Annotated in this window: 52 protein-coding genes and 1 pseudogene (2 of these 53 cut by a window edge); 30 read left to right on the top strand and 23 right to left on the bottom strand. The window is 57.7% G+C overall.

Annotated features, from left to right (window positions below):
* The 3 genes from HU767_RS05600 to HU767_RS05590 form a co-directional block, all read left to right on the top strand.
* Positions 1–1,509: the 3' portion of an ATP-binding protein gene (locus HU767_RS05600; protein ID WP_186704818.1), read on the top strand. 354 nt of this gene lie to the left of the window's left edge; 1,509 of the gene's 1,863 nt are visible here — the last part of the coding sequence; the start codon falls outside the window, past its left edge; its stop codon occupies positions 1,507–1,509.
* Between the two features lie 91 nt (positions 1,510–1,600).
* Complete coding sequence (locus tag HU767_RS05595) at positions 1,601–2,833, top strand: porin (protein WP_186728658.1); 1,233 nt, start codon at positions 1,601–1,603, stop codon at positions 2,831–2,833.
* An 11-nt stretch (positions 2,834–2,844) separates the two neighbouring features.
* Positions 2,845–3,282: a phosphate ABC transporter substrate-binding protein gene (locus HU767_RS05590; protein WP_186728659.1), complete on the top strand. Its 438-nt coding sequence runs from the start codon at positions 2,845–2,847 to the stop codon at positions 3,280–3,282.
* A 182-nt stretch (positions 3,283–3,464) separates the two neighbouring features.
* Here HU767_RS05590 and HU767_RS05585 read toward each other — a convergent pair whose 3' ends face one another.
* A complete protein-coding gene (locus tag HU767_RS05585; protein WP_202894651.1) occupies positions 3,465–5,837 on the bottom strand; it encodes an EAL domain-containing protein in 2,373 nt (790 codons plus the stop codon).
* Between the two features lie 299 nt (positions 5,838–6,136).
* Between HU767_RS05585 and HU767_RS05580 the strand changes: the two genes are divergently transcribed.
* Complete coding sequence (locus tag HU767_RS05580) at positions 6,137–7,147, top strand: response regulator (RefSeq protein WP_186704815.1); 1,011 nt, start codon at positions 6,137–6,139, stop codon at positions 7,145–7,147.
* A 3-nt stretch (positions 7,148–7,150) separates the two neighbouring features.
* Positions 7,151–8,104 carry a sensor domain-containing diguanylate cyclase gene (locus HU767_RS05575; RefSeq protein WP_186704814.1) on the top strand — a complete coding sequence of 318 codons (954 nt, stop codon included), beginning with the start codon at positions 7,151–7,153 and terminating at the stop codon, positions 8,102–8,104.
* 385 nt (positions 8,105–8,489) lie between these two features.
* On the opposite strand, the gene HU767_RS05570 is transcribed toward HU767_RS05575, so the two are convergent.
* The gene (locus HU767_RS05570; RefSeq protein ID WP_186728660.1) at positions 8,490–8,636 is read right to left on the bottom strand and encodes a trehalase family glycosidase; all 147 of its coding nucleotides are present in this window, start codon (positions 8,634–8,636) and stop codon (positions 8,490–8,492) included.
* Between the two features lie 344 nt (positions 8,637–8,980).
* Positions 8,981–10,609, bottom strand: coding sequence for an alpha,alpha-trehalase TreA (gene treA / locus HU767_RS05565; protein WP_186728661.1), 1,629 nt, complete (start codon positions 10,607–10,609; stop codon positions 8,981–8,983).
* Between the two features lie 300 nt (positions 10,610–10,909).
* Between treA and HU767_RS05560 the strand changes: the two genes are divergently transcribed.
* From HU767_RS05560 to HU767_RS05540, 5 genes are all read left to right on the top strand, one after another.
* A complete protein-coding gene (locus tag HU767_RS05560; protein ID WP_186728662.1) occupies positions 10,910–11,920 on the top strand; it encodes a zinc-binding alcohol dehydrogenase family protein in 1,011 nt (336 codons plus the stop codon).
* A 17-nt stretch (positions 11,921–11,937) separates the two neighbouring features.
* Positions 11,938–13,464: an altronate dehydratase family protein gene (locus tag HU767_RS05555; protein ID WP_186728663.1), complete on the top strand. Its 1,527-nt coding sequence runs from the start codon at positions 11,938–11,940 to the stop codon at positions 13,462–13,464.
* Between the two features lie 163 nt (positions 13,465–13,627).
* Positions 13,628–14,341: a FadR/GntR family transcriptional regulator gene (locus HU767_RS05550; protein WP_186728727.1), complete on the top strand. Its 714-nt coding sequence runs from the start codon at positions 13,628–13,630 to the stop codon at positions 14,339–14,341.
* A 927-nt stretch (positions 14,342–15,268) separates the two neighbouring features.
* Complete coding sequence (locus tag HU767_RS05545) at positions 15,269–15,787, top strand: cysteine hydrolase family protein (protein ID WP_186704810.1); 519 nt, start codon at positions 15,269–15,271, stop codon at positions 15,785–15,787.
* Positions 15,788–15,849: 62 nt separating this feature from the next.
* A complete protein-coding gene (locus HU767_RS05540) occupies positions 15,850–16,170 on the top strand; it encodes an isochorismate lyase (RefSeq protein WP_186728664.1) in 321 nt (106 codons plus the stop codon).
* A 98-nt stretch (positions 16,171–16,268) separates the two neighbouring features.
* Here HU767_RS05540 and HU767_RS05535 read toward each other — a convergent pair whose 3' ends face one another.
* The 5 genes from HU767_RS05535 to HU767_RS05515 form a co-directional block, all read right to left on the bottom strand.
* Positions 16,269–16,490, bottom strand: coding sequence for a formate dehydrogenase subunit delta (locus HU767_RS05535; RefSeq protein WP_186704808.1), 222 nt, complete (start codon positions 16,488–16,490; stop codon positions 16,269–16,271).
* The gene (gene fdhF, locus HU767_RS05530; RefSeq protein WP_186704807.1) at positions 16,487–19,363 is read right to left on the bottom strand and encodes a formate dehydrogenase subunit alpha; all 2,877 of its coding nucleotides are present in this window, start codon (positions 19,361–19,363) and stop codon (positions 16,487–16,489) included. The genes HU767_RS05535 and fdhF overlap by 4 nt, the downstream gene beginning before the upstream one ends.
* Positions 19,360–20,919, bottom strand: coding sequence for an NADH-quinone oxidoreductase subunit NuoF (locus HU767_RS05525; protein WP_186728665.1), 1,560 nt, complete (start codon positions 20,917–20,919; stop codon positions 19,360–19,362). Before HU767_RS05525 ends, fdhF begins: the two co-directional genes overlap by 4 nt.
* Complete coding sequence (locus HU767_RS05520; RefSeq protein ID WP_186704805.1) at positions 20,913–21,395, bottom strand: formate dehydrogenase subunit gamma; 483 nt, start codon at positions 21,393–21,395, stop codon at positions 20,913–20,915. The genes HU767_RS05525 and HU767_RS05520 overlap by 7 nt, the downstream gene beginning before the upstream one ends.
* Before the next feature lie 308 nt (positions 21,396–21,703).
* Positions 21,704–22,597, bottom strand: coding sequence for a LysR family transcriptional regulator (locus HU767_RS05515; RefSeq protein ID WP_186728666.1), 894 nt, complete (start codon positions 22,595–22,597; stop codon positions 21,704–21,706).
* Between the two features lie 125 nt (positions 22,598–22,722).
* Between HU767_RS05515 and HU767_RS05510 the strand changes: the two genes are divergently transcribed.
* The 6 genes from HU767_RS05510 (at position 22,723) to HU767_RS05485 (ending at position 26,500) form a co-directional block, all read left to right on the top strand.
* Entirely contained in the window at positions 22,723–23,169 is a 447-nt protein-coding gene (locus HU767_RS05510) for a cyclophilin-like fold protein (protein ID WP_186728667.1), read from the top strand.
* Positions 23,170–23,194: 25 nt separating this feature from the next.
* On the top strand, positions 23,195–24,223 hold the full coding sequence (locus HU767_RS05505; protein WP_186728668.1) for an alpha/beta hydrolase: 1,029 nt from the start codon (positions 23,195–23,197) through the stop codon (positions 24,221–24,223).
* Between the two features lie 24 nt (positions 24,224–24,247).
* Entirely contained in the window at positions 24,248–24,415 is a 168-nt protein-coding gene (locus HU767_RS05500; protein ID WP_225917589.1) for a hypothetical protein, read from the top strand.
* A 226-nt stretch (positions 24,416–24,641) separates the two neighbouring features.
* Entirely contained in the window at positions 24,642–25,277 is a 636-nt protein-coding gene (locus HU767_RS05495; RefSeq protein WP_186704801.1) for a YopT-type cysteine protease domain-containing protein, read from the top strand.
* A 170-nt stretch (positions 25,278–25,447) separates the two neighbouring features.
* On the top strand, positions 25,448–25,609 hold the full coding sequence (locus HU767_RS05490; protein ID WP_186704800.1) for a DUF2986 domain-containing protein: 162 nt from the start codon (positions 25,448–25,450) through the stop codon (positions 25,607–25,609).
* A 75-nt stretch (positions 25,610–25,684) separates the two neighbouring features.
* A complete protein-coding gene (locus HU767_RS05485; RefSeq protein WP_186704799.1) occupies positions 25,685–26,500 on the top strand; it encodes a hypothetical protein in 816 nt (271 codons plus the stop codon).
* An 18-nt stretch (positions 26,501–26,518) separates the two neighbouring features.
* Here the strand turns inward: HU767_RS05485 and HU767_RS05480 are convergent, their stop codons facing one another.
* Entirely contained in the window at positions 26,519–27,166 is a 648-nt protein-coding gene (locus tag HU767_RS05480) for a DUF998 domain-containing protein (protein ID WP_186728669.1), read from the bottom strand.
* A gap of 230 nt (positions 27,167–27,396) precedes the next feature.
* Between HU767_RS05480 and HU767_RS05475 the strand changes: the two genes are divergently transcribed.
* The 3 genes from HU767_RS05475 to HU767_RS05465 all read left to right on the top strand — a co-directional run bounded on the left by HU767_RS05475 (position 27,397) and on the right by HU767_RS05465 (position 30,164).
* Positions 27,397–27,690, top strand: a complete 294-nt coding sequence (locus HU767_RS05475; protein ID WP_186704797.1) for a hypothetical protein — start codon at positions 27,397–27,399, stop codon at positions 27,688–27,690.
* Positions 27,691–27,733: 43 nt separating this feature from the next.
* Positions 27,734–28,300 (top strand): hypothetical protein, encoded by a 567-nt coding sequence (locus tag HU767_RS05470; protein ID WP_186728670.1) that lies wholly within the window; start codon positions 27,734–27,736, stop codon positions 28,298–28,300.
* Positions 28,301–28,397: 97 nt separating this feature from the next.
* The gene (locus HU767_RS05465; RefSeq protein ID WP_186728671.1) at positions 28,398–30,164 is read left to right on the top strand and encodes a S8/S53 family peptidase; all 1,767 of its coding nucleotides are present in this window, start codon (positions 28,398–28,400) and stop codon (positions 30,162–30,164) included.
* Between the two features lie 9 nt (positions 30,165–30,173).
* Here HU767_RS05465 and HU767_RS05460 read toward each other — a convergent pair whose 3' ends face one another.
* The 7 genes and pseudogenes from HU767_RS05460 to HU767_RS05430 form a co-directional block, all read right to left on the bottom strand.
* On the bottom strand, positions 30,174–30,710 hold the full coding sequence (locus HU767_RS05460) for a dihydrofolate reductase family protein (protein ID WP_186728672.1): 537 nt from the start codon (positions 30,708–30,710) through the stop codon (positions 30,174–30,176).
* A 56-nt stretch (positions 30,711–30,766) separates the two neighbouring features.
* Positions 30,767–32,008, bottom strand: coding sequence for a DUF1835 domain-containing protein (locus tag HU767_RS05455; protein WP_186728673.1), 1,242 nt, complete (start codon positions 32,006–32,008; stop codon positions 30,767–30,769).
* A 524-nt stretch (positions 32,009–32,532) separates the two neighbouring features.
* A complete protein-coding gene (locus HU767_RS05450; RefSeq protein ID WP_186728674.1) occupies positions 32,533–34,923 on the bottom strand; it encodes a TonB-dependent siderophore receptor in 2,391 nt (796 codons plus the stop codon).
* Positions 34,924–35,041: 118 nt separating this feature from the next.
* A complete protein-coding gene (locus HU767_RS05445) occupies positions 35,042–36,022 on the bottom strand; it encodes a FecR domain-containing protein (RefSeq protein WP_186728675.1) in 981 nt (326 codons plus the stop codon).
* Positions 36,009–36,524, bottom strand: a complete 516-nt coding sequence (locus tag HU767_RS05440; RefSeq protein ID WP_186728729.1) for a sigma-70 family RNA polymerase sigma factor — start codon at positions 36,522–36,524, stop codon at positions 36,009–36,011. The genes HU767_RS05445 and HU767_RS05440 overlap by 14 nt, the downstream gene beginning before the upstream one ends.
* A gap of 77 nt (positions 36,525–36,601) precedes the next feature.
* Positions 36,602–36,931: pseudogene (locus tag HU767_RS05435) on the bottom strand (2,4-dienoyl-CoA reductase); the annotation flags it as partial.
* Between the two features lie 35 nt (positions 36,932–36,966).
* Positions 36,967–38,001 carry an aldo/keto reductase gene (locus HU767_RS05430; protein WP_186704790.1) on the bottom strand — a complete coding sequence of 345 codons (1,035 nt, stop codon included), beginning with the start codon at positions 37,999–38,001 and terminating at the stop codon, positions 36,967–36,969.
* A gap of 226 nt (positions 38,002–38,227) precedes the next feature.
* Between HU767_RS05430 and HU767_RS05425 the strand changes: the two genes are divergently transcribed.
* Positions 38,228–39,025, top strand: coding sequence for an alpha/beta hydrolase (locus HU767_RS05425; protein ID WP_186728676.1), 798 nt, complete (start codon positions 38,228–38,230; stop codon positions 39,023–39,025).
* Between the two features lie 93 nt (positions 39,026–39,118).
* On the opposite strand, the gene tssI is transcribed toward HU767_RS05425, so the two are convergent.
* On the bottom strand, positions 39,119–40,429 hold the full coding sequence (gene tssI / locus HU767_RS05420) for a type VI secretion system tip protein TssI/VgrG (protein ID WP_186728677.1): 1,311 nt from the start codon (positions 40,427–40,429) through the stop codon (positions 39,119–39,121).
* Between the two features lie 88 nt (positions 40,430–40,517).
* A complete protein-coding gene (locus tag HU767_RS05415) occupies positions 40,518–41,621 on the bottom strand; it encodes a polyamine ABC transporter substrate-binding protein (protein ID WP_186704787.1) in 1,104 nt (367 codons plus the stop codon).
* A 137-nt stretch (positions 41,622–41,758) separates the two neighbouring features.
* On the opposite strand from HU767_RS05415, the gene HU767_RS05410 reads away from it, so the two are divergent.
* Both HU767_RS05410 and HU767_RS05405 read left to right on the top strand, forming a co-directional pair.
* Entirely contained in the window at positions 41,759–42,550 is a 792-nt protein-coding gene (locus HU767_RS05410) for a helix-turn-helix transcriptional regulator (RefSeq protein WP_186728678.1), read from the top strand.
* Positions 42,551–42,674: 124 nt separating this feature from the next.
* Positions 42,675–43,634: a hypothetical protein gene (locus tag HU767_RS05405; RefSeq protein ID WP_186728679.1), complete on the top strand. Its 960-nt coding sequence runs from the start codon at positions 42,675–42,677 to the stop codon at positions 43,632–43,634.
* Between the two features lie 6 nt (positions 43,635–43,640).
* Here HU767_RS05405 and HU767_RS05400 read toward each other — a convergent pair whose 3' ends face one another.
* The 3 genes from HU767_RS05400 to HU767_RS05390 all read right to left on the bottom strand — a co-directional run bounded on the left by HU767_RS05400 (position 43,641) and on the right by HU767_RS05390 (position 45,349).
* Complete coding sequence (locus tag HU767_RS05400; RefSeq protein WP_186728680.1) at positions 43,641–43,967, bottom strand: antibiotic biosynthesis monooxygenase; 327 nt, start codon at positions 43,965–43,967, stop codon at positions 43,641–43,643.
* A 41-nt stretch (positions 43,968–44,008) separates the two neighbouring features.
* Positions 44,009–44,983, bottom strand: coding sequence for a zinc-dependent alcohol dehydrogenase family protein (locus HU767_RS05395; RefSeq protein WP_186728681.1), 975 nt, complete (start codon positions 44,981–44,983; stop codon positions 44,009–44,011).
* 63 nt (positions 44,984–45,046) lie between these two features.
* On the bottom strand, positions 45,047–45,349 hold the full coding sequence (locus tag HU767_RS05390; protein ID WP_122565734.1) for a metalloregulator ArsR/SmtB family transcription factor: 303 nt from the start codon (positions 45,347–45,349) through the stop codon (positions 45,047–45,049).
* 169 nt (positions 45,350–45,518) lie between these two features.
* Here HU767_RS05390 and HU767_RS05385 point away from each other — a divergent pair, with 169 nt between their 5' ends.
* Complete coding sequence (locus HU767_RS05385; protein ID WP_186728682.1) at positions 45,519–47,378, top strand: ABC transporter ATP-binding protein; 1,860 nt, start codon at positions 45,519–45,521, stop codon at positions 47,376–47,378.
* Positions 47,379–47,682: 304 nt separating this feature from the next.
* On the top strand, positions 47,683–48,267 hold the full coding sequence (locus tag HU767_RS05380; RefSeq protein ID WP_186728683.1) for a DUF805 domain-containing protein: 585 nt from the start codon (positions 47,683–47,685) through the stop codon (positions 48,265–48,267).
* Between the two features lie 241 nt (positions 48,268–48,508).
* Here HU767_RS05380 and HU767_RS05375 read toward each other — a convergent pair whose 3' ends face one another.
* Positions 48,509–49,429 carry a hypothetical protein gene (locus HU767_RS05375; RefSeq protein ID WP_186728684.1) on the bottom strand — a complete coding sequence of 307 codons (921 nt, stop codon included), beginning with the start codon at positions 49,427–49,429 and terminating at the stop codon, positions 48,509–48,511.
* Positions 49,430–49,847: 418 nt separating this feature from the next.
* Between HU767_RS05375 and HU767_RS05370 the strand changes: the two genes are divergently transcribed.
* The 6 genes from HU767_RS05370 to HU767_RS05345 all read left to right on the top strand — a co-directional run bounded on the left by HU767_RS05370 (position 49,848) and on the right by HU767_RS05345 (position 55,920).
* The gene (locus HU767_RS05370; protein ID WP_186728685.1) at positions 49,848–50,756 is read left to right on the top strand and encodes a hypothetical protein; all 909 of its coding nucleotides are present in this window, start codon (positions 49,848–49,850) and stop codon (positions 50,754–50,756) included.
* A 211-nt stretch (positions 50,757–50,967) separates the two neighbouring features.
* On the top strand, positions 50,968–51,966 hold the full coding sequence (locus tag HU767_RS05365; protein ID WP_186728686.1) for a DUF4238 domain-containing protein: 999 nt from the start codon (positions 50,968–50,970) through the stop codon (positions 51,964–51,966).
* 221 nt (positions 51,967–52,187) lie between these two features.
* A complete protein-coding gene (locus HU767_RS05360; protein WP_186728687.1) occupies positions 52,188–52,568 on the top strand; it encodes a hypothetical protein in 381 nt (126 codons plus the stop codon).
* A 24-nt stretch (positions 52,569–52,592) separates the two neighbouring features.
* On the top strand, positions 52,593–53,159 hold the full coding sequence (locus tag HU767_RS05355) for a hypothetical protein (RefSeq protein ID WP_186728688.1): 567 nt from the start codon (positions 52,593–52,595) through the stop codon (positions 53,157–53,159).
* A 368-nt stretch (positions 53,160–53,527) separates the two neighbouring features.
* On the top strand, positions 53,528–55,024 hold the full coding sequence (locus HU767_RS05350; protein WP_186728689.1) for an AAA family ATPase: 1,497 nt from the start codon (positions 53,528–53,530) through the stop codon (positions 55,022–55,024).
* The gene (locus tag HU767_RS05345; protein WP_186728690.1) at positions 55,021–55,920 is read left to right on the top strand and encodes a hypothetical protein; all 900 of its coding nucleotides are present in this window, start codon (positions 55,021–55,023) and stop codon (positions 55,918–55,920) included. The genes HU767_RS05350 and HU767_RS05345 overlap by 4 nt, the downstream gene beginning before the upstream one ends.
* 535 nt (positions 55,921–56,455) lie before the next feature.
* Here HU767_RS05345 and HU767_RS05340 read toward each other — a convergent pair.
* Positions 56,456–57,280 carry the 3' portion of a macro domain-containing protein gene (locus tag HU767_RS05340; RefSeq protein ID WP_186728691.1) on the bottom strand. The gene runs 357 nt beyond the window's last position, so only the last 825 of its 1,182 coding nucleotides appear in the window; its start codon lies off the right edge, out of view — the gene reads right to left on this strand; its stop codon occupies positions 56,456–56,458.

The following is a 57,280-nucleotide window of genomic DNA, read 5'->3' as shown; positions in this document are numbered from 1 at the left end:
CTCCAAGAACGGGCCTTGTTGCCGCCGGCCTTGGTGTTCGATGTCAGTGTGGTCAATCCGGACGGCCGGTTCGTGGCGAGCACGCGGGTCAACGACCGGGAAAACATCGCTGACCCGGATGAACAGCAAACGCTGCGGCACAGCGATTCGTTGTCCATCAGCCATCCATGGAAAAGCCCAATCACTGGCGAATGGCGCTTGCGCTTCAGCCGGCGACTCGATGCCGCGGATGGCAGGCTTTCCGGAATCGCCAGGGTCGAAGTGGATGCTGCCTATTTCGTCAGCAGCTACGACGCCTCGAAACTCGGCGACCAGGGTGCGCTCGGGCTGCTGGGTACGGACGGCATCTTTCGCGTACGGCGCACCGGGGAAACGCTATCGGCCGGCGATGCGGTCAATTACACGGCGGTGGTGCCGGACGCTGAAAACACCGAGGCGAAGCTCTCGATCAACGGTTGGGACGGCGTGCGGCGCTACACCAGTGCCCGCCAGCTCTACGATTTTCCGCTGGCGGTGATCGTCGGGTTGTCCGAAGAAGAACAGCTGGCCGCGGTGAACCAGCAAGCGCGTACCTATCTGTGGCGTGCCACGGGCGGCAGCCTGGTGCTGGTATTGCTGGTGGGCCTGCTCGCCCGGATGAGCTGGCAGCTGGCGCAAAGCCGCTTGCGCGCCGCCGAAGCCCAGGTCCAACTGGCCGCGGCCGCACGCCAGGCCGGCATGGCCGAAATCGCCACCAATGTGCTGCATAACGTCGGCAACGTGCTTAACAGCGTGAATATCTCCGCCGACCTGGTCACCCGCAAACTGCGCACCAGCAAGGCCTTGGGGCTTGGCAAGGCGGTGCAAATGATGAACGAGCACGCTGAAGACCTCGGCGACTTCATCTCCCACGACGACAAAGGCAAGCTGTTGCCCGGCTACCTGAACCAGTTGGTGGACGCACTGGCGATCGAGCAACAGAGCATGACCGAAGAACTCGGCCAACTGAGCAAAAGCGTCGACCACATCAAGGAAATCGTCGCCGCCCAGCAATCCTATGCAGGTCCATCCAGCCTCGCCGAAACCGTGCAGGTCAAAGAACTGATCGAGGATGCCCTGCGCATGAACGCCGGCATCATCGCGGCGCATCGGATCACCGTGGTGAGAAACCTGGCCGATACGCCCTTGCTGCAACTGGACAAGCACCGGGTGCTGCTGATCCTGATCAACCTGATAAAAAACGCCAGCAGGGCGATGGGTGACCGGTTGGAGCCGGCCCCTCAAATCATCCTTCAGAGCGAGATTCCCCAAGACGACACCCTGGTCATCAAAGTCATCGACAACGGCGAAGGCATCGTGCCCGAGAATCTGACGCGGATCTTTGCCCACGGCTTTACCACACGCAAGGATGGCCATGGCTTTGGCCTGCACAGTTGCGTCCTGGCGGCCATGGAGATGGGCGGTTCGCTGGAGGCCCATAGCGATGGGCCGGGAACAGGGGCGACCTTTACGCTCAAATTGGCCATCTAGACTAGGCTTCGGTGGGTAATGGCGCGCAGTTTCAGCCGACGTACAAGGAACAGACGAATGGCGATCCACGCAACGAGGTCACCTTGAGCCCATGGTGAAAAGACCCAATACCTTGGCCTTGGTCGTCGTGACGCTGTATGCCGGCGGCGCCAGTGCCGACGCTACCGAGATGTTCTCGCTGAGCAGTTTCGGCACGGTGGGGATCGTCCATTCCAGCGAGAAAAAAGCCGACTTCACGTCCAGCATCTTCAAGCCCAACGGCGCCGGGCATTCGCGCAACTGGAGCGCCGATGTCGACAGCCTGATAGGCGCCCAACTGACCGCCACCTTCACCCCGCAGCTTTCGGCCGTGGTGCAGGTCATTTCCGAGCAGCGCTACGACAACAGCTACCGGCCCTTCGTCGAGTGGGCCAACATCAAGTACCAATTCACGCCGGATTTCAACGCACGCATTGGCCGTACTGTGTTGCCGACCTTCCTGGTGTCCGACACCCGTAAAGTGGGCTATACCCTGCCCTGGGTACGCGCGCCCATGGAGGTCTACAGCCTGATGCCGATCTCCAGCAGCGACGGCATCGATGGCAGCTACCGGTTTCATGTCGATGCGATCATCAATACCGTGCAGGCTCACTACGGCCAGACCGACAGCCGGCAGCCCGACGGGGCCGGCAAGGCACTGACGAGAAACTTCTGGGGAATCACCAATACCACCGAGTTCGACGTGCTCACCACGCGCATCACCTACATGAAAGCCGACCTGACCCTGGAGCAGTTCAATTCACTCTTCGATACGTTCAGGGCGTTCGGTCCAGAAGGCATCGCCATCGCCGATCGCTACGACTCCGATGACACCCCCGTCGAATTTCTCGGCGTGGGCGCCAGCTACGATCCGGGCGACTGGTTCGTCATGAGTGAATGGGGGCGTCTCGACAGCCGCTCCGGCCTGGGCCGCACCAGTGCCTGGTACATCAGCGGCGGGTACCGCATCGAAGCGTTCACGCCTTACGTCACCTACGCACGCTCCCGGACCGAAACCGAAGTTTCCAGCCCGGGCCTGACGATAGCGGCGTTGCCACCCGCCTTGGCGGGCACGGCCGCCGAGCTCAACGGTGCGCTCAACAGCGTCCTGGGCTCGAACGAAGGCCAGCAGACCCTTTCCCTGGGCGTGCGCTGGGATTTCACCAGGAACATGGATGCCAAAGTGCAATTCGATCACACGCGTTTCAAGGGCAACTCGGTCGGTCCGTTGATCAATCCCCAACCGGACTTCACATCGGGGGGCTCGCTCAACGTCATCAGCCTGGCTGTGGATTTTGTCTTCTGATGGAGCAGGCCATGTGGGTTGTGAGATTCATCGGATTCGCTGTGGCGGGACTCGCCCTGGGCGCCGCCAGCGCTGCCGTCAAGGCCGACGTGGTGGTGGTCGTCGCCACGTCCAGCCCGGTGAAGACACTCGCGCGCAATCAGGTGGCGGATATTTTCCTGGGCAAGGCCAGTCGTTTTCCCGGTGGTGGCCAGGCGATTCCCATTGACCAGACAGAAGACTCCCCGACCCGCGATGAGTTCTACACAACGATCACCAGCAAGTCCGCAGCCCAGCTCAAGGCGCACTGGTCAAAAATCATCTTCACCGGCAGGGGCCAGCCGCCACTGGCGGTTTCAAGCGCCACGGAAGTCAAGAAACGTATTGCCGAGAACCCCGACACCATCGGCTATATCGACGCGCGGGAGCTGGATGACAGCGTCAGGGCACTGCCGCTCGACGCGCAATGACTAGGTAACCCACTCACTTAAGGCAGCAGATGAATCTGTGGCGAGGGGATTTATCCCCGCTGGGCTGCGCAGCGGCCCTAAAATCTGAAGCTCCAGTTTACTTGGTGGATTGAGTCGTCAGTGTTGGGGCTGCTTCGCAGCCCAGCGGGGATAAATCCCCTCGCCACAATGAGTATGAGCCCTTACGGATCGAGGTTTGGATCAGTTGCCTGGGCCTGCAGCAATAACTTGAACTGATCGGCGGGAATCGGCCTGTTGAAGTAGAAACCCTGGAACTCATCGCACGCATTGTCCCGCAGGAAATCGGCCTGTTCCTTGGTTTCCACGCCCTGGGCCACCACGGTCAGGCTGAGGGTGCGGCCCATCGCGATGATGGCCTCGGTCAGGGCTTTGTCTTCCGACACGCTGCTGGTGTCGCAGATACACGAGCGGTCGATCTTGATGACATCCAACGGAAACTGTTCGAGGGCAGAGAGCGACGAATAGCCGATACCGAAATCATCGATGGCGATACGGACCTGCAGGCGCTTGAGCCCGGTCAACACACTCAGCGCCCTCTTGACGTCCTGCATGAGCAGGCGCTCGGCGATTTCCAGTTCCAGCAGGCGCGCATCCATACCGGTTTCGGCCAATATCTCGGCCAAATCCGCCAGCAGGTCCTCATCGGCAAACTGCCGTGCCGTGAGGTTCACGGCGACGCCCAGGTGCGGCAGGCCTTGTCGTTGCCAGGCGACGTTTTGCTGGCAGGCGGTCTTGAGCACCCACTTGCCGATCGGCACGATCAAACCGGTCTCTTCCGCAATGGGGATGAACTGCATGGGCGCCACGATCCCCAGGTCGGGATGATTCCAGCGCAGCAGCGCTTCCATGCCGGTGATCTGGCCACTGCGAATGTCCCGCTTGGCCTGGTAATGCAGCTGGAACTCCTGGCGCTCCAGCGCGTGGCGCAGGCTCAGCTCCAGGGTCAGCCGTTCCAGGGAATCGGCGTTCAGTTTCGCGGAGTAGAACTGGAAGTTGTTCTTGCCACGTTGCTTGGCCTGGTACATCGCGATATCGGCGTTTTTCGTGAGGGTCTGCTCGTCCAGGCCATCCTGTGGAAACACGCTGATCCCGACGCTGGCAGTCACCCGAAACTCCTGGCCCTGAAGGTTGAAAGGCCGGGCAATCGCACCAAGGACTTTCTGCGCGGCGCTTGCCACGTCGTTGTCCTGCGACAGCTCCGGCAGCAGGATCACGAATTCGTCGCCGCCCAACCGGGCCACCGTATCGCTGCCGCGCAGACACGCCTCGAGGCGCTGCGCCACCTCCATGAGCAGTTGATCGCCGGCATCGTGCCCCAGCGTGTCATTGACTTGCTTGAAACGGTCGAGGTCAAGGAACAACACGGCCAATTGCCGATCGTAACGGTCGGCCTCACGGATGCTCTGGCTCAACAACTTGCTGAACAGGCTGCGATTGGGCAAAGCCGTGAGGCCGTCGTGATAGGCCAGGTACTCGACACTTTCCGCGTAGGCAATTTTCGCTTCGCCCGCACGCAAGCGGCTTTGCGCCAGTTGCCAGCTCATCCGCGCGAGAAGTCCCGCCAACAACACCAGTAGCAGGCTGGCGCCCGCCGCGCGCCAGAGATAGCGCTGCGCCTGCCGGGTCACCGCAGCCAGTTGTTCTTCCTCGGACAAACCGACGATCACCGCCAGCGGAAAGTCGTAGAGCTGGCGGGCACTGGTATAGCGCCGCACACCGTCCCATGGGTTGATCGCGCGTATGGCCTCGGTGTTTTCCGTATCCGGCACCACGCTGGCGTAATCGATCGGGTCACCGGCCGAGATCGTTTCCCCGCTGCGCCGTGCCCGGAAGATACCGTCGATGCCCAGCAGGCCGAGCAAGCCGTGGTCGCCCAGTTTCGAGGGGTCATAACTGCTGACGAAATAGGCCGCGTCGACCTCGATCATGGCGATCCCGGCGAACCCGCCGTTCCCTTCATCGAGCCGCCGACTGAAACGCAATGTCCACTCCCCCGTCGCCGGGCTTTTCCGCGGGCGGCCAATCGACAGCGCCGTGTCCGGCCCTGGTGTTTGCAGCGCGTCCTTGGCCATCCTGCTTCCGGCCTCGCTCGGCTGGGTACTGGCCACGACCCGGCCACTGGCATCGACAACGCTGACGTCAAACAAGTAGGGAGAAGGCAGCAAGCCGCGTGCCTTGAGCTTGGGCAACGGGTTGGGCTCCCGCTCGGACTCGTAGGTGTACTTGACCAGCTTGAGGGTCTGGTCGATTTCACGCACCGCCCGCAGGATCTGCGCTTCGTAGGTGGCGCCGATTTCCAGGCTCGCTTCGGCAATTCCCTGCTGCGCACGAGCGTGTTCGACCTTGATGAGGTACAGGGTGCCGGCCCAGATGAGCAACAGCAGCAGGACCGCCAGCAACGGGAACAGGATATAGGCTTCCCTGGCCTGGTCGAAACCGCGCCGAAACAGATTGTTCGTCACATCGGCCTGGGCGTTTTCTCGATGGACGACACTCGGGGCCGACGTCATGACACTCGCCCGTTGGATCGCCATGGTGTGCTCCCTGCATTGTTCCCACTGACGGACTGCGGGTCACCGACCGCCTGCTGAAAACTATAGACCACAAACCGCGCCTGCCACGCCCAATCGCGCGCCGACCGTGGCTTTGCCCAGGATTCGATGACGAAGTGCAGTTGACGTCCCTGACTTATTGGTCCAGTTTCAATACAACCGTGTCCAGCGGTGTCTGGTCCTGGACACCACGCTTGATAAACCCGATTCGTTAATCAAAAGGGTCTTTGCAAGCCTATGAATGAAGTACGCAACACCTCCTCTCCAGCCATTGAAATTCGATGGATGTCCTTGTGTCGTTGATCCCTCTGGTGGTGTGTGACGACTCCAACATGGCGCGCAAACAGGTGTTGCGTGCCCTGCCGGCGGACTGGCCGGTTTCGGTCACCGAGGCGGTCAACGGGCGCCAGGCCATGGACGCCATACGCCAAGGCCTGGGCCACGTGGTGTTGCTCGACCTGACCATGCCGGAGATGGATGGCTACCAAGTGTTGAGCGCCTTGCGCGACGAGGGCTTGAAGGCGCAGGTGATCGTGATTTCCGGTGACGTCCAGGATGAGGCGGTGCGCCGCGTGCTGGAGTTGGGCGCCCTGGCGTTCCTGAAAAAACCGTTCGACGAAAACGACCTGCGCCAGACGCTGGCGCGGCTGGGGCTACTGGCCCAACCCGGGCAGGTGCCGCCGCAGAATCGTTCGGCCACGAACGTGGCCATCGGTTTCCACGATGCGTTCCGCGAGACCGTCAACGTGGCCATCGGCCGGGCGGCGGCGCTGATCGCCAAAGTGTTGGGGGTCTTCGTGCAATTGCCGGTGCCGAACGTCAACCTCCTTGAGGTCGGGGAACTGCACATGGCCTTGAACGACGTCGGCAGCTCCCAGCAACTCACCGCCATTTGCCAGGGGTTTATCGGCAGCGGCATCGCCGGCGAAGCCTTGCTGATCTTCCACGATTCGGAAATCGCCGATATCGCGCAATTGATGCAGCGCCAGAGCGCCGACTATTCGGACCTGGAAATGCTCCTGGACCTTTCCAGCGTCCTGATCGGCGCGTGCCTGAGCAGCATTGCCGAACAGATCGACGTGGTGTTTTCCCAGGGCCACCCGCAGATTCTCGGCCAGCACGCCGCCATCGAGGAATTGATCCGGGACAACAGCAAGCACTGGAAAAAGACCCTGGCGGTGGAAATCAGCTACAGCCTGGAGGGGCACGATATTCGTTTCGACCTGTTGCTGCTGTTCACGGAGGACTCCATCGAACGGTTGACCCATAAACTTGCCTACCTGATGAACTGAGCCATGAGCGAATCCATCGATCTGAACGAGTTCCACTGGTTGCTGGCGATCGTTCAGAGCATCGACGTCGGGGTGGTGGTGCTCGACCGCGAGTACCGCGTGCAAGTCTGGAACACCTTCATGGAGAACCGCTCCGGGGTGCAGCCCAAGGACGCCCACAACCAGCATTTTTTCAGCCTGTTCCCTGAAATCGATCGCCAATGGTTCAGCCGCAAGGTGGAAAGCGTCGCGACCCTGGGCACGCCGGCGTTCACGGTCTGGGAGCAGCGTCCGTACCTGATGCGCTTCAAGAGCTACCAGCCGATCACCGGCCAGGAAGCGTTCATGTACCAGAACACCACCCTGTTGCCGTTGCGCTCGCCGGACAACACCATCAAGCACATCTGCCTGGTGATCTATGACGTCACCGACGTCGCCACCAACCGGCATCAGCTCCAAGCCGCCAACGCACAGCTGCAACTCCTGTCCAGCACCGATCGGCTGACGGGGTTGTACAACCGCGGTCATTGGGAAAGCAACCTCAAAGCCGCCTACGCCCGGCACCAGCGCTACGGCAATGCGTTGAGCCTGGTGATGCTCGATATCGATCACTTCAAGCGGGTCAACGACACCTACGGCCACCAGGCGGGCGACAAGGTCATCGAGCATGTCGCCAGGCTGCTGCGCGAGCATGTACGCGAATCCGACGTGGCGGGACGTTATGGTGGTGAAGAGTTCGGCGTGGTGCTTTCAGACACCGACAAGGCCGGCGCACAGATCTTTGCCGAGCGTATGCGCCAGGCCGTCGAAGCGCTGGAGGTGCAGTACAACGACCAGGCCATCCGTTTCACCATCAGCCTGGGCGTGGCCGACCTGAGCCAGCCCGCGAACGACCACGCCGACCTGATCGCCAGGGCGGACCAGGCGCTGTATACCTCGAAGAAGACCGGGCGCAACCGGGTGACGGCGCATGAGTAGCGAGCCCGCAACGGCTCAGTACCCGATCACACCCAGTCCATCCAACACCGGCACTTGTGGCGAGGGAGCTTGCTCCCGCTGGGTTGCGAAGCAACCCCAAATCAGCCACACCGTTTCGCCAGGCACACCGCGCACACCGCTTTTGCGACTGCTGCGCAGCCGAGCGGGAGCAAGCTCCCTCGCCACAAGTACGTCTCGATTCGGGTGAGGGAGATTTGTGCCTCCCCACAGTTTTTTTCCGCGCGATGGTGAGGCTTGAGACACACCCCACATCCCCTGTGGGAGCGAGCTTGCTCGCGAAGACGGCGTGTCAGCAACCTTCAATGTGGCTGCCCCCCCCCTTTCGCGAGCAAGCCCGCTCCCACAGGGGATGTGTGTGTGGCATTTACTTACCCACCAGGCTTTGAGACGTCTCGCCATACTTGCCCAGCAACTTGAGCGTCACACCGTTGGTCCAGCCGAATCCATCCTGCAATTCATACTCGCCGCCTCCCCCGCCATCGCCGCGACCGGACAGGTCGTATTTTTCCACCAGCCACCGGCACTTGTGGCGAGGGAGCTTGCTCCCGCTGGGTTGCGAAGCAACCCCAAATCAGCCACACCGTTTCGCCAGGCACACCGCGCACACCGCTTTTGCGACTGCTGCGCAGCCGAGCGGGAGCAAGCTCCCTCGCCACAAGTACGTCTCGATTCGGGTGAGGGAGATTTGTGCCTCCCCACAGTTTTTTTCCGCGCGATGGTGAGGCTTGAGACACACCCCACATCCCCTGTGGGAGCGAGCTTGCTCGCGAAGACGGCGTGTCAGCAACCTTCAATGTGGCTGCCCCCCCCCTTTCGCGAGCAAGCCCGCTCCCACAGGGGATGTGTGTGTGGCATTTACTTACCCACCAGGCTTTGAGACGTCTCGCCATACTTGCCCAGCAACTTGAGCGTCACACCGTTGGTCCAGCCGAAACCATCCTGCAATTCATACTCGCCGCCTCCCCCGCCATCGCCGCGACCGGACAGGTCGTATTTTTCCACCAGCTTGTTTTCCTTGCCGTAGAGGTTCTCGACTTGCTGCAAGAAACGACTGCCGATCTGTTGCGCCAGCGCGGTGTGCTGGTAGCGCTCCAGTCCTTCCACCGCGACCCATTGCAGCGGTGCCCAGCCATTGGGTTCGTCCCATTGCTGGCCATTGCTGGCCTGGGTAGTGGCGATACCCCCGGGGCGCAACAGGCCGTCACGCACCGCATCGGCGGTGCGATTGGCATGCTCGACAGCGGCCAGGCCCGTGTACAGCGGGAACAGCGTCGCGGCCGTGAGGCCTTGGCGTTGCTGGTTGCGTTGCCAGTCATAGTCCACGTAGAAGCCTTTGTCGGCATTCCACAAATGCTTCTCGATGGCCCGCTGGCGCAGTTCGGCGCGCCGGCCATAAGCCTGGACACAGGCCATGTTTTGCACCGTCTCGCAGGCTTTGGCGATGGTGTGCTCCAGATGATAGATCAGGCTATTGAGGTCCACGGGCACGATGGCCGTGGTGCGAATGCTCGCCAGGTTCTGGCCGTCGTCCAACCAGCGCGAACTGAAGTCCCAGCCGCTTTCGGCGCCGGCGCGCAGATCACGCCAAACCTCCTCCTTGGGCCGCTCCGGCACCTGTTCGGCGGTGCTGACATCTTGCAACCAGGACTCCTGTCGAGGTGTCGGGCTGGCATCCCAGTAGCGGTTGAGCACACTGCCATCGGCGAGCTTGACCACGTGTCGGGCAGCGTCACCGGGCTTGAGCGCCTGGGCGCCCTCCATCCAATAGGCATACTCCTTCTGCAACTGCGGCAGGTATCGCCCATAGGCCTGGTCACCTTCGATACGCGCCTGCAACTCCACCATGTAGGCAAAGAATGGCGGCTGCGACCGGCTCAGGTAGTAGGTGCGATTGCCGTTGGGGATGTGACCGTAGGTGTCGATCATGTAGGCGAAGTTATCGGTCATCTGGCGGACCAGGGCCTTATCGCCGCTTTGCTCAAGCCCGAGCATGGTGAAATACGAATCCCAGTAGTACATCTCGCGAAAGCGTCCGCCGGGCACCACATACGGCTGCGGCAATGGCAACAAACTGCTATAGGCCGGCACCTGGCTGTAGGAGCGGCTCAGCACCGGCCAGAGGTTGTCGATGTGTTCCTTGATCGGAGCGCCGGGCCTGGGGGCCGGGCTTTCGGCTGCGCCGGACTCGATGAAGTTGTCTTTCACGAAGGCCTTGATATCGAAGCCGTCGCGGCCCCGTTGGGCCAGGTAATCGGCGCGGATCCGGGCCGGATCACGGTTGGGCAATGCGTCCACGAAATGCTTCTGGTCGGTGAATACCTGCCCACGCTGCACCGCTTCAAAAAGCTCGGGGTAGGCCTGGTCGGGGGGGAGATTGGCTCGTCCCTGGGCGTCGGCGTAGCTCCAGGTGGCAGGCGGTTGGCTTGAACAGGCCACGCACATCAGCGCGACGAAGGAGAGGCTGGTGAGGGCAATAGGTCGCATCAGAGGGTCCATCCTGTTTTTCATTCCTGACAAACCAGTGACCTGTCGAAATGGACCTGGGTTCAGTCAATGATGCAATGTCAGACAAGCCCCGCCCCACTGGTCAGTCCAATTTGTTTTTTTATTAATTGGTATTGCCAATATTTTTTTTGGCCTGTAGTTTCGGGCCAAGGTCATTGGTGCAGGTCACCGCTCGCCTACAACAAAAAAGAGCACCCCGGTCCCGGCAGCCGCGCGCTCACAACCCTCCTCCCGCCTGCAGGCAACCCATTGCCTGTGTGCCAGCCAAGGAGCATCGACATGCTGACGATCATCTGTAACGAACCCGGCTCGCTCACCGCCATCGAGCGTGAGCGCCCCCTCAGGAAACCCGGGGAGGTCCTCATCCGGGTCAAGCGCGTCGGGGTCTGCGGCACGGACCTGCACATCTTCACCGGTAACCAACCGTACCTCGAATATCCGCGGGTCATGGGCCACGAGTTCTCCGGGGTCGTGGAAGGTACCGACGAGGCCAGCGGCCTGGCTGTGGGTGACGTCGTCTATGTGATGCCGTACCTGTCCTGCGGGACTTGCATCGCCTGCCGCCAGGGCAAGACCAACTGCTGCACCCAGATCCAGGTGCTGGGGGTCCACTGCGACGGCGCGTTCACCCAATACCTGAGCGTTCCCCACGCGTTCGTTCACAAGGCGGCGGGGATTTCCCTGGACCAGGCCGCGATGATCGAATTCCTCTCGATCGGCGCCCACGCCGTGCGTCGCTCGAACATCCAGGCGCAGAAACACGCCCTGGTGGTCGGTACCGGCCCGATCGGCATGGCGGCGGCGATCTTCGCCAGCCTGCGCGGTGCGAAAGTCACCGTCCTGGATACGCGTGAGGATCGCCTGTCGTTCTGCAGGCAACACCTGAATATCCACGCCGCCGTGCACATCGGAGACGGCGACAAGCTGGCCCTGGCCGATCTGACCGGGGGGGATTTTTTTGACGTGGTCTTCGACGCTACCGGCAATGCACGGGCCATGGAGCGCGGGTTCGAGTTCATCGCCCACGGCGGCACCTACGTGATGATCTCGGTGGTTCGGGACTCGATCACTTTCTCCGACCCTGAATTCCACAAGCGCGAAGCCACGCTGATGGGCAGCCGCAACGCCACCCAGGAAGACTTCCGGTACGTCGAGCAGTGCCTGCGCGACGGCTTGATTCCGGATGCGGCCCTGAACACCCACCGATTGACGCTGGACGACGTGCCCCAATCGTTCGCTACCTTGCTCGACCCCAAGCAAGGTGTCGTCAAGGCAATCATCGAGTGCTAGGAATCGGAGGACGCCCCATGAACCCGCCTAATGCTTTGCTTGTTTTGACACCGGGTGATGATGTCGCGGTGGCCCGAGGCGATATCCTCGAGGGCCAGCCGGTGAGTGCCGACGGCCTCACCCTGATCGCCCGGCAGACGATTCCGTCCGGCCACAAGATCGCCCTGCGTAGGGTGCAGGTCGGCCAGCGGGTGCTCAAGTACGGGCAAACCATCGGCCAGGCCACCCAGGCCATCGAGCCCGGCGATCACGTCCATGTGCACAATCTGGACATGCCCATTGCCACTGCCGAACACAGCGTACGGAATGTTTATGTCCCCACGTCGTTGAGCGACAACCCCGCGACCTTCGAAGGTTACGTCCGCGAGGATGGACGCGTCGGCACGCGCAATTACATCGGGGTCATTTCCAGCGTCAACTGCTCGGCAACCGTCTGCAAGCAGATTGCCAACGCCTTTTCTGCCGAGCGCTTGAGAGACTTCGCCAACGTCGACGGCGTCGTTGCGATCACCCATGGCAGCGGCTGTGGCATGGGTGCCAAGGGCGAAGGCATCGATATTCTCAAGCGAACCTTGCGCGGCTATGCCGATCACGCCAATTTCGCCGGTGTGCTGTTGATCGGCCTGGGTTGCGAGGTCAATCAACTCACCCCGTTGATGAATGAACTGGGGGATCGCCCCGCGGCGCTCAAGGCCAGCCTGGTCATCCAGGACGAAGGCGGCACTCGCGACGCCGTGCGACGTGGCATCGCCCACATTGAAGCGATGCTGCCCCTCATCAACCAATGCCAGCGAACGACCGTTGCCGCCAGCCACTTATGCGTCGGCTTGCAATGCGGCGGCTCGGACGGCTACTCCGGCATCACGGCCAATCCGGCACTCGGCGCGGCCGTGGACTTGCTGGTGCAACAGGGCGGCACGGCGATCCTTTCGGAAACACCGGAAATCTATGGGGCCGAACACTTGCTGACGGCCCGCGCCGCGTCGGCCGACATCGCCGAAAAATTGATGGCGCGGATCCATTGGTGGGAAGCCTACGTCCGCCACAACGACGGTGACATGAACAACAATCCTTCGCCGGGCAACAAGGCCGGGGGCATCACCACCATCCTGGAGAAATCCCTGGGCGCCGTGGCGAAAGCCGGTGCGAGCGGGCTGATGGGCGTCTACCCATACGCTGAAACGATCGATGCCCGTGGCCTGGTGTTCATGGATACACCCGGCTACGACCCGGTGTCGGCGACCGGCCAGGTGGCGGGCGGCGCGAACCTGATCTGCTTCACCACGGGCCGCGGCTCGACCTATGGGTGCAAGCCCACGCCCTCCTTGAAAATCGCCACCAACACCCCGCTGTTCCAGCGCATGGAGCTGGACATGGACTTCAACGCCGGCGGCATCGTCGATGGCCTGGAATCGGTTGCACAAGCGGGCGAGCGGTTGTTCCGACTGATGCTGGCGACCGCGTCCGGGCACCGCACCTGCAGCGAGGAAAATGGCTTGGGCGATAACGAGTTCCTGCCCTGGCAGATCGGTGCGGTGATGTGATTGAGGCCGTCGCTGCACCCTTCTCTGTGGGAGCGGGCTTGCTCGCGAAGGCAGCGGGTCAGCTTGCATCAATGCTGAATGTACCGCCGCTTTCGCGAGCAAGCCCGCTCCCACCTCAGCCGCTATGGTAGCCTTTGCCGACTCTCCGATGGACGCTCACCCCATGGTCTCGCCGATCAACGCCGCCGAACGCAAGCCTTATCAGAAAATCGCCGATCAACTGCGCAGCTACATCGCCCAGGGGGATTTCAAACCAGGTGCTCGGCTTCCTCCCGAGCGTGATTTGACCCAACTGTTGGGAGTCTCCAGGCCGTCGCTTCGCGAGGCCCTGATCGCCCTGGAAATAGACGGCGACATCGAAATCAAGATGGGCTCCGGCGTGTACGTGCGCGCCATCTCCAAGGATGCAAGGCACCCGAGCATGACCTTGGGCGAGAGCCCTTCGGAACTGATGCAGGCGCGGGCGTTGATCGAAGGTGAGTCAGTGATCCTGGCGTGTCTGCATGGCAAGAAAAGTGACTACCGCTATCTGCAGGACTGCATCGACGCCATGCGCGCAAGCATCGCCAGCGGCCTGCCGCCGTTGGAGGATGACCGTAAATTCCATCAGCGCCTGGCCAAGATGAGCGGCAACTCTGCCCTGGTGCGGATCATCACGGCCCTGTTCGATGAACGACACAATCCGATTTCGGCGCACCTGAGCAAGCATGCGGAGAATGCCCTGACATGGGAAGCTGCGGTCATCGAGCATGAAGCGATCCTGCGCGCCGTGGCCCACAAGGATGTACTCGGTGCCCAAACCTCGATGCGCCAGCATCTGAGCCGTTCGGAGAACCGCTGGCTGAAAGCGCTGGAACCAGAAGACTCGGGCGACTAGTCCGGCGGTTTTGGGATCGTGGTTGACGGGTCAAATGCCATCGCGAGCAAGCTCGCTCCCACAGTTGATCGGTGGCGTACCTCGATGTGGCGCCCCCCCAAGTCACCTGTGGGAGCGAGCCTGCTCGCGATGGCGGTGGCTCAGTCGCCCCTCTCTGCAAGCTGAACCACCGCCTTCGCGAGCAGGCTCGCTCCCACAAGGAACTGGTTCACATGAAGTTTGTGTCTGAGCTGAAAATCCAGTGTGGGAGCGAGCCTGCTCGCGAAGGCGGTGGCTAAATAAACCATCCAAGACAGTTGCTCCCACAGGGGAATCGCATTGGCCTGGGACATTCAGCTTTGGCAATCTGCCTGAGAGGCTGAGCGCCTTTTTGATGCTTTGTAGCGGGACCAACGGCGGTCTGAAAATCTCCTGGGAATTTACTTCCCGTGGCGAGGGAGCTTGCTCCCGCTGGGCTGCGCAGCGGCCCCAACCCAGCCACAGTGTTTCGTCAGGCACAGCGCAGCGCCCGGTTTTTTACGACTGCTGCGCAGCCGAGCGGGAGCAAGCTCCCTCGCCACAGGTGTGTTCGGCGTCATCAAGCAACGCATTCTCGAAGGTTTGCTCCCACAGTTGATCGGTGGTACCTCAATGTTGCGACCAGTCCAAGCCACCTGTGGGAGCGAGCCTGCTCGCGATGGCGGCGGCACAGTCGCCACCGCTTTCACAAGCAAGTTCACACCCCCGCTTGCCAAACCCAACGGCGTGCCGATATTGTCAGCACCATGAATCTCCCAAAGATCACCTCGACCACCACGACCACGACCGCCCAGGCGGGTCGTGAGGTGTCGTGAGCGAATAACACACGTATCTCAAAGGCCCGCCAGTCGATGGTAAGGGCCTTTTCTTTTGCCCTTGCGTCGCTGGCCCAAACGCAAGGAAAGCACGATGCACGCACTGTTGATTCTCGATATGCAAGTTGGGTTGTTTCACGGCCCGGATAAACCTTGGGCAGGTGAAGCGCTGCTGGATACGTTAAATGCCCTGTTGACCAAGGCTCACAGCGCCGGTGCCCCTGTCTTCCTGGCTCGCCATGTCGGTCCGCCTGGCTCGCCCATCGAACCGGGAAGTCCACTGACGCAACTGCTGCCGCAATTGCGGTTGGCAGGCAACGAGGTGATCTTCGAAAAAACCCGCCCCAATGCCTTTGCCATGACCGGTTTGGCCGAGCAGTTAAGGGCCTGTGGCGCCGAAGGTGTGGTGATTGCAGGCATGAAAACCCAGTATTGTGTCGACAGCACGTGCCGTGCCGCCCGGGACCTGGGCTTCGATGCCGTGCTGATCGCCAATGGTCACACGTGTGCCGACACGCTGGACGTGAAGGCGCCCGTGATCATTGCCCATCACAACACAACGCTGGCCGGGCCCTTTTGCCGGGTCATCAGCGCCGAGGACTGGGATTTTTAACCCCACATCAGAACATCGGCCCAGGCTGGGCCGATCCTGCTCAAACCAAAGGAGTGATCCACATGGAAGTCTGCAGTCGGCTACAACCCTCGGAATGCATCAACATGGAGGACATCCGAGGCGAAATCGATGCTCTCGATCAGGCCGTCATCAAACTGCTGGGCAAACGTTTTCAATACGTACTCGCGGCCTCGAAGTTCAAGACGTTGGCGACATCGGTACGGGCGCCGGAGCGTTTCAAGGCGATGCTGGCGACACGGCGGGAATGGGCCGAGGCCGAGGGCCTGAGCCCGGATGCCATCGAAAAAATGTACAGCGACCTGGTGAGCCACTTCATTGCCGAAGAAATGAAACACTGGGCGGCTCATCCATCCCGGAACTGATTCTTCAATAACTGAAATGCACACAGCCCCGGTCGGTTCCCTTCGTCGTTGACGAGGGCGCCGGCCGGGGCTGTGTGCAGGTTCTACAGCATTCCTTCCTAAGCCGCTTCTGCAAACTCCATCAACGCCGCCAATACCAACGGGTGCAGGACAGCGTCGGGATGTTTCGTTTGCCAGGCCATCAAGTCGCGGCACATGGTCGGCGTCCAGAAGCTCTTGATGTGCTGGTATACACCACGCACCGCCACCGCGTGGTCCGGCTCACTGGCAAAATACTGACCGATCTGGTTGGCCATCTTGATCAGGCTTTCAGAGCTCATCGACGCACCTCCGCTTTCTCGGCATGGCGACGCTCCCTCAGCAGGCGCCCTTGTTCATCACTGAACGCCTGGTAACGCTTCTGCCATTCCGAAGGCTGGCTGACCCGCACGATCTCCACCGCCGTGACTTTGTATTCCGGGCAGTTGGTGGCCCAGTCGGAGTTGTCGGTGGTGATCACGTTGGCGCCCGATTCCGGGAAGTGGAACGTGGTGTAGACCACGCCCGGTGCCACTCGCTCGGTCACCCTCGCGCGCAGTACCGTTTGCCCGGCACGGCTGCCGATGCCGACCCAGTCTTCGTCGACGATCCCGCGGTTCTCGGCATCGGTCGGATGGATTTCCAGACGGTCCTCCTCGTGCCAGGCGACGTTTTCGGTGCGCCGGGTCTGGGCGCCGACGTTGTATTGGCTGAGGATACGGCCGGTGGTCAGCAGCAGCGGATAACGGTTGTTGACCTTCTCCTCGGTGGGCACGTAGCCGGTGAGCATGAAGCGGCCCTTGCCGCGCACGAACTGCTCGATGTGCATGGTCGGCGTGCCGTCCGGCGCGGCATCGTTGCACGGCCATTGCAGGCTGCCGTGGCGCTCCAGTTCGGCGTAGCTGACGCGGGAGAACGTCGGCGTCAGGCGGGCGATTTCATCCATGATTTCCGAAGGATGGTTGTAATGCATCTTGTAGCCCAGGGCGTCGGCCAGGGCGATGGTGGCTTCCCAATCGGCCTTGCCGGCCAACGGGTCCATCACCTTGCGAACGCGGGAGATGCGGCGTTCGGCGTTGGTAAAGGTGCCATCCTTCTCGAGGAACGAGCTGCCCGGCAGGAACACGTGGGCGAACTTGGCCGTCTCGTTGAGGAAGATGTCCTGGACGATCACGCATTCCAGCGCGGACAGCGCGGCCGTCACATGCTGGGTGTTGGGGTCGCTCTGGGCGATGTCTTCACCTTGGCAATAAAGCGCCTTGAAGGTGCCGTCCAGCGCCGCCTCGAACATGTTCGGGATACGCAGGCCCGGGTCGGGTTGCAAGGTCACGTTCCAGGCTTGCTCGAACTCGGCGCGCACCGCTTCGTTGGAGATGTGCCGATAGCCGGGCAGTTCGTGGGGGAACGAGCCCATGTCGCAGGAGCCCTGGACGTTGTTCTGCCCACGCAGCGGGTTCACCCCGACACCTTCGCGACCGATGTTGCCGGTGGCCATGGCCAGGTTGGCAATCCCCATGACCGAGGTACTGCCCTGGCTGTGCTCGGTAACGCCGAGGCCGTAGTAGATGGCCGCGTTGCCGCCAGTGGCGTAGAGCCGTGCGGCGGCGCGGATCTGCTCGGCAGGCACGCCACACACCGGGCCGAGGACTTCGGGCGAGTTTTCCGGCTGGCTGACGAAATCGCGCCAGCGGGCAAAGTCCGCCGCCTCGCAGCGAGCCTCGACAAAAGGCTGGTCTATCAAGCCTTCGGTGGCAATCACATGGGCCAGCGCGTTGAGCATCGCCACGTTGGTACCCGGACGCAGTTGCAAATGCAGCTCGGCGCGGGCGTGGGGCGAATCCACCAGGTCGATGCGCCGTGGGTCGATGACGATCAGTCGTGCGCCCTGGCGCAAGCGGCGCTTGAGCTGGGAGCCGAACACCGGGTGCGCGTCGGTGGGGTTGGCGCCCATCACCATGATCACGTCGGCCTTCATCACCGAATCGAAATTCTGCGTGCCGGCGGACTCGCCCAGGGTCTGCTTGAGACCGTAACCGGTAGGCGAGTGGCAGACACGGGCGCAGGTGTCGACGTTGTTATTGCCGAACGCGGTACGCACCAGTTTCTGCACCAGGTAGGTTTCTTCGTTGGTGCAGCGGCTGGAGGTGATGCCGCCGATGGAATCGCGCCCGTACTTGAGCTGGATCCGGCGCAGTTCGCTGGCGGCATAGGTGACCGCCTCGTCCCAGCTGACTTCCTGCCACGGGTCGTTGATGTGCTTGCGGATCATCGGTTTGGTGATGCGATCCGGGTGCGTGGCGTAGCCCCAGGCGAAGCGGCCCTTGACGCAGGAATGGCCGTGGTTGGCCTGGCCGTTCTTGTCCGGGACCATGCGCACCAGTTGTTCGCCTTTCATCTCGGCGCGGAACGAACAGCCCACGCCGCAATAGGCGCAGGTGGTGATGACGCTGCGCTCCGGCTGGCCGATCTCCACGACGCTCTTGTCGATCAGGGTCGCCGTCGGACACGCCTGCACGCAGGCGCCGCAGGACACGCATTCGGAATCGAGGAAGTTGTCACCGCCGGCCGCTTCCACCCGGGAATCGAAACCGCGCCCAGTGATCGTCAGGGCGAAGGTGCCCTGGATTTCCTCACAGGCGCGTACGCAGCGGCTGCAGACGATGCACTTGCTCGGGTCGTAGTCGAAATACGGGTTGGAAACGTCCTTGGCCTCGGCCAAGTGGTTGGCGCCCTCGTAGCCGTAGCGCACTTCGCGCAGGCCCACCTGCCCCGCCACGGTCTGCAACTCGCAGTTGCCATTGGCCGAACAGGTCAGGCAATCCAGCGGGTGGTCGGAAATGTACAGCTCCATCACGTTGCGCCGCAGCGTGGCGAGCTTGGAGGTTTGCGTGCGCACCACCATGCCCTCCGTTACCGGCGTGGTGCAGGACGCGGGATAGCCGCGCATGCCGTCGATTTCTACCAGGCACATGCGGCAGGAGCCGAAGGCTTCCAGGCTGTCGGTGGCGCAGAGCTTGGGAATGGTGGTGCCGAGCATGGCAGCGGCGCGCATGACCGAGGTGCCGGCGGCGACGCTGATTTCGCGCCCGTCGATGGTCAGGCTGACCTGCACGTCGCTGTCACGCGCCGGGGTGCCCAGGTCGATATCGGTGCTGGGATCGAAGATGGTGATCATTGGTCAGCCTCCGTGGTCGCCAGACCGAAGTCGGCGGGGAAATGCTTGAGGGCGCTGGCGACAGGGTAGGACGTCATCCCACCGAGGGCACAGAGCGAACCGTATTGCAGGGTGTCGCACAGGTCCTGCAACAGCAGGGCCTGTTCCTGGCGGTCACCGGCTTCGGTGCTGGCGATCAAGCGGTCCACCACTTCCACCCCACGGGTGGAGCCGATCCGGCACGGCGTGCACTTGCCGCAGGATTCCTCGGCGCAGAACTGCAAGGCGAACCGGGCCATCTGGGCCATGTCCAGGCTGTCGTCGGCGACCACCACACCACCGTGGCCGAGCATCGCGCCCATGGCGGCGAACGCTTCGTAGTCCAGCGGCGTATCGAATTGCGAAGGCGGCACCCAGGCGCCCAACGGCCCGCCCACTTGCGCGGCCTTCAGCGGACGACCGCTGGCGGTACCGCCGCCATAACCTTCCACCAACTCCCGCAGGCTCAGGCCGAAAGCGCGCTCCACCAAGCCGCCATGACGGACGTTGCCGGCCAGTTGGAACGGCATCGTGCCCAGGGAGCGGCCCATGCCGAAGTCGCGATAGAACTGCGCGCCTTTCTCCAGGATGATCGGCACCGAGGTCAGGGTCAGTACGTTATGCACCAGCGTCGGCAAGCCGAACAGGCCTTGCAGCGCCGGCAGCGGCGGCTTGGCGCGCACCGTGCCGCGCTTGCCCTCGAGGGATTCCAGCAGCGCGGTTTCCTCGCCACAGATATAGGCGCCGGCGCCGACTCGCACTTCCAGCTCGAAGGCGCGACCGCTGCCGCTCACGTTCGTGCCCAGGTAACCGGCCTCGCGAGCGATGTGCAGCGCGTCGTTCAGCGTACTGACGGCGTCCGGGTATTCCGAACGCACGTAGATGTAGCCCATGGTCGCGCCCACGGCGATGCCGGCGATGATCATGCCTTCGATCAGCAGGAAGGGGTCGCCTTCCATCAGCATGCGGTCGGCAAACGTGCCGGAGTCGCCTTCGTCGGCATTACAGACCACGTACTTCTGCGGCCCCTGCGCGTCACGCACAGTGCGCCACTTGATGCCCGCCGGGAACGCCGCGCCGCCGCGGCCGCGCAGGCCGGAGTCCAGCACGCTGGCGACCACCTCGGCGCCATCCATCTGGATCGCCCGGGCCAGGCCGAGAAACCCGCCTTGGGCACGATAGTCATCAAGGGACAAGGGCCGGGTGATGCCAGCACGGGCAAACAACAGGCGCTGCTGGCTTTTCAGATAAGGAATGTTCTCCACCAGCCCCAGGGCAGCAGGATGGCTGCCCGGATCATGGGCCAGCGCATCGAGCAGGGCCGGCACGTCTTGGGCCGTGACCGGGCCAAAACCCAAGCGCCCTTCAGGCGTCTCCAACTCAACCAGTGGCTCCAGCCAATAGAGGCCACGGGAACTGGTCCGCAACACCTGCAACGGCAACTGTCGACGTTCAGCCTCAACGGCCAACGCAGCCGCGACTTTGTCCGCGCCCACGGCACGGGCCACCGAATCGCGGGGGATACAGAGCGTCAGCATGCGCCCTCCTCCCTGCAGTCATTCACCAACTGACGCAGGCGCTCGGGCGTGATCCGCGCATGCAACTCCCCGTCCAGTTCCAGGGCCGGCGAGCAGACGCAGGCGCCCAGGCAATAGACCGGCCGCAGGCTGATACTGCCGTCGGCGCTGGTGCCGTGATCGTCCAGCGCCAGTTGCTCGCGCAACTGCGCAGCCAGGGCTTCGGCGCCCATGCTCTTGCAGGACTCGGCCCGGCACAGGCGCAGGGTATGGCGCGCCGGCGGCGTGGTACGGAAATCGTGGTAGAAACTGATGACCCCGCGCACTTCAGCCAGGCTGAGGTTCAGGGCGTGGGCGATCTCCGGGACGGCGCTGTCGGGGACATACCCGCAGCCTGCCTGGATGGCATGGAGAATGGGCAGCAAGGCACCGGGGGTGTCCTTTTCGCGCGCAAGCACGCTGTGGATCATGGGCAGGTGAAGCGTCTCATCGGGCATAAACGTACCTCGGCATCTCGAACGACACCGCCGCATAGCGGCAGCCGTCCGGAGTCTTGGCTGCGGCGTCCGGCCCACGTCACGGTAGCGTGGCACATCCGATCGCCATTCTCGCTCTCCGGCCAGGTGTCTTTGGCGCACCTGGTCCGAGGCATTCTCACAGCTTGCCACTCCCGGGGGTTGGCGATTGCACATGGACGACGAAACGTGTTCTGAAAGCGACTTCTTGAAAGCCCTGCCCGTTAATCCGCGCCGCCTGAACGAAATCGACATGCGCCCACTGTGGTTATGTGAACCATCGCTCGCCCTTAATCGGCTTGGCGCAACGCATTGGCAACCAATGTAAACGCAGGCGAAGGCTGCCGCCGGCTGGGGTAGTACAGATAGTAGCCTGAAAATGGCGGACACCAATCTTCCAGCACGCGCATCAGCCGCCCCTCTTGAAGATGGGGTTCAAACTCCTCTTCTGGCAGGTAGGCGACGCCCAGCCCAGCGACCGCCGCCTGCACGATATGAGTCGACGTGTTGAAAATGAGTTGGCCGTCCACTCGTACGTTCACCTGCTTGCCCCGCCGCTCGAAATCCCACACATAGAGCCCGCCCGATGTTGGCATACGCTGGTTGATACAACGATGGTTCACCAGATCACGCGGGTGCCCGGGAACGGCACGATTGGCAAAGTACGCTGGCGAAGCCACGGCAGCCATCCGCAACGCAGGGCCGATCGGGACCGCGATCATGTCCTTGTCGATGGTGTCGCCCAGCCGCACGCCCGCATCAAAACGATCCGCCACGATGTCCCGAAATCCGTAGCAGACGTCGAACTCGACATTGATATCCGGGTAATCGTGCAGCAGCCCGGTCAGTTTGGGCAGCAAGGTCGTGCGCAGGACATGATCGCCGCAGGTGATGCGCACAGTGCCCGCGGGCTTGTCGCGCATTTCCGTGAGCCTATCCAGCTCGGCTTCTATTTCATCGAAGCGATTACCGATGGCGTGCAACAGCCGTTCGCCCGCAAGGGTCGGCGAAACGCTGCGGGTGGTCCGCGTCAGCAAGCGGATCTGCAAGCGTGCTTCCAACCCGCTGATTGCCTGGCTCAGCGCCGATTGGGTGACGCCCAGCGCCCCGGCAGCTCGCGTGAAGCTGCCTTCGCGCGCCACCGTGACGAAAGACAGCAGATCGTTGAGGTTTCTTTTGACCATGGCAGCAGCACTTCAAGCAAATTGATTAGCCATGCTTATAGCCTTGTTAAGCATTCATTAGCTAGTCGCACCACTGTTCGCAAGTCACCATGAACCCTATGAACAGACACCCATGCACAACTGCGATGCGATCGGCCCGGCGTGGTTTGCTGGCGGTAATGCTCGTGTTTGGCGGCTACGCAACGATGAGTGGTGCCGCGTCGGCGCCCTCGAAAACGGAGAACAGGGTGATGTGGATGACCGTCGGCGAACACCGCTTCGCCATCACCTTGGCCGACAACGCGGCCACCCGCGCGTTTGTCACGTTGTTGCCGCTGACGGTGGCGATGAGCGATCTCAACCGTAACGAGAAATACGCCACCCTTCCCCAGGTGCTACCAGCCGAAGCCAGCAAGCCGGGAACGATCCGCAACGGCGATTTGATGCTGTATGGCACGGACACCCTGGTCATCTTTTATTCGAACTTCAACTCGACCTACGCCTACACCCGCCTTGGGCAAGTGGACGACACCGCGAAGTTGGCTCAAGCGCTGGGCCGGCGAGATGTGCAAGTGAGCTTTTCCCAACACTGATGACACCCCATCGACAGGATCCCCAATGAAAAAGATCATCGTTTTACTCACCCTTCTTGTCACTTCGCTCACAGCCATAGGAGCCGATATGTCCAACGGCGCAGATAACTTTTATACCAGCGATGACGTAACCGTACAGAAGGTCAATTTCAAGAACCAATATCAAATGAACGTGGCAGGTAACCTGTTCATTCCGAAAAAACTCAATGGCAAGACCCGGAGTCCGGCGATTGTCGTCGGCCACCCGATGGGCGCGGTCAAGGAGCAGAGCGCCAACCTCTATGCCACGAAAATGGCGGAAAAAGGCTTCGTGACCCTTTCCCTGGATTTGTCGTTCTGGGGCGAAAGCGAGGGGCGGCCGCGTAATGCCGTCTCGCCGGATATCTATGCCGAGGACTTCAGCGCCGCGGTGGACTTTCTCAGCGCCCAGCCTTTCGTCGACAAGGAGCGGATTGGCGCGATCGGCATCTGTGGCAGTGGCAGCTTCGTGATCAGCGCAGCCAAGATCGACCCACGCATGAAAGCCATTGCTACGGTGAGCATGTACGACATGGGCGGCGTCAATCGCAACGGGTTGAAGCATTCCCAAACGCTCGAACAGCGCCGGTCGATCATTGCCCAAGCCACCCAGCAGCGTAACGTCGAGTTCGCTGGCGGTGAAACGCTTTATACCAGCGGTACGGTGCACCAGTTGGACGCCAACACTCATCCTATCCAACGTGAATTCTTTGATTTTTACCGCACCCCGCGCGGCGAGTTCACGCCATCCGGCTCGTCGAAAGACCTGACCACGCACCCGACGCTGACCAGCAACATCAAGTTCATGAACTTCTACCCGCTCAATGACATCGAGACCATTTCACCGCATCCGATGTTGTTCATTGCTGGGGCCGATGCGCACTCCCGGGAATTCAGCGAGGAGGCTTATAAGCTCGCCGGTCAGCCCAAGGAGCTTGTCATCATTCCTGGGGCTGGCCATGTCGATCTTTATGATCGGGTCGACCTCATTCCGTTCGATAAGCTGACGACGTTCTTCCAGAGCAATCTGAAGTAATATCTGGCCCAGTCGATGTGGGGCGTGGCCAGACTCCCCGGCGGCCCGTTGATTCGCAAGGATGTGGTCGATCCATTGCGCTACCTCGGCCACCCGGTGGTACGCCGCAATTACGAGGCCAGCAGGGACGTCGCCTCCCTCGGACCGATTGCTACCCGAAACAGCACCTACGCGTTGCAAGAATACGGGTAGCGTGATCGTGCCTCGCCAGCGCTCATGGCAGATGGAAAATGTTCGCCTGGCGTTGATGGCAGAATGCTGCTTGCTTGGCTACCATTTCTCAACGCATACCCTCTTCGAGGTTGGAATCGTTTCTGGCGTAAACCAACAGCCAGTCAGAGCATCCCTGTCGATAGGCAGGAAAGGTATGTTTCAACGTTAACCTTCAAAAATTCATAGCGTTACAAGGAGAGTAAGCATGAACCTAGACTGGCCAGCGTTGGGCTTGAATAACGTAGAACACTCTTTTGGAACCAAGTTTGGCGCCAGCGCCAATCCTTTTCTTCAAAAAGCACTGAAGGATCAAAAGAAAAACGGCAACTGCTTCGCTTACTCGATGCTCTGGTGCCGTCAAAGCATAAAGTTGAACCGCAAGCTTCAGAGCAAGAATGAGTTAATCACGCACATGCCACTCATGGTCGCAGCGCAAGCGATGCAGTCGCAGCAGGTGCGGCAGAACAAAAAGGGCGCCTACGGAGCGGAGGGCATGCTGGGCGAGGCCTATTACCAAGCGATGGCGGCTGCATTCTGCGTTAGCGCAGCGGAGGTTGGCAAAGATGTTGGATCTATTTTGAGCGACCACAACGGCTGGCTCGACTTGGTCACCAAGTCAGAAGGGCACTATGTAATAGCCTTTATCTTCTCCGGTGGAGGAGCGCACGCTGTAGCGGCGTCGAATAAAGGTAGGGAGCTGGTATTTTTTGATCCCATTTATGGCCAGTATTCAGTCGATAATTACGCGCCATGGGAGCTGATGCAGTACTACGCCGATGTCAAGAAAGGCTGCGACAGCTACGGCTTTATAACGAATTGGATCGCGGTCAGCGTGACCTGAGGCAGCTTCATGTCGACGTCGAATCGGATGACTGATTGGCGGCACGTGCATCGTCAGTTATTTATTGAGCAACGGTCATTTCCCACAAGGCCTGTCGCCAACGTCAGGAACAATCCTGAGAAAACGGAAAACTGATACCATCCGGACATTGACACGCTGAGCAGAACAACATGAATCGCCGCAAGAAAATAAACCAGTTATTGAAGGCTAACGCCAAGAAAGCCAGTGCCAAGCTGGCGCCCAAAAACAAGAATCAATACATCAGCAAAGCCGACCGCCTGAAATTGGCAGCTGAAGCCAATGACGCGCCCATTACGTCCCCGGAAAGCTGAGCCACGTCGCGCCCCTTCTTTGAAGCGCTGCTCATTCAAGGCAAGATACGCCCCTTAACCGCAAGGAGCGCATGAATGAGCCCCCTTACCTACCGCCGTCGCACAATCCCCATCCTGATAGGGGCGGCAGCCTTGGCCGTTCTTCCTGGCTGCCATCAGGCGACCTATGAACAGAAAATGGACGCCTGGGTCGACAGCGGCGGGAAGTCCATGCCGACATTCCTTACTTCGGAAGAAATCAAACGGCTGGAAGAAAGACGTTACATCAGGGTTCTGCGTGCCACCTTGGTTCGCGACGCGCTCTACGCCAATCCCGAAGGTCTGCGGGGAAGTGTCAAGTTAACGATGAAGCTGGATCGCCAGGGAGATGTGCGGCTTTGCGAGGCTAAGTCTGCTGAAGCCGGCACCCCCTCCCGTTTGGTGAACCTCATGGCCGACGTTTGCTGGAGTAGAGCGTGGGGCCCCCTCCCGGAAAATCTCCAGAGTCCAAAGGATGGCGGCCTCGAAATCATCGCGCCCTTGATCGCATCAGGGGAGACGCCGTCAATGGCTGATCACGAACGTCTACGCCAACGGGATGCCGTTGAAAGTCGTTTCTTTTGGGACAACGTCGTTGCAAAGCAGTCCCTGAGCGCTTTCGGCACCGCCCGCTTCGACTTCACGGCGAACGCGAAGGGTGAGGTCATTCGGTGCGACGTAGAACTTGAAAAACACAGCCTGCGCCCGGAATACTTTCAACCCAATCCTGAGTTACGGCAGACACTCACCCAGCAATGCCTAGAGTTGAACGTCGCAAAGATGCCTGACTTTCAAGTGAAAGCTGACGGCACTGCGAAGCGCGTGGTCCGGGTGGATTATCTGCCGTGGAAAAATCACGTAGGCCAGCACTAGGAGATTTCTTTGCTGCCTTTAACGGGCGTACGCAACCTTCATATCGGCATCACCCTTTAGGGCAACAGCGGCCAACGACGCAACCCAGACCACCGAAACCCCATAGTTGAGCCGCTGGTACAGGCCAAACAAGTGCCCGTCGGCCAACGCCGTCGCCATCAGCACAACGGTCACAATGGCCAGGACTACGCAGATCGCCGAGAACATGGCGAACCTGGACGACGAAAGCAGCGACTTGCCAAGGAACGCCCACAACGCCCCCGCCAGGGTAAGCGAGATAAACATCACCAATCCCGCAAGGTTGTGGTTCTGTTGCGAAACCGACGGCTGAACCGGCGCACAACCTTGGTCACAGGAAAAATAGCCGGCCACGAAACTTGCCAAACCGTGGACGAAAATCAGTGCGGCGCTAAGCAAGGCCATCCGCGATGCCTTGAACCGTCTCGCCACGCCTAGAGCGAAAAGCACGAACATCACACCCAGGGGAAAGTTGTTCACCCAGGCAGAGAAGCTGTGGGTTGGCGATCCAACGGCGCCTAGTTGGCTCATGGCTTGATCCAGATGGCTATAGCCTGGGTAGGCCCGGGCAGTCAGTGCGACACCCAAAAGCAGCCAGAATGGAATCAATATTCCGAAGCCTAGCAAAGCACGATCGATGGTTTTCATGAGGTGACATTCCTTGTCGTTGTGATGTCTGTTTGTGAGGTGATGTGATGTGAAATATTGCATTGATTCAAGCGTCCAACCGCTCAATCAAGAACCGGGTGCAGGAAACTGCGAGGGGTCAATAACGTACCGGACATGGCAAGTGATTAACAGGCTCAATCCTTTGAATTCTGGAGAAAACGGATTCTACACAGAATACGCAGTCAATCATTAATCGGGATCGAAACACCATGGATGAACGCCAAACAATCATCAAGAACCAGATCCGCGCCATGGTGATCGGTGGCGAATCTGACGAGATCACCTATCGATCGGAATGGCTCGGTTACCTGCCCTTCCCGGTTTTTCATTGGATTGAACACCAGGGCGAAAGCTTTTCCAGCGACTTCCCTTTTGATTGGACCCTCGAAGATCTGGCGAGCCTTGAGCGAATGGGCTTCTTGGAAATACTAGAAGCCTACGAAAACCCGGACGACCCTTTTGATCGGGATATCCGGTATCGCGTTCATGTGGGATGCGTATAACAGTAGACTGGAAAAGATCGACAACCCAAGGAACGGAAAAAAAATGGGCATTCTTGATCGCTTGTTCGGCGGCCGCTTTACCCTGCCGCCACCGGAGGAAACGACGCTCAGCGACGCGGCGATCATGCGGGAGCTGCATCCTTATCGCGCCGAACTGAAGGCGTTTACCCAAGCCCTACTGGCCCGTATACCAGACGCCGAACGTGCCAGGCTGGTCAGGCGCGTGCTGCGCATTTACGGCTCGGGCCAGGAGCCGGCCACCGCGCTGGTGGAAGGCTTGCTGGATGCAGACAAAGGCCAGAAGCTCGAACACTTGGCGTTGCTAGGCGTCGACTGGAGAGGCTTTGATGGTTTCGAGTATCTGGTGCCCTATCTGGTCAGCGCCAGCGGGGTAAAAGAAACTTACCCCTACCGCTATGAGGGTACGCTGCCGATGTCGGAGACGCTGGCCAATTTCGACCGATGGCTCATGGCGTTCGACAAACGCTACCTGCACCTGGACGCTGGTAGCGACGAATATGTCGGGTTCATTGCCGATACCGACCAGGTCGAAGCCATGATCGAACTCGCACGGCAAGCAGGTGTTGCAGTGCGCCTCGAGAGCTTTTGAACCGGAATGGGTATTCGCTGAATCTCGTTATCCCGCTGAACGAAGCACGCCGCATCACAGTCGGAGCAACAAGACCCTCGACAAAGAAACCTGGCCCATGCTCCTACGACTTGCTGCCCTCGCTACGCTGTTCACCTTGGCTGCCGGCACAGCGGCCGCGGCACCGGAACCGCTGCGCCTGGAAAGCTTGAAACGCTGCGGCGACCTGTTGCAAAGCCAGCACCAGGATTGGTGCCTGACAGCGCGCGGGCTGGGTGATGCAACGCCGCAACTGAAGTTGGGAGCAAAGGCAATACCCGCAGACATGGTCCAACGCGAAGGGAACAACCTGCGCGTGCGCCTGGACGCCGCCGATTACCAAAGCGGCCCGCTCTGGCTGGAAGACGGCCTACGCACCAGCAACGCCGCCTGGCTGACCTTGCGCAACAGTCACGTGCTGGCCGCCGGGCCGGACGCAGTGGCGAAGAACATGGACGGCCTGACCACTTATGTCGACCTGGTCAGCGTGCTGATCGAGGAAGACCGTGATGGCCGCCAGGAAGCCGAGCGCCTGGCCCACAAGTACGGCGCGAAGGTGGTCGGCAGCATCGCGCCGCTGAACCTGTACCAACTTCGCTTGCCCGCCAAGGACCTGGTGCAGCGCGATGCACTGGTGCTGCGCCTGGGCAGCGAGACCAGCGTGGATGCCGTGGTGATCGAGGAGTCCTCTGCCGAAGAAACCGAGCAGGCCGCTGCCCATCCTGAAGAACCGAAAAAACCCGCCCTGGACTCCGACGAATGGGCCGCGAATCGCTTTCTCGACGCGGTGAACTATTACCAACGGCGCATCCCCGGCCGTCAGCCACCCATCCAGCCGCAACCGGTGCGCATTGGCCTGATCGAGCGCGATGTGGACTTCGACACGACGGATTTCGCGGACGACGTCGGCGCCTGCTCGCCGCCGCGCACTTGCGTCTACGCCCGCGATGCAGACAAACCGGACAATCACGGCACGACCGTCGCCGGCATCCTCGCCGCACGTTGGGATGACAGCGGCAACACCGGTTTCCTCCGTGGCCTGGACAAGGCCAGCGGTGGCTTCGAGGTCATCGTCGAACGTAACTCCGATGCTGGCATCACCGCCAACATCGCCGCCTCGGTCAACCTCGTGGAAGACGGCGTGCGTGTGCTCAATTGGAGCTGGGGCATCCACCGCGTCGGCGCCAAAGACATCAAGGGCGATGACGTCGACTCGCTGCTGCGCTCGGGCCTCGCCATGGGTGGCTACGAAGAACTGCTGGAAGAGTTTTTCCTTTGGCTGCGCAAGGCGCATCCCGACGTGATCGTGGTGAACTCCGCCGGCAATGGTTCTTCCTTCTCGGGCAGCGACGAATATCGCCTGCCCTCATCCTTCATCACAGAGCAATTGCTCGTGGTCGGCGGGCACCAGCGCAGCGAGCATACTGGCGTTGCCGTCGACGACCCGGCCTATGCGGTCAAGCGCAGCTCCTCGAACATCGACATGCGCGTCGACATCACCGCCGCCGCTTGCGCCCACGCCTCGACGAGCAGCGCCGGCCAGGACAGCGCCGTGCATTGCGGCACGTCCTACGCCACGCCCATGGTCGCGGGCCTGCTGGCGGCGATGCTGTCCATCAACCCGCAACTGCAACCCGAGCAATTGCGCATGCTGTTACGCCGTAGCGCCATGACCATCGGCGAAAACCACGACTTCGAACAGATGGACGGCGAAGACCTCACCGCGCCCATCCTGCCGTCGGAACGCCGCTACCAACTCAACGACAAGGACGTCGGCCGCTCGGCACGGCTGGACATGCAAAAGGCCCTGGATTTGGCGGCGCAAAGCCGTGATCGTGTGCGTTGAACCGGCGGGTCATGGGAGCAATCGGTAAGTGGATTGCACCAAGCCCGACGCAAAGCTGCGGCTGGATACGAGTTTCAAATCCACATCCTGCTCAAGCCCGCCAAACAACGGCCGCCCCGAGCCAATCAACACCGGAACGGTGGTAATCACCATATCGGTCACCAAGCCCTCGCGCAGGAACGACTGCACCACCCGCCCGCCATCCACATAGACGCGCTGCACGCCTTGGCTTGCCAGCTCCGTCATCAACGCCTTCGGTGCCAGGTTGGAGAAACGCAGCTTATTCTTCAACGCCTCGGGCACCGGCGAATCGGCCAACTGTCTGGACAGCACCACCACGGGCCGGTCGTAGAACCAGGTGTCGAAGGTCCGTACCTTTTCATAGCTCCCGCGCCCCATCACGATGACGTCCTTGTCGGTGATGAAGTCTTGATAGCCGTGGTCCTCGGATGGGTCGTCGCGTTGCAAGAGCCAGTCGATGTCACCGTCGGGCCGAGAAATGAAACCATCCAGGCTGGTGGCGATGAAGACGTGAGCGGTAGGCATTTGAGGCTCCTTTGTTGTGGTGGATATTGAAGTGTGGCCGTGAGTTGAAGACTTGTTCAGCGACGCCACACCCGCCCGTCGCTATTCACTACCCAAGGTGACCGATCAGCAACGATACGCACCCCGCCGGCCCAACGCTCTGCTGGCGCGTAATCGAGCCAGTTGATATGCCCGAGCAACATTTGCTCGCCCAAGGCCGTCACACGAACAAGGCGCCTCTGCCATTCACGTCCCGGCTGTTCATGCACCAAGGGGTGTGGTGCATCGATCAACGGTCGCAGCAGCGCATGGAACATCAGGTCGCCCAGATAAGGCAGAGGCTCGTAGCTCATCATTAGATGGCTGAACACCTTACCAGCAGGCAGCTCGCCATGATCGGCGAGCACACGCAGCACCAGCCGCTGAGTCAGACTCAAGCCGTCGCCTGCCCCGGGAAGCTCCTGCAGTTGTCTCGCCAAAGCAGGCCCGAGCAGCGGCAGCGCGGGATGCAAGTGTGCTGCAAGGCCTGCCCAGTCGCCTGGGTCTGCTGCGGTGTAGGCGGCCCATGCTTCGCGCGCCAGTGCCAACGCGTCCTCACCGAGCGAGCGCCGTTGCGACCAGAGCCAGGGGAGCAAATCCGGGGCAAGCTGACCAATGCCAATAAAGCGCTCCACGCCGGGTACCCGGCTGATTTCAATCAATTCGAGCCTGCGCGGCAAGGCCGGTAAACTCGCCAGTAACCGGATCAGAAACAATTGATCGTAGGCATCGCCCTCGCACCACAGTACCAGTTCACCGTCCGCGTCCAGTTTTGCCAGCGCGTCACGCTGCATGGCCTGGCGCTGTTGAATATCACGGTGAGAGAGCCCAAATGCCTGTACCAGGAAATTGGCTCGCACTGACCAGTAATCATCGTCAGGTAATGCGGGGACCGGACCCATCACCATCGGATCATCAAACATATGAAACGAACCTGAAAAACCAGCCACCCGCAGGCTGTGCTCGATGTCGTTACCGCATCGCCAATGCTGGACCGCCGCTTCGTTAGTCGCAACGAACCCCGGATGACGTGCGGCGAACGTCACGCCATCGGTGTGGGTAATCAGCTTGGGCCAACTGGCGAAACCAGCCTCACGGGCAACCAGCCATTGTGTGTCGGCCAGTCGATAGTCCGGGCCAGACAAGCCCATTGCGCGCAGCTGCTCACGCACATTGTCGGCTTCATGGTTTTTCAGTGCCTTCAAAAGACGCTTGGCGCGCTTACGCAGGAAGGGTAAATCGAGGAGACCGTGATGACGGGAAGCGTTGGTGGCGGGCATGCCAACTCCTTACAGGGCTCGGTCCGCCGACAAGCCGGGAGTTGGAATGAAAAATTCGAAAAACCTGCCTTGGGGATGACCCCTTCGCGCGGACCGCAGGCGCAGCAAACGCCCGGGGACCGACTTTAGCGGGAAGTACTGATGAAAGCAAAGCTTGGCGGTGGGCAGATTTCGGAGTGCTGGGGAGGTGCATCCCCTCTGGGTTGCTGTGAACATCTAGAAATCTGGCCATGGACTGTGCCGCAACAGGCGACTTTCGGCCCAGAAACGGACGCTGGACAGCGCACGACTATGGAAAAAAGGCTTATACCCCATGCCGTTCACTTAAGAAAAATGATGGCCCTGTGGCGAGGGAGCTTGCTCCCGCTCGGCTGCGAAGCAGTCGTAAACCGGCGATGCGGTGTGTGTCTGATACGCCGCACTTGGCAGGTTTTGGGGCCGCTTCGCGGCCCAGCGGGAGCAAGCTCCCTCGCCACGGGTTTGTCGATTGCCTTAAGTGAACAGCATTGGGCTTACACGCCTGCTTACCAGTTGTAACTCACTTTGGCGGTAATCTCGCGACCCGGGTTGTAGAAGTTCGCTGTGCCGGAACCGACCACGTGCTGCTCATCCAGCAGGTTGCTGACGTTCACCGCAAGGTCGGTGCCCTTGGCGATCTCGTAGTTGAAGGCGGCGTCGAACAGCGTGGTGCCATCGCTTTTGCCGGAGTTGGCTGCATCGAAGTAATAAGAGCCGACATAGCGTGCCCCCAAGCCAACGCTGACATCCGTGCCGGGCACGTCGTAATAACTCCAGAGCGAAGCGGAATGCTGGGGCGCCGTGGAGAACTCATTACCCTTCAGGGAGCTGCCGTCGTACAACGAACCGCGCAGTACCTCGGACTCCATATAGGAGTAGCCACCAATCAGGCTGAGGTTCTGCGTCACCTGCGCCTTGGCCTCCAGGTCGAGGCCACGGGCCCGCGATTCACCCACCGTCTGTTGCTCAATGATGCCGCTCGGCAGCACCACGGCGATGGTGACGTTTTCCTGGGTCAGGTCATAAACGGCTGCGGAGAACAGTGCGTCCATCCCCATCGGCGCATACTTCACGCCCACTTCGTACTGCGTGCCCGTCTGCGGTGTTACGCCAACCTGAGGCGGCGAGACGGATTCCACCATGCTCACATAGGTGGACACCTCATCGTTGACGATATAGGTCAACGCACCTCGGTAGGAGGTTTCGGAGAAGTTGTCTTTTTCCGTGGATATCAAGCCTTTGCTGGTAAGGTCCATCGAGTCGTTGCGCATACCCGCGGTGACGATGAAACGCTCGTAGAACGATAGGTTCTGCTGAAGGAACACGGCCTTGGTGGTCGCGTCTCGCTTGTTGACGGCATACGGCGTGATTGAACGTGGAACGCCAGTAAACACGGGATTTGCAATGTCAATCGGGGTGGTCAGGGCGTAGACCGAGCTTTCCTTGGTGGTCGAATCGAGGTACTCCACGCCCACCAGGCTGCTGCTGTCGATGTTCTCGAAGCGGGCATCGTATTGCAGCATCAGATTGCCGTTGAACTGGTCGGCCTCACTGTCCGTTCCAAACAGATACCGGTCAACGGTAGTACCGACACGTGCGGCGCTGTCGCTGAGATAAACGTAGCCAAAATCATCGGTCAACTTGCTGTAACGCAGATTGCTGCGCAATACAAAGCCGTTGTCGAAGTCATGGGTGACGTTACCGCTGAGGCTGGTGCGCTCGACATCGTGGAAGTTGTAACTGGGCTCACCATAGAACTTGCTGCGGTCGTATTCCTTGTCCAGCGGATAGCCGCCACTGTTGGGCGAACTTTCAGTTTTCAGATAGTCCAGAATCACGGTGGCTGACGTGTAATCCGTGGGTGCCCAGGTGAGGCCACCCATCACCAACCGGTTGTCGTCCTGTGAGTGATCGTACTCGCGGTCGCTGTTTTGGCCTTTGGCAGTAAAGCGGCCAGCCAAGGTTTTCTCGTCGTTCAGCGCATCCCCCACATCGATGCCTGTCTCGACATGGTCAAACGACCCGTAGGTCACATAGCCTTGGCCAAACTGCTCGAAGCGCGGTTGTTTGGTCACGAAGTTCACCGAACCACCCGGGTCCGCGGGGCCAAACAGCGTGGAGTTGGCGCCACGCAAAATCTCGATGCGTTCATAGGCGAATGGATCTTCGCGTACGCCGCGCATCGAACTCAGGGTCAAGCCGTCACGGTAGGTAGTGGCCTGGAAGCCCCGGATCTGGAAATAGTCGTTGCGGTCATCCGTACCATAGAAGTCACTGACCACGCCCGGCGTGTATTGCAGCGCCTCTTCCGTGGTGCTGACGCTGCGTTGCTCCATTTCCTTGTTGGTAACCACCGACACCGATGCCGGTGTATTGAGAATGCTGGTTGCCACCTTGCCGCCAACCCAGAGCTCCTGGGCGACCACCGAGTTGGCGTCGTCGTCGGCACTGACCCTGACCTTGGCATTGATGATGAGGGGGGCAAGGCGGTAGTCCTCGACGTCCGTTGCGCCGAGCTCCAGCGGGCCGGCGGGCTTTGGTCGAGGGGACAGTAGATAGGCATTCGGGCCTTGCTGTTCGATTTGCAATTCGCTCCCCTGCAGCAACGATGACAGCGCTGCCGATGTATCGAGCGTGCCATTCACGCCAGCCGTGGTGCGGTTCACTACACTCGACGCGTCGAAGGAAAGACTGATGCCAGCCTCCCGCGCAAAACGATCAAGCGCCGGCGCCAGTGGGCCGGCAGCGATGTTCCACTGCTTGACTTGGTTGCTGTGGTCAGCGCTCGAGGTTTGCGCCAGCGATGGCAATGCGTAGCTGCTCACGATCAAACCCAAAATCGCACCGTGCAAGGCACGATTTAATGGATGGCGCTGTGAAACCGGGGACGAACTCATTTTCTCGCTCCAAGAAAGGACATCGGCAGACTGGCCTGTATTCCGGCCTTCCTTAGAGGTCGAACGAGAATGAGAAAGCACCTCATTCTTTTTCAGGTGGCGCAAAGTTCCGATGGGCTCAGGTGGCAGCGGTCACGGTCACCCAATAGCGGGTCCGATAATCAATGTGCAAGCGCAGTGATTGCGCGATCAATGCCAGGACCTGATCGTTGTCGGCGAGCTGGAAGGTGCCGGAAACGCGACGATCAGCGACCTCTTCGGCGCAGCGCAGTACCCCGGGGCGATAACGCGACAGCTCCACGATGAAATCATTGAGGCGCATATTGCGTGCACTGATCACCCCGTCACCCCAGCTCCATAGATCAAGGCCATTGCCTTTGAACGTTCGGGCGCCACTTGATGTGAACAGCAGCTGATTGCCTGCCTGGACGCTGCGGCTCGCAGGCGTTTGACTGGAGCCGGGGAAAACCGTGACTGATCCTTCCTGAGCCGCGACCAGAGTGCCATCGTCCAGCTCGCGTGCCAGAAAGCGGGAGCTCTGGGCGCGCATGATCCCGTCACGGGATTGCACCCAGAACGGTCGCGCTCGAGGCGAGTGTTGATCCGCACCGACATTCACGATGATTTCACCCCGTCGCAGGATGATCAGGCGTCGCTGGGCGTCGAAATCGCTGTCGACGGCACTATCACTATTGAGCTGGATAAGGCTGCCATCATCGAGTTGGAAGCGTCGTTGCTCGCCGGTGCTGCTGCGTTGCTGCGCAAGCATCGCGGGTACGGGTGTGTAGTCCCGGCCGAGCCAGGCTGCCGTGCTGACAGTCGCCAATAGGCCCAGTAGCTTCAGGCTTTCGCGCCGCCGCATTCCATGATGGGTGCCATTAAGGGTTTGTCGCGCCAGTTGAGCGGGCACGCCGACGAATTCATCCCCAAGCGTTTCCACACGCTGCCACGCCAACACATGCTCCGGGCGCTGCTGGAGCCAATGCTCAAAAGTGCGCTGTGTCTGTTCATCGGCTTGATTGAAGCGAAGGCGCACCAGCCATTGGATCGCCTGCTCGACAATGGCCGGATCCAGCGTCTGCGGCTCACGACTCGACATAACGCAAGCGATAGCAGTGTTGCAGGGCCGTGGCCAGGTCGCGTTCCACCGTCGCGCGGGAAACGCCCAGCTTTTCGGCTATTTGCGCGCACGTCAGGCCGTCGAGTCGGGCAAATAAAAATGCCTGGCGAACTCTCGGTTTAAGCATACCGAGCATGCGATCTATGCGCTCGAGCGCATCAAGAATCATCAGTCGGCTTTCTTCCGAGGGCACCTCGTGTTGAGGCAGCAACATGATGCTTTCCAAGTAGGCACGTTCGAGTTCGCGACGACGATACTGATCAATCATCAGTCCGCGGGCGATACTGCTCAAATAGGCGCGTGGTTCACGCAAGGGGCTGGACTGACGGGACTTGAGCAGGCGTACGAAGGTGTCCTGCGCCAAATCTGCTGCGTTATCGCGACATCCAATGCGTCGGATTAGCCAGCCGTATAACCACGAGTGGTGGGTTCGATAGAGCAGCCCTAGATCTGCAGTACCTAGTGTTTCATCGCTGCGCATCGGAATCCCGGCAAGTACATGATTGATAATTAATCGCATTCTACTCAGGCGATAGGCCTTAGGCAAATACGTGGCGCTTAGTGTCCGCTTCTGGGCGAACGCTTCTCCACCCAAAGCCGATACTGGCGGGTGCGAAATGCCAGGGTGAGCTGTTGCAGGATCAGCGCGCGCAACGGCGACACCCTCGGATCGGGCTTTTTGGCCCGACTCAGTTTGTGCAATTGAAACTTCACGACCGCCATGTTCGCCAAGGCCGCAAGGGTCTTGTTTTTCCAAGTAATGGGCGGCAGTTGCGTGGCGTTGTCTTTGCCCAGCAGCCAGTCATGCGGCAGATAAGGATCGATGGCCAACGCCGTTCCGATGCCCACCATGTCCACACCGCTTTGCACGACGCTTTCGGCCATCGGATTGATTCAATGGGCGGACTGCCTGGAAACTCGATTCATCGAACGGCCCGGTTCATTGCATCAATGAGGTCTGCCTTGCCGCCGGCAAGCGAAGGTGCTGAAGCAGCCACCTTATCGTGTGGGAATCCAAGGGGCATGGCGCTGGCAGCGTCCAGCTGTGCCAGTTGATCCGCCGTCAGCTGAACTTCGACTGACGCCAGGTTATCGGCCATCTGCTCCGGCGTGCGTGGACCGATGATCGGGAGTGTTCCCTTGGCCAGCACCCAGGCGATTGCGATCTGGCCCGGCGTGTGGCCGGTCTCTTCGGCGATCGCTAACACCGCGTCCACCGTCGAGGTCTTGCGCTCGCTGTCCTCATCGTGGATCACCGCCCCCAAACCCTGCGCACGACCGGTTTCCCCTTTGCGGTATTTACCGGTCAGCAAACCACCGCCGAGCGGTGACCATCCGACGGTTCCCAGATTGAAGGCAGCGGCCATCGGCAGGAGTTCGCGTTCGGCCGAGCGCTCCACCAGGCTGTGCTCCAATTGCACCGCCGATATCGCCGACCAACCCCGAAGCTCCGCCAGGGTGGCGGCCGTTGCGACACGCCAAGCCGGGAAGTTCGACAGTCCGCTATAGAGCACTTTGCCAGCGCGGATCAGGTCATCCAGCCCCCGCACAATTTCGTCGATAGGCGTTACGCCATCGGGCATGTGCACCCACAAAAGATCAATGTGATCCGTCTTGAGGCGCTTGAGGCTGGCCTCCACCGAGCTGCGCATGGCTTTGCGGCTGTTGCCGGAGCGCAGGACGCCGGCACCAGGTGAATCACCCAGCGAAAATTTGGTCGCCAACACGACTTCATCGCGCTCGGTCGCCATGAAATCGCCGAGCATGGATTCCGATTGGCCAAATTGATATTGATCGGCCGTATCGATGAAATTGCCCCCTGCTTCCCGGTAACCGTCGTAGATTCTACGGGCCTCGTCCAAGTCGGCCCCGTAGCCCCAGCCTTTACCAAAGTTGCCAGTGCCCAGCGCGAGGGAAGAGACCCGCAGGCCGGTATTGCCGAAAATGCGATAGCGCATGACGGACTCCTTCAGGGCAAGAGGCTTCGGCGACCTGCGCTGGGTTGAGAGTGAATGAGTGCGCATGGAGTCTAGACGGGTTATTGCGGGCTTGCTGCGATGGGTTGGCTCGCCTATTGAACCTGACTCAAGAGATTGATAGGGTTGCCTCTCTTTCAAAACGCCCTCCCGGTTCGCCGGGAGGGCGTTTTCGTTTTGGTTCCCCCAACCACAAAGGAACCATGAAATGAAAGCATCCGTTGAAATCAGCTTCGGAGCTGACACCACCTTAGGGTATGTGCGGTACGGCAATGGCCCCATTCACGTACTGGTCATGCATGACTGGCTGGGCGACCACTCCAGCTACGATGCCGTCATGCCCTGTCTTGACGGTCGCGCGTTTACCTATGTTTTCGTTGATTTGCGTGGCTACGGACAATCCATTGAATTGGCTGGCGAATTTACAGTGGAGGAGATTTCCTCCGATTGCCTTATGCTCGCCGACCAGTTCGGTTGGACGCGCTTCCACGTAGTCGGCCACTCGATGACCGGGATGATCACGCAACGTATCGCTGCGGATGCCCCGTCTCGCGTCGCAAGCGCGATAGCGGTGTGCCCCGTTTCTGCCGCTGGCAATCGGTTGAGCCCAGAAGCGCTGACGTTCTTTGCCAGCACGGCAGAAGACGACGAGGCCCTTCGGCGGCTGTTCAAATTCGTGACCGGAGGTCTTTGCGATGGATGGGTTGATCTCAAGGTCCAACAAAGCCGCGACACAGTCTCACCTGCCTGCCGGGCGAGGTACCTCGAAATGATGGTCACAGCAAATTTCGTCGATGACATTCAAGGCCTTGAAACACCGTATTTGATTATTGTCGGCGACAAGGACCCCGGACTTGATACCGCGGCTATGGCCCGAACCTTTCTGGCGTGGCATCCGAACGCAGAACTGCACGTTATCCCGAACTGCGGTCATTACCCGATGCAGGAGTGCCCGCCTTATTTCGCAACTGTTATCGAGGGTTTCCTGAAACGCAATACCGGTTGACCTGAATGGCGTAAATCAGGCTGCGTGCGGACATCATCGGGCCCCTGGCCTGGATTGTCCGCAACGGCTCAAGGCATAGTTGTTTGGATGTCCTTAACGACAACACAAACAACCACTGATCACCGGCTGATCAGGATCGTTCTCAAGAAATGTAACCACGACTTCCATGCCCGTCCGGGGCGGCCCCATCTCACAACTCCAATCGGACGCCCTCTTCAGCCAACAACGACTCTTGTCGTCAAATCGATCTTCACGGTCCCAGGGAAACTCGACCTTGATCCTTGCGAAGCGCCGATCACCCTGGATTTCTTCGTCCTCCAGGGCGATGACTACAGCGGTCTGCTTGCGTAGTACCTGCGGTTTCTTGTGAGCCAACGGCGGACGATAGGACACATTCCATGGCAGCACGATAAAGCGGTTGCGGTACCCTTGGCGGAAGTCATCTTCGTTCCCCGTGTTGCCACTGGCGACGTGCTCACTCATTACCTGTGGTTGCCGGCCTTCGTGGACGACCTGGGTCAGTAGCCATGGGGCATTCCACTCCTGGCGCGGATGGCCTGAGATGTCCAGTACTTGACCGCTGACCAACCGAGTCTGGTCGCTCTGCCCTTCGGCTTGTCGATAAGCCGCGTGGCGGCGTTCCATGGTCCGAAGACGTATCTGTTTTCCGTGCTCATGACCGGTGAAACGCTCCAGCCTGTCATCCGTTTCAATGTCCAGCGGTTGGTGCGAGATACGACGGGGGAGCTGTCCCAGACGCAGGTTGATGCGCTTGATCAGTGGCTCGTTGGCCACCCTGTCGCGCGCTTGCCCATAAGCAGTGGGCTGTCCAATCCTGGGGAAAACCGCCTGATCGTCACCAAAGACCAGCACATGGCCTTGAGCACTGTGTTGGAAGTGAAAGTGAATACCCTCCTCTTCACACAAGCGCTGAACAAAGTGCAAGTCCGTTTCGTTGTACTGAGTACAGTATTCACGGTCTGGGTAGGTCGCCCCCAGATGAAACCGATAAGCGTCGCCCACAACACCGTGTTCTTCCAATATCAAGGCCACGATTTTCGGTACCGAGAACTGTTGATAGATCCTTCGGTTGATGCGGTGACGCAAGTAGGACAACTGCGGGACGAGGGCCAGGCTGTAGCGCATCAAGTGCTGACCATGAGCGCTATGAACGATGTGATAGACCCGTCCATGAATGCCGTTGCCCTTCGCGTCCAAGGTCAGGAAAGCCTCTCGGTCGAAGAGGCCTTCAAGCGCCAGGTCAGACCGTTCGCTAACAAAATCCACGCTGAACAGGTAAGGCCTGCTGAGCGCCTCTTCTCCCGTGAAGGCGAGCACTTGAAAGTCCTGGGAAAAACCGTCGATGGTCAAACTGAAGTGCGTTTGATTGGCTGGGTTGAACATCCGCTGTTCTCTTTTTAAACCTGCTGCTCGTCCGACGCCCGCCTATAACCAAGGCACGCAACGAGCAACAGGCGACAATCAAGTCAGGTCACACACCACTCTTCACTTTGGTCCATATCCGCGTGCGGATTCGCTCCAGTTTCAATGGCAGTGGCTCAAGGGGAATAAGTGTCGCGACCGTCTTTTTGTCGGGATAGATCCAAGGGTTGTCTCGCAACTTCTGCTCGACAAACTCAGCGGCATCTTTGTTTGCGTTAGGGTACAGCGTGTGATTTGAGGTCTTGGCGATAATTTCTGGTCGCAACATATAATTGATGAACGCCATGCCTTCCTTGGGATGGGGCGCATCTTTCAGCAGCACCAGATTCTCCGACCAGGACAGCGCGCCTTCGCGAGGAAGACTGTAGGAAATCTTGCGTCCGGTGTTAGCCTTTTCGTTGATGGCCTGTGCCGCCAGGGCACCATTGGCCCACCCCACAACAGCACAGATATTGCCGTCTGCCAGGTCGGCGTCGATTCTGGACGAATCGAAATAAAGGACGTAGGGGCGGATTTTCAACAGCAAGGCTTGGGCTTTCTGGTAATCATCCGGGTTCTTGCTGTTGCTAGGGAGTCCAAGGTAATTCAAGGCAATCGAGATGATCTCACTGGGAGAGTCGAGCATTGCCACTCCACACGATTGGAGTTTGCTGATGTTTTCTTCTTTGAAGATCAGATCCCAGCTATTGACCGGCGCATCATTGCCCAATGCCGCTTTGACTTTGTCCACGTCATAACCAATGCCAGTGGTGCCCCACAAATAAGGCACGGCGTAGCGGTTACCTGGATCATTGACTGCGAGCTGAGCGAGGATGTCAGGGTCAATATGTGAAAAGTTACTCAGCTGATCACGATCCAAAGGCTGAAGGACGCCCGCCTGGATCAGGCCTGGCAACACATTGGAGGTCGCCACCACCACGTCATACCCGGTGCGCCCGGCCATGACCTTGCTCTGCATGATCTCAGCGCTGTCGAACGCATCCATGTGCACGCGCGTGCCAGTTTCCTGTTCAAACTCCTTTGGCGTCTCAGGCGCCAGCAACCCGAACCAGTTATAGAGATACATCCCAGGCTCTACAGCCGCCACGGATGTGCTTATCCCGACACAGAGAAGCGAGGCCGAAAAAAGGGTTCGCAAATGTGACTTTCTCATGCAACATCCTTGTCAAGACGACATGCCCTCATGGCTATCGTAAACCTGGCAGCGAATATACCGGCTGCCACCGAATAGTAAATACCTACGAATACTTACCTTTGACCTGCGACGCCCTAACCCTAAAGGGGTAGAAAATGCCGTTTGACCTTCACAGCCTGGCCTGGCATCGATCGATCGGGAAGCTGATCATGCAACTGAACCGTCCAGAGTTCTGGAGTTCACTGGTTCGCACATTAAATGAATACGTGCAGATCGATAATTGGGTGGTATTGATTTTCAGCAACCAACAGGTACAGGTCGTCAGTCTTCCCGAAGTGGCCGATGCGGAAGAAGTTGACGCTTTCATTCATCGCTACGTGAAAGGTCTTTATTTACTGGATCCATTTTATATAGCCAATCGGGAAAACCCACAGAGCGGTTTCTTCCACTTACTGGATATTGCACCGGAATACTTCCTTGAAACCGAGTATTACCACAAGTATTTCGCCCAATACATTTCCATGGACGAAGCACAATACAATGTCCAGCTCGACCCCGACAGAACGTTGTGCCTATCTATTGGCAGCAAAGCCCGTTTCAGCCAAGAACAAATAACCTTGCTCGACATTATCAAACCGTGGGTGACTGCATTGATGCATCAGCGCATGGGGTTTGAAATTGACGTGGAGAAAACGCTGGCTGAGCCGCCTCTATGGCCAGAAACGGTCAACCAGCTGGGCACGCAGATAACAGCACGTGAAAGTGATGTCCTGCGTTTATTACTCAGCGGCTTCTCCAACAAAGAAATAGCCGGAAAGCTTTCCCTCTCGGCGGAAACCATAAAGGTGCACCGCCGCAATATTTACGCAAAACTGAATATCAAGTCCCAATCCGAGCTGTTTGCACGATTTTTCATGCCAAGACAGAACGTTCCCGCTACGCATTGAAGTCAGTGGGTACGTCTGGGCATGAGGTATTCTGCGCGGTGTTAAACACGATCCAGGCCTGCGGCGTGCCACTGCTTGTCACGACCCTTTGATCGTTCTGAAGGCGACGCACCAGGAGTTCTGCATGTTGATTGGACATCGGTTCGAGCGCACCGCGCAGGATGACCTGCACATCCACTCCCGTAACCTCGTACAAAGCGCATTCGTGCTGCTGACAGGCGCGCTTGCCTTCATTGCACCGGTGGCGTTCGCCGTGTTTGTGATCGCTGACGGAGGCCTCCCTCAGACTGACGTCGATCCATTGTTCGCATTGCTGATTGTGCTGGGACTGCTGCTGATCCCTGCCCTCGGCCTCCTCTTGATGGTGTACACCGGCGTCCGCGAGACCTTGCTGTTATCGCGACGCGAGGGTGAAGGCAAGCGCCGCACCCGAAACTTTTTTGGACGCCGCGAGCGTGTGCATTCGGTCTTTAGAATCGACACCCCCAAATGCCTCGAACTTCGCCGCCGCCAAGAGGCCGAGCCCGCCTACACCCAGCTGTGGCTGGTGATGCGCGATGGCACCGAGCACCGCCTGACCACCGATAACGTTCCGGTAGTGCCGGGCAGTAAACCCACCGATGTGTGGCTGCGTGAGCTGGCCGACTATTTGAACGTGGCAGTGCCTACTGAAGTGGTCGCGGGTTCGACGGCGGCTGTGAAGCCAGCCTACAGACCTGCTCCAGCCCCAACCAGCGGCAAGGCGGTGAGGGAAGCCAGGCAGCGCAGAACCCAGGAACTCACGCCTGCCCACGAGCCCACTGAAAAACTCGGCACGCCCGCACGCGCCCTGCTCTTTCTACTGGGTGTTTTCCTGGCCGTCCTGGAGCTGAGTCACGTCATCACCTTGGTCCCTGCGCTATTTAGCGGGCGGCTGCGCGTCGGCGGCGGTCGAACCGGCATGACAACGTTCTACTGGGCCGAACAACCGCTGACCTTTTCATTCCACATGCTGGTGGGCATGGCGGAGGTGTTGATCCTCGGATTCATCGCCTGGGGTTGTCTGCGCACGGCGATCCAGGGCCGGATGAGTTCCAATCCCTGAGGGTGGTCAATTCGGCCACTGCTCGGTCAGAAACGGTGAACAGGAGGCGGCCCCCTCGATGTGGTAGACCCTCGGTTCCTCCGAAAAATATTCCTCTAGGCCCATCATGAACACCCGATGGTCTTCACTCGCTTCGAAACCCGGCGTGTGATCCTCAAGTGACTGCCATCGCACGATCAGGTTGAATTGCTCGGGGGTCTCGATCCCTTGCGCCAGCAAGTGACCGCCGTAACCCTTTGCCCGGGTGAGCAAAGGAGCGACCTCGGCAAATGCACGCCTGAACGTTTCAATGCGTTCTTTGTGAACGGGGAGCAGAGCGATCTCATAAATCATGGTATTCCTCGAAAATGGCTTGAACGGTTAAACGTACGCAATTACGGGATCAGCGAAGGCTCGACCGCTATCGCGATTTTTCCTTGAACACCGTTGTTGGGGCTCTCCAGCCGGGCATGGGCCAGCCCAATGTCGGCAAGCGAATAGACGGCGCCAACGTGTGGCCGCAGCTGACCTCGCGCGACCAATGCGCTCAAGTCATCGAGCTTGCCGCGGTTCTGCCTGGTGAAAACGAAGTGGTAACTCGCATTCTTGCCCCAGGCCTGGACAAGATTTTGTGGCTGCGCAATGTCCACGATCGAGACAACGCGGCCAAGCTGTGCCAGCGCGTCGGGGCTGCGCGACAAGGTATTGCCGCCGATGGTGTCGAACACCACATCCACTCCGCGACCACCCGTTTCCCCCATGATGGCGTCGACGTAGTCCTCCTTTTCATAGTCGATGACCACATCGGCTCCCAGGCTTCGCACGAACCCGGCGTTTGCCTCACGCACGGTCGTGAACACCCTTGCGCCCATGGCTTTGGCCACCTGGATCGCCACATGCCCGACGCCCCCCGCGCCGCCGTGGATCAGAATGCTTTCCCCCACCCTGAGCGCCGCACGCACGATCAATGCTTCCCACACCGTCCCGCCAACCAGGCTCAGGCTTGCCGCCTCGAGATGGCTCAGCGAGGCTGGCTTCTTCCCGATGATGCTTTCGGCGGCAACGTGGTACTCGGCATAACTGCCTGGCCCGTCAAATATTTGCGGGGTGTACCAGACTTCGTCCCCTGGAGCGAAGGCGGTCACTCCCGGCCCAACCTCTTCGACAACGCCCGATACATCGTGTCCGGTTATGGCCGGCAGCTGCACCAAGTCGGGATAGTCGCCGCGACGAACCTGGTAATCCAACGGATTGATAGAGGTTGCGTGCACTCGGACCAAGACTTGTCCGGTGCGCGGTACAGGCTTGGGCACGTCGCGCAGTTCGAACGATCCCGAGCCGCCGAATGATTTAAGTACCATTGCTTTCATCGTAATTCCTCACATCTATAAAAAGGAATATCGAGATATCTCGATATGTTACGGTAAAAAAAACTACAATTCTTTCCCTATGACCTCGGCAAGCGCGCTGATGGTTGCTTCATTGCGCTTGTAGTAGGTCCACTGACCGATACGCCGGACTTCGACCAAGCCCACTCGTTGCAGCGTTGCAAGGTAACCGGACACCGTTGACTGCGACAGTCCGATACCTTCTTGAATACTGCTGACGCAGACGCCCACCGTGAGAACGTCACCTTCATCCTGCGGAGGGAAGTTCTTTGCGGGATCCTTCAAGCCTTTCAAGATTTCCAGGCGTGTAGGGTTCGAGAGCGCTTTGAATATTTCGATCAATTCCATGCCCCGAGAATATCGAGATTTTTCGATATGTCAATACGCTGATTAGCCCCTTCCCTGGCCCCAACATCCTGGGCGACATGCCAAGAGAGCCATACCCACCACTTCACATAACCCTCAAAGCAGTCTTTAAATGGCAGAATCTCCGTCATTGATCGTTTCGGAGACCACCATGCTTCGCGTATTTGAACAAAGACTCAACCCCTTCCCACCCGACGAAGTCCCCCCGCCGCCCAACGGCCTGGCTCGGTTCCTTTGGGCCTGCACCCGGGGCGCCCGCGGTTACATCCTGGCGTTTGCGCTGCTCAGCGCCGGCGTGTCGATCTACGAAGCCTGGCTGTTTTCGTTCCTCGGCCAAGTCGTGGACCTGCTCTCGACCTGGCAAGCCGGGGGTGACGCGGCAGCGCAGGAAAGTCGCGTGCTGTGGGGCATGGGTATCGTCATGGTGGCCAGCGTCGGGCTGGTGGCGCTGCGTACGATGGTGCAGCACCAGATATTGGCGATCAACTTGCCGTTGCGGCTGCGTTGGGACTTCCACCGCCTGATGCTGCGGCAAAGCCTTTCGTTTTTTTCCGATGAGTTTTCCGGCCGGGTCACCACCAAGGTGATGCAGACGGCCCTGGCCGTGCGCGACGTGCTGTTCACCCTGATCGAGATCGCCCCGGGAATCGGCGTATATTTCATCGCGATTATCGCCTTGGCCGGCGGCTTCGCCCTGAAACTGATGCTGCCCTTCGTGGCCTGGATCGTGCTGTTCGGGCTGGCCATGCTCTACTTCGTGCCCCGCCTGGGCAAAGTCGGACAGGAACAGGCCAATGCCCGCTCGTCGATGACCGGACGGATCTCGGACGCCTACACCAACATCACCACCGTGAAACTGTTCTCCCATTCCAACCGTGAAGCGCACTTCGCGCGCGCGGCCATGGAGGATTTCAAGCAGACCGGCTTTCGCCAGATGCGCCTGGTCAGCCAGTTCGAGATCGTCAACCAAGCGTTGGTGGTGGGGCTGATCATGGCCGCTGGCGGCTATGCGCTTTGGTTGTGGCACCAGGGCGACGTCGGCGCCGGCGCGGTGGCGGCCATCACCGCCATGGCGTTGCGCATCAATGGCATGTCGCACTGGATCATGTGGCAAATGACCTCGCTGTTCGAGAGCATCGGCACCGTGCAGGATGGCATGGCAACCCTGACCCGCGGCCCCAAGGTGCAGGACGCGCCGGACGCGGGGGTACTGGTGACCTCCGGCGGCGCGGTCACCTTCGACAACGTGAGCTTCAACTACAACGGTGAACGCCAGGTGCTCGATGGCCTGAGCCTGGACATCCGCCCGGGCGAGAAAATCGGCCTGGTGGGCCGCTCCGGCGCCGGCAAATCCACGCTCATCAACTTGCTGCTGCGCTTTTATGATGTCGACAGCGGGCAGATCCGCATCGACGGGCAAGACATATCCCGCGTGACACAAGACAGCCTGCGCAGCGCCATCGGCATGGTCACCCAGGATACGTCCCTGCTGCACCGCTCCATTCGTGACAACATCGCCTACGGCCGACCCGATGCAACTGACGCACAAATCCGCCGCGCGGCGGCCAATGCCCAGGCCGATGAGTTCATCAGCCAACTGAGCGACCGCCAAGGTCACTCCGGCTACGACACCTTGGTGGGCGAGCGCGGCATCAAGCTGTCGGGCGGCCAGCGCCAGCGCATCGCGATTGCCCGAGTGATGCTCAAGAACGCGCCAATCCTGCTCCTTGACGAGGCGACCAGCGCGCTGGACTCGGAAGTCGAAGTGGCCATCCAGGAAAGCCTCGATGAAATGATGCAGGGGAAAACGGTCATCGCCATTGCTCATCGGCTGTCGACGATTGCGGCGATGGATCGACTGATTGTCATGGATGACGGGCGGATCATTGAACAGGGTACCCACGCACAATTGCTCGCCAAGAACGGCATCTATGCGCGGCTGTGGCACCATCAGAGTGGCGGGTTCCTGGGGGAGGATCGGTGGGTGACGGAGGCGATGGATCAGGTCTAAGCGTGAAGGGCCTGGGGGGATCTGCAGGTGGGTGTTTTGGGTCGTCAGCTGTCCTTTACAACGGGCAGCTTTCGGCCCAGAAGCCGTCGTTCAGAGTAGGGACATGACCCGCCTTTTTACTAGCGGCTTCAGTAAGGTGCACTGCGCGCACCCTGCGACAGACCCACACATGCTGTGGTGCACACAGCCCCCCCCTCACACGATAGCGTCTTTTCTCTTGAGTTTGATGCCGGCCTTCGATTAGATATGAGGCGTAAACGTTGTGACGTGAATAGCACCATCAAACATAAGGGAATAGCACTAAATGGCCCGGATAGAACCCGTTTTCGGCAGCATCAGCAGCGAAATCGAAAACCCATACCGACCGGGCGACGCCCAACTGATTGACGACGAGGTTGTCACGTTTTCAAACCCCAAGATTTTGGATTTTTCCGGGCGTATTTCTCTAGCGCGGTTCTGGCTGATTCATGTGCCCTTGGTGCTGGTTCTTCCGTGCATTTTGCTGACGTTCTTTATGGTGGGGTTGCGCCATCAACTGGTGGTTTTGCTGATAGTCGGTGTCACCGTTGTCGTTCCTGCCATGCTGCTCAACGTGTCTCTACTGGTACGCAGGGCACGTGATCTAGGCTGGAGTCCGATATGGGGAATTCTCAGCGTAGTCCCTGTTATCGGCTTTGTGATAACGCTTCCGCTCTTCATGCTTCCGGGGCGTAAAGCGATTAATAAATACGGCCCGCCCAATCCACCTCTTTCGACGTCGGTAAAGCTACTTACCGCGCTGTTGGTGGTGCTGCTGCTTGTAACTTTAACCGTGATAGTTGTGTATTTTCCCCAATACAACCCACGGGCACCCTACGAGTGGTTCTTTAATGCATTGGTTCAGGCATAACGTTAGCGTACGCGAAGTCCATGCTTCACCTCATTGCGCGGCGCCAAGTGCTCAGGTGCCTTTGTAGAGAGCGTTGCGCGCACCACGCGATAGCCCTGCGTACGCCGCGGTGATGTCCATTGGGAAAAGAGAACAGATTTATTTCTCTGCTCTAAACGCCCGTTCTTGGCCGATTGCAGCCCCTCACGATAGGCAGCAATCGGCCAAAAGCAGTCACAAAGGCACTTGATCAGTCACTGCATCAATTTCCGGCCACGGCTTTTAGGGATGTCTCAAAGTATTGGGTGCCCGCATACCCGAGGATCGCCCCTACCACAAACGCACCGTAAAAATCTTCAAGAGTCACAAAACCTTTTGACGACTCTTGACGAGATAACACAATGGCAAGAATCATGGCCATCACAATTATTCCCAATGCGCTCACAATAGAAGCTGCGATCGAAAATTCCGGTGAAAGAATACCATTATTCAATTGCCGTGCAAGCCATCCTAGTATGCCGCCCGATACTGCGCCAAGAACAATTGATTTAACTGGCGGCTGGACGGATACCGTCACGGGGACAACTTGGCTTCGGGGCTCATCACCGACCCGAAACTTTATCAGCGCATATAGATCAAGCACCTTTGGCTTTACAAATAGCCAGTGAGCTGTCTGAAGCTCGAACGAGGCCAAATCCTCTTGGTAGGGCGGAATTTCTCTGTCCGCACCAATACTGGCCCCCTTCTCTACAACGGGGTTGTCGAACACGACCTCCGCGCCTTCTGCATGATTGATATGAACGTTGTCGTTAGGCTTAAACGGGGTCTTTACAGTTAGCTTTGATTTTGGCTCCATATTTATATGGAAATTACTTCCTCTTGGAGCAGGAAACTCAGCGGTAAGCGATCCGAAACTAATTTCTGTTACGCGGAAGTTTGAAAACCCAGTAAGCAAGCGATGAATCCAACCCCGCTCTGCATTGCCTTCCCCAGCCGAACTCTCCACCCGCACTGATTTAGAAGGTAGTAATGGCGCTGACGAAGGTGCTTGAATAGACTCAATTATGACCTTTTCAGAGAAAGGATTTCTGACAATCAAACTCACTGTTGCAATAGTGCCTGCCACTATTGGAGGCGCTTTTACTTCAACAGAAAGCAGCCCTTTAATTTTACTATTTTCCATCAATAGACCTTATAGCCGTGAGCTAAATGATTCTGAATCTATCCAGATTGTAAGTATACAACAAGTCACAGAGTGCAAAAAAATTATTATAGTAACATGTAGCTTGCAACATATCGCTGGATAGTTATGATTAGGAAGCTACTATTGTGTCATTGGCTTGTCTAGTGCCCACTCCTAGCCGACTTTTTCAGGTGCTAACCTGGTGTAAGGGGGGGCGAGTGGCGCCGGGCGTGACAGGCAGGGCTAGACCAAAACCGGTCACTCTCGTGCGATGGCTTATGCCCCTAATCAACTTCCCCTATAGGCTTGGGCAATTCAGGAGCATCTGTGCCACCAAAAGACGAGATTTCTTTCATGGATGGTGTCAAAATGATACCTTTCGATCTCATATGAAATTCTGCACGCTGAGCATCGAGAAGTGGATCAAAATTCCGAAGCTACGGTAGCGTGCCAGTCTGATTTTAGGAAAATAAACAATGGTTGCTGGGCCTGGGAAATAATGTCCTCTAAAAATATAGCAAAATTAGCTGCCAATAAAATAGCGAATGACGTAGCAATAGTTGATGCCTTTGCGCTTCGCTTTATCATCGCTTGCTCATTTATAGCGCCAGTAATTGCGATTTTTGTTTGGGCAGAAAAGAAAGACTGGACAGCTTGGATTCAGGCAATTGGGAGTGTGGAGGCTATCATTGCTGCCGCACTCATTGCGGTCGGTACTCATCGTATGAGCATCAAAGCTCAACGCGCTAGACAGGTGGAAGAGCATGTGCGCGCGCGCTCTAACCTGAAAAGTTTGATTGAGGAAACGTACTCCTACCTAGTTTATGTTCGTGACCACGCCAAGGGTGGACTTGACAAATATGATTCAGCGGTATTATTTCCGCCTAGATTTGGAAGCAACAAGAGCAATTGGTCTGATTATAGTTGGAAAGCTTCAGACATACGAAGAAGTATGTCATTGTTTGAAAAAAATATTGAACAGTTGTCGACAATTGATTTCGCCAATCTGGATGATCCGTTTCTTGCTAGGAATATGCTGACCTTCATTTCCTATAGCAGAACCCTACTTGAAGAGATAAATACAGGCTGGGATTTGTTGGATGTAAAACAAGAAACTCAGGCCGAAAATTCCGATCCTGACAATCTCGACTCATTCAAATATCGTCCGGGAACACCAAATTTGTCACCGACTCAAAAGAAAATTGGCTTGTCTCACACCATCGCGCGAGGCTTTATGGGTTATTATTTTGAGAATGATCTGCCAGTATTAATTCATAGCGTCTATGAACAACTGATAATTCGACTTGATACGGAGTGTGGTGCGTAAAGCCTTCCATAAGCTGTTTTGAAAATAGGTATTTGCGACCGTCTGCAATGGGTCGACCGCAGCCGGTCATAACTGACCGCTTCCGACTCGAAGCGGCCTTTGATCTGAAGTTCACTGACGAGCATTCACCAACAAGCAGGTAAAGACTCCGACTTGACTAGAGCCTCGTAGATTGAGAGCTTGCGAGCTAACAAACAATGGATCGAATGCCATGTCGCTTAAAGACCTTGAAGCCAAGAAGCGGCACCATTACATCTGGGCGAAATATCTTACACGCTGGGGTAACGGGACGAAGAATGTTTTCTACACCACGAAGACAGGGAAGATTGCTCTCGACAGCGTACGAGCCGTAGCTGCTGACGACTACTTTTACAAGGCTACAACGCTTACCAACAAACATGTCGAAGTGATCAAAGGCTTTTCCAAACAAAGCCCCAAACGTCTTCAACAACAGCACATGTCGTACCTAAATGACTTCCTGATGATGCAACACGCTGAAACGATCTACCGTAGGTCTGGCTCCGAGAAACCGGAAGTCGAGCGTCATCTCCATGCAATTAAGTGTAATTTGCTCGAAAATCTACACGCGTCCCACGAAAAAGCGGCGCTCCCAGTGTTGGCTGCGCTGGCCGATGAGCAGCTCGATGTATTGCAGAATCAACAAAATATGGTGGAGTTCATGGCGTTTTTCGGACACCAGATATCCCGCACCAAAACCTTCCGAGATGGTGCGATTCAAATTCTACCTCGGCGCACCGAACTTGAGATTGAAGTGGCTGACGCGATGGCGCATGCATGGTGGTTTCTAAGTTACATGTTCGGGATGAATCTTGGGTTAAGCCTGTACGCAGATCGCAATAACGCTACACACGCATTGTTGATAAATGACACCAAATCGCGATTCATCACGTCAGACCATCCTGTTGTCAATGTGCACTCATGTGTATCAGAAACTGTATTCGCCGCGCCTAAGCATGCCGACTTCTACTACCCGATCTCTCCACGGATAGCCTACGTCATCTGCGATTCTAATCGGTTCACTCCAGGCAAGAATAAGGTTGATGAGGATACTGTCTTGGAGCTCAATTTCAAAGTTGCTGCCCAAGCCATGGTGCATATCATCGGAGATACCGAGAGCGCGATTCGTCCCTTCAAAGCGCAGATCGGGCGGCGATACCATAAAAGAACTGGCGATCGAGGGACTGATTGACTAAGCCGAATTACTATAGTGTGCTGCCGCGTCATCGTTTTGATGGTTTGTTTTTGGTTGATCTAGATAAGTCTGGTAATAAACGAAATATTTCCCGTCAACGTACGACGTACGCTACCTTGCAAAAAAAATAGCGAACCAGATGCCCAAGAGCTATGCTTCTTAAAGTATTTCCGCGCTCCGGCGCGTTTACTCCAAACGATATTGCATCAGGGAAGCTCATGGATATCATTACGACCATAAGCACATCAATAACGTTAGCAAAACGGCTACGTGAGATCTCCAAGAACATCGACGACGCCGAGTTCAAAAATTTACTTGCAGACCTATCCGGTGAGCTTGCCGAACTCAAACTAGAGGCCGCTGCTCTTAAGGAGCGTATCGCAGCGCTACAGGAAGAGAATGCTCTGTTAAAGAAGACGTCCCAGCCCTCTGACGAAAAGCCTGTAGGAAGAAAATGGGGGTGCTATCAATTTGAGGGAGACAACATCCTCTACTGTCCAGCATGTTGGGACTCGAAGCGTAAGAAATCATCAACCACCCGAGTAAACACCCGGTTTCGCCACTGCCCTGTTTGCAACGCACCCATCGGTGCAGGCTGAATACTCATCCACAGGTTAGTTTCTATGCAAGTCACCTGCACTAAATTCGAAGCAGCTTCTCGGCAGTTAAATGAAGCAATTAGCTTATTTTTTGCCGACCATGATCCATTGGCAGTGCGAACACTAGTGGCTGCCTCTCATGGCTTGCTCGCAGACCTTGTTGAACATAAGCAGCCAGATGGATCTTGGCGATCACATTTGGTTGAGAGCTCCGGCCTGTCAAGGAAGGAAGCCTTGGCGGCAATAAACAGTGTTCAGAATTTTCTGAAACACGCCGACCGTGATCCAAATGCGCATCTCAACTTTGACGAGGAAGAGAACGATCACATAATTTTCATCGCCACGCTGGAATGCGGTGAACTGGGTGGTCCGTTAACCACAGCTATGCAGGCTTTCCAGGTATGGTATCTGGCAAGCTATCCGGACAAGATCGGCGCTGAAACTGTCCTGGTCAAAAAATCGCGCTCAGCGTTTCCTGGTATGGATAAGCTCGCGCGAGAGGAGCGCCTCGATGCCGGCCTGAATTTCTTGGCGTCAGCCATCACTAAATACGGCGACAGTTCTATCAGAAAGAAAAAGCCTCTGGCCTAGAAACTCATCCCTCTTGGTAAGAATGCCAAGCCTAATCGGTAGGGCAATCTGAAGCCCCAGCTTCGCTGCGGGGTATTTCGCCACGCTGCACCAGTGTTGGTGTAGCCACCCACTGATTTTCGATGCTCACTTGAATGCCTGCTCTTGGCTGATCGCAGCCTGTCGCGAAGGGCCGAAATCGGCTAGAAGCTGCCATTTCGTGAGCGACAGCAATCGGGGAGTAGTGACTGTCAGCCTAGACCAGCTTAAGGGGATTGAGCTATGAACTGAGCTGGTCATCTGCGACTATTGAAAGTGGCTTCCAAGCATCGACGGCCAAGCTGAATCCTATCTAGACTTAATGCGTTCATCCTGCTAGCTTCTTTAGGATGGACATTTATATTTGCAGTCGATTTTTTGTTGGAGCGCCATCTGACGTTCCGTATCCGCATTTATTACTCGCAAGGGACAGCTGGAATGATTATTCCTATTATACGTTGTTTGACGTTGAGTTAAGAGTAAGCGAAGACTATAAAGTTCATCTTGATGAACTGAAAATAATGAAGGATGGCCAGCCTGAAGGTATTGAAAATAGGCCGTTTCAAGATTTGTCGCCCGGTGCATTAATTTCCAAGATTCATTTGGATTCTATATGTTCACTTAGCTCCAAAAAAAAATACTACGATACTCTCGCAACACTCGGCATGGAATTGGCGCATGATGTATTAAAGACGCTTAATGATGCGTCATTTCTTCTTGATATAAAACTTCGATTTCAAGAACAACCATGTTTTCAGATATCCCTACTTAGAGACTTTACGGCGCGCGAGTTGCTCGACGAGGCCGGCATTGTCTTCGGTGCGGAACAGCAGCTAATAAGCGCATTTACCGCCAAGATATTGCTGGAGGGAGCGAGCGCCCCTCATGAATTTTACTTTGACTTCTACTCTAAGCTGGGTGCCCCTAGACGAATTCAGTCTATTGTTGGGCTGAATGGTGTCGGAAAAACCCAAGTAATGGCAAGGCTTGCTATGTTGATGAGTCGTTTTTCAAAGCAAGCCATAAAAGAAAAGCGGTCTGCGCTTCAAGGTGATGACATTCTTAATCCAGTGCCCTCAATATACAGCGTGGTAGCTGTATCATTTAGTGCATTTGATGAGTTCGAACGCCCTACGCAGTTGCAAGGAGAGAAATTTAAGTATAGTTACTGTGGCCTACAAAGTACAAGAGGGCGGCTCAAAAACAAAGAGGATCTCTTAGAGGAAATTAAGGCAACCCTGGCCAGTCTATCCATTGAAAAAAGAGAGTTACTTAAAAAGGTTCTAGGAAATCTCGTCCGGGTTGATGATTTGGAGACTTTCATTGACGAACCGGAAAACAATGAAAGCATGTACGAGCGATTGAGCGCGGGTCAGCGTCTAGCTCTAAACTGCGTATTTCATATTCTTTCCAAAATCGATCGTCGGACATTGATCTTGTTTGATGAGCCCGAGTTGCATTTGCACCCTCAATTATTAACAGGCCTACTCAATACGCTCAGCGAAATTTTGGAAAGCCAAGATTCATTTGCAATTATTGCAACGCACTCTCCCTTGGTGATTCAACAGCTGCCTATGGAGTGTGTTCATGTACTCCGTCGGGATCGGATGACACCCATGGTTCTGAAGCCGACTTTTCAGACTTTCGGAGAAAGCTTGTCCGAACTCACCAAATTTGTCTTCTCCTCCACGGAGGCAGATCGCGACTATAGGTCGATTTTAGATCGTATGTATGCCGAGGCGAATCATGATATTGAAGCAGTTCGCGCGATCTTCAGTAATCAATTGAGTTTGAGCGCAGACATTTACTTGGAATCGCTACAGGAAGTAAGGACGGCGCCGGAATGAGATATCAGATGGCAGCAAATGGTCTCGATGTCGAAAATTATTTTCCGACAATAATTGCCAATAAGCATTTGAAAACAAGAGCAGAACTGAAAGCGGTGCAAGCTGGCGTTCTTGCTTTGTGCAAGAATTACTCAAAAACTTTAAAAGCCTTCAAGCCCCCCACTGAACAAGTCTGGACTATCGAAGCGAAGGAGGTACTTAAGTCCTGTTATTCGGTCGGCACTACTGCTCTATCCGCTCACAAGGATAGAATTCTGAAGTCTCTAATATCACAATCTGAAATTAACGTACAGCGTTGTGCATATTGCATGTTGAACGACCCCAAAACATGGGATCACTACATGCCAAAAGATTACTTTCCAGAGTATTCAATTTATCACGAAAACTTAGTATATATTTGCTATGGCTGCAACCAGAGAAAGTCAAATTACTTCAACAAGACTAAGCTCATTTACTGCCACCCTTATTTCACCTTAGATAATGAGGACGCCTTGCTGCATTGCAAGGTCACTGTCATCAATGGGAAGCTTTCTATCCAATATTACGGTGGAGGTGAGGGCAAGCTAAGCCTAGCAGGTGCAATTGCTCATCAACATCTTGAGCGGCTTGGGCTAATTGACAGGTTTAAAGGCGAGGCATCCAGCACAGTAAGCGGGCTTATTGGTGAACTACGTCAATATTATCCTAGAGGGGTTTCGCAGCGGGCGCTGGACATTGTTTTGGAGCGACGGTACGCAGACGCCAGAGGAAAGCTTGGCTGCAACGCATGGGATAGCCGCCTTTGGCACGGCTTAGCGGCCTGTCCAGAATTCATTGTGTATGCTAACGACAAAATTAAACAGGCAGGCGGTCCCAGTATTAATGGCTTTCGCCAGTCCTCGCCTCCACCTCCTTAAATCGTGTCGGAGTATAGAGTTTTGCAATCAGATATCGTAGGCGTATGAGCGTATTCATTTTTTAAAAAAAGTAGCTGGAGAGCATATACCCGTAGTTCGTTTTTATGTCGATAGCGGACTGCATACGATAGTGGCGGTAAGTGACCGCAATTGGTCGGATGTGGCCGCTTGCGAACGTCCGTTTATGGCCGTTAGCTGCCGGATACCAAAGGCAGTAGTCGGCCACTAACTCCGGCACAAACTCCTGCCTGGAACTTAGCTTGCTCCAATACCATGCCTAGAACGCTCCACCAAGCATGGTACCGAGATACATCTTATGACTTAGCTTTTTCGAGCCATGCGAAAGACCATTAACAATGCAGAGCACATCAGCCTAGAATCAGATTTTATCTTTAAAAATCAAAACATTAAGAAAAAATCTTACTCTCACTCAATTATTTTAATCTATAGAAAACCGATAAAAATCAAAACCTTATGGATGCGAGACCATAAAGCACCATGACCGAAACCATGTTCGACTTTGGCTAAGCTGAGATCAAGCAGAGTTCGCCCCTCCCCCCTTAGCCGCATCAGAGTTGTGAATATCATCCGCGAAAACGCTTGTTAGGGGCATATCCAAGTCAAATCCTTTTGCCCGAATGTCTAATACCGCCTTTATATCCTCTGGTGAGCTGATTTCAGAAACGCAGTAATACGCATCTACAGATATCCGTTTGAGTTGACTCTTATATTTTTCCAACCAAGCAAGCTTGCTAGCGAAAAACACCACCTTCTCAGAAAGATACATCCTCGCAAAAACAGAAGGCATAAATTCTTTCTTATCGAAGGCAACTACTGGATTACCTATCGAGAGAAGATTAGGCTTTTCTTTTCGCGTTGATGACGATACTTTTTTTATGGACTCGTAGATTCCGGATGGGAGAACACAGCCGCAAATTAGACCTTGGGTCGAAAGTTCAAGCGCGAGTTTTTTTTCAAAGGCTGTCCCCCCCAACAAAATACTGCACTTCTCGAGAACGCAGAAATCAACAAACTTTCGTATAGCATTTATCTCGCTTAAGTCAGGCTTGCTGCTGCACACAACTGAAAAATCGTATCTAAATTTGTTTTGCTGTTTTGGATAGTAATACACATCCTTCTTGGTGTAGATGCGCAACTTTTCCGGGTATGCGTCCGACGCATATTTAACAACCCCAGCCCCAACCGAACCAAGCAGTTGCTCATAGTCTGGCTCCGAAGCTTTGACATTTCCCGCTTTCACTGAATCGAAAGGCTCAAAAACATATATATGCGCAGGAGAGTTTTTTAGCTTCTCAGCAATCATGGATCGGACCCTGTCCCAGTCCAAACCACCATGACC

Source organism: Pseudomonas sp. SWRI179, from assembly GCF_014268705.1.
GTDB classification, from domain to species: Bacteria; Pseudomonadota; Gammaproteobacteria; order Pseudomonadales; family Pseudomonadaceae; genus Aquipseudomonas; species Aquipseudomonas zanjanensis.
Note: the sequence above shows the minus strand (reverse complement) of the source record. Positions and strands in the feature narration are given on the sequence as shown.

Bases quoted from the DNA above. Each gene is read 5' to 3' on its own strand.
- HU767_RS05595 (WP_186728658.1), top strand. From the start codon at position 1,601: ATGGTGAAAAGACCCAATACCTTGGCCTTGGTCGTCGTGACGCTGTAT.
- HU767_RS05590 (WP_186728659.1), top strand. From the start codon at position 2,845: ATGTGGGTTGTGAGATTCATCGGATTCGCTGTGGCGGGACTCGCCCTG.
- HU767_RS05585 (WP_202894651.1), bottom strand. From the start codon at position 5,837: ATGGCGATCCAACGGGCGAGTGTCATGACGTCGGCCCCGAGTGTCGTC.
- HU767_RS05580 (WP_186704815.1), top strand. From the start codon at position 6,137: ATGGATGTCCTTGTGTCGTTGATCCCTCTGGTGGTGTGTGACGACTCC.
- HU767_RS05575 (WP_186704814.1), top strand. From the start codon at position 7,151: ATGAGCGAATCCATCGATCTGAACGAGTTCCACTGGTTGCTGGCGATC.
- treA (WP_186728661.1), bottom strand. From the start codon at position 10,609: ATGCGACCTATTGCCCTCACCAGCCTCTCCTTCGTCGCGCTGATGTGC.
- HU767_RS05560 (WP_186728662.1), top strand. From the start codon at position 10,910: ATGCTGACGATCATCTGTAACGAACCCGGCTCGCTCACCGCCATCGAG.
- HU767_RS05555 (WP_186728663.1), top strand. From the start codon at position 11,938: ATGAACCCGCCTAATGCTTTGCTTGTTTTGACACCGGGTGATGATGTC.
- HU767_RS05550 (WP_186728727.1), top strand. From the start codon at position 13,628: ATGGTCTCGCCGATCAACGCCGCCGAACGCAAGCCTTATCAGAAAATC.
- HU767_RS05545 (WP_186704810.1), top strand. From the start codon at position 15,269: ATGCACGCACTGTTGATTCTCGATATGCAAGTTGGGTTGTTTCACGGC.
- HU767_RS05540 (WP_186728664.1), top strand. From the start codon at position 15,850: ATGGAAGTCTGCAGTCGGCTACAACCCTCGGAATGCATCAACATGGAG.
- HU767_RS05535 (WP_186704808.1), bottom strand. From the start codon at position 16,490: ATGAGCTCTGAAAGCCTGATCAAGATGGCCAACCAGATCGGTCAGTAT.
- fdhF (WP_186704807.1), bottom strand. From the start codon at position 19,363: ATGATCACCATCTTCGATCCCAGCACCGATATCGACCTGGGCACCCCG.
- HU767_RS05525 (WP_186728665.1), bottom strand. From the start codon at position 20,919: ATGCTGACGCTCTGTATCCCCCGCGATTCGGTGGCCCGTGCCGTGGGC.
- HU767_RS05520 (WP_186704805.1), bottom strand. From the start codon at position 21,395: ATGCCCGATGAGACGCTTCACCTGCCCATGATCCACAGCGTGCTTGCG.
- HU767_RS05515 (WP_186728666.1), bottom strand. From the start codon at position 22,597: ATGGTCAAAAGAAACCTCAACGATCTGCTGTCTTTCGTCACGGTGGCG.
- HU767_RS05510 (WP_186728667.1), top strand. From the start codon at position 22,723: ATGCGATCGGCCCGGCGTGGTTTGCTGGCGGTAATGCTCGTGTTTGGC.
- HU767_RS05505 (WP_186728668.1), top strand. From the start codon at position 23,195: ATGAAAAAGATCATCGTTTTACTCACCCTTCTTGTCACTTCGCTCACA.
- HU767_RS05495 (WP_186704801.1), top strand. From the start codon at position 24,642: ATGAACCTAGACTGGCCAGCGTTGGGCTTGAATAACGTAGAACACTCT.
- HU767_RS05490 (WP_186704800.1), top strand. From the start codon at position 25,448: ATGAATCGCCGCAAGAAAATAAACCAGTTATTGAAGGCTAACGCCAAG.
- HU767_RS05485 (WP_186704799.1), top strand. From the start codon at position 25,685: ATGAGCCCCCTTACCTACCGCCGTCGCACAATCCCCATCCTGATAGGG.
- HU767_RS05480 (WP_186728669.1), bottom strand. From the start codon at position 27,166: ATGAAAACCATCGATCGTGCTTTGCTAGGCTTCGGAATATTGATTCCA.
- HU767_RS05475 (WP_186704797.1), top strand. From the start codon at position 27,397: ATGGATGAACGCCAAACAATCATCAAGAACCAGATCCGCGCCATGGTG.
- HU767_RS05470 (WP_186728670.1), top strand. From the start codon at position 27,734: ATGGGCATTCTTGATCGCTTGTTCGGCGGCCGCTTTACCCTGCCGCCA.
- HU767_RS05465 (WP_186728671.1), top strand. From the start codon at position 28,398: ATGCTCCTACGACTTGCTGCCCTCGCTACGCTGTTCACCTTGGCTGCC.
- HU767_RS05460 (WP_186728672.1), bottom strand. From the start codon at position 30,710: ATGCCTACCGCTCACGTCTTCATCGCCACCAGCCTGGATGGTTTCATT.
- HU767_RS05455 (WP_186728673.1), bottom strand. From the start codon at position 32,008: ATGCCCGCCACCAACGCTTCCCGTCATCACGGTCTCCTCGATTTACCC.
- HU767_RS05450 (WP_186728674.1), bottom strand. From the start codon at position 34,923: ATGAGTTCGTCCCCGGTTTCACAGCGCCATCCATTAAATCGTGCCTTG.
- HU767_RS05445 (WP_186728675.1), bottom strand. From the start codon at position 36,022: ATGTCGAGTCGTGAGCCGCAGACGCTGGATCCGGCCATTGTCGAGCAG.
- HU767_RS05440 (WP_186728729.1), bottom strand. From the start codon at position 36,524: ATGCGCAGCGATGAAACACTAGGTACTGCAGATCTAGGGCTGCTCTAT.
- HU767_RS05430 (WP_186704790.1), bottom strand. From the start codon at position 38,001: ATGCGCTATCGCATTTTCGGCAATACCGGCCTGCGGGTCTCTTCCCTC.
- HU767_RS05425 (WP_186728676.1), top strand. From the start codon at position 38,228: ATGAAAGCATCCGTTGAAATCAGCTTCGGAGCTGACACCACCTTAGGG.
- tssI (WP_186728677.1), bottom strand. From the start codon at position 40,429: ATGTTCAACCCAGCCAATCAAACGCACTTCAGTTTGACCATCGACGGT.
- HU767_RS05415 (WP_186704787.1), bottom strand. From the start codon at position 41,621: ATGAGAAAGTCACATTTGCGAACCCTTTTTTCGGCCTCGCTTCTCTGT.
- HU767_RS05410 (WP_186728678.1), top strand. From the start codon at position 41,759: ATGCCGTTTGACCTTCACAGCCTGGCCTGGCATCGATCGATCGGGAAG.
- HU767_RS05405 (WP_186728679.1), top strand. From the start codon at position 42,675: ATGTTGATTGGACATCGGTTCGAGCGCACCGCGCAGGATGACCTGCAC.
- HU767_RS05400 (WP_186728680.1), bottom strand. From the start codon at position 43,967: ATGATTTATGAGATCGCTCTGCTCCCCGTTCACAAAGAACGCATTGAA.
- HU767_RS05395 (WP_186728681.1), bottom strand. From the start codon at position 44,983: ATGAAAGCAATGGTACTTAAATCATTCGGCGGCTCGGGATCGTTCGAA.
- HU767_RS05390 (WP_122565734.1), bottom strand. From the start codon at position 45,349: ATGGAATTGATCGAAATATTCAAAGCGCTCTCGAACCCTACACGCCTG.
- HU767_RS05385 (WP_186728682.1), top strand. From the start codon at position 45,519: ATGCTTCGCGTATTTGAACAAAGACTCAACCCCTTCCCACCCGACGAA.
- HU767_RS05380 (WP_186728683.1), top strand. From the start codon at position 47,683: ATGGCCCGGATAGAACCCGTTTTCGGCAGCATCAGCAGCGAAATCGAA.
- HU767_RS05375 (WP_186728684.1), bottom strand. From the start codon at position 49,429: ATGGAAAATAGTAAAATTAAAGGGCTGCTTTCTGTTGAAGTAAAAGCG.
- HU767_RS05365 (WP_186728686.1), top strand. From the start codon at position 50,968: ATGTCGCTTAAAGACCTTGAAGCCAAGAAGCGGCACCATTACATCTGG.
- HU767_RS05360 (WP_186728687.1), top strand. From the start codon at position 52,188: ATGGATATCATTACGACCATAAGCACATCAATAACGTTAGCAAAACGG.
- HU767_RS05355 (WP_186728688.1), top strand. From the start codon at position 52,593: ATGCAAGTCACCTGCACTAAATTCGAAGCAGCTTCTCGGCAGTTAAAT.
- HU767_RS05350 (WP_186728689.1), top strand. From the start codon at position 53,528: ATGGACATTTATATTTGCAGTCGATTTTTTGTTGGAGCGCCATCTGAC.
- HU767_RS05345 (WP_186728690.1), top strand. From the start codon at position 55,021: ATGAGATATCAGATGGCAGCAAATGGTCTCGATGTCGAAAATTATTTT.